The organism is Corynebacterium sp. LK26, from assembly GCF_014335085.1.
In the GTDB taxonomy this organism is placed as follows: domain Bacteria; phylum Actinomycetota; class Actinomycetes; order Mycobacteriales; family Mycobacteriaceae; genus Corynebacterium; species Corynebacterium jeikeium_D.
Genome location: NZ_PDHB01000011.1, coordinates 115,344 through 172,860, shown reverse-complemented (window position 1 = coordinate 172,860; position 57,517 = coordinate 115,344). Strand labels below are relative to the sequence as shown.

The 57,517-nt window shown below is 58.3% G+C and carries 52 protein-coding genes, 1 tRNA gene and 1 pseudogene (2 of these 54 only partly in view); 17 read left to right on the top strand and 37 right to left on the bottom strand.

From position 1 onward, the window contains the following. Positions 1-228, top strand: the 3' end of a protein-coding gene (locus tag CRD13_RS07375) for a DUF1707 domain-containing protein (protein ID WP_070549992.1). 465 nt of this gene lie to the left of the window's left edge; 228 of the gene's 693 nt are visible here — the last part of the coding sequence; its start codon lies beyond the left edge, outside the window; its stop codon occupies positions 226-228. Positions 229-329: 101 nt separating this feature from the next. On the opposite strand, the gene CRD13_RS07370 is transcribed toward CRD13_RS07375, so the two are convergent. From CRD13_RS07370 to CRD13_RS07335, 8 genes are all read right to left on the bottom strand, one after another. Further along, positions 330-1,733 carry an aromatic acid exporter family protein gene (locus tag CRD13_RS07370; RefSeq protein ID WP_005510217.1) on the bottom strand — a complete coding sequence of 468 codons (1,404 nt, stop codon included), beginning with the start codon at positions 1,731-1,733 and terminating at the stop codon, positions 330-332. Positions 1,734-1,830: 97 nt separating this feature from the next. Continuing rightward, a complete protein-coding gene (locus CRD13_RS07365; protein ID WP_016421545.1) occupies positions 1,831-2,241 on the bottom strand; it encodes a DUF3151 domain-containing protein in 411 nt (136 codons plus the stop codon). 132 nt (positions 2,242-2,373) lie between these two features. Further along, positions 2,374-3,591: a glycoside hydrolase family 76 protein gene (locus CRD13_RS07360; protein WP_005510131.1), complete on the bottom strand. Its 1,218-nt coding sequence runs from the start codon at positions 3,589-3,591 to the stop codon at positions 2,374-2,376. 69 nt (positions 3,592-3,660) lie between these two features. Further along, positions 3,661-4,332: an RNA methyltransferase gene (locus CRD13_RS07355; protein ID WP_070429389.1), complete on the bottom strand. Its 672-nt coding sequence runs from the start codon at positions 4,330-4,332 to the stop codon at positions 3,661-3,663. After that, positions 4,319-5,164, bottom strand: coding sequence for a lysoplasmalogenase (locus tag CRD13_RS07350; RefSeq protein ID WP_016421548.1), 846 nt, complete (start codon positions 5,162-5,164; stop codon positions 4,319-4,321). The genes CRD13_RS07355 and CRD13_RS07350 overlap by 14 nt, the downstream gene beginning before the upstream one ends. Before the next feature lie 117 nt (positions 5,165-5,281). Continuing rightward, positions 5,282-5,842 carry an orotate phosphoribosyltransferase gene (pyrE, locus tag CRD13_RS07345; RefSeq protein WP_049189439.1) on the bottom strand — a complete coding sequence of 187 codons (561 nt, stop codon included), beginning with the start codon at positions 5,840-5,842 and terminating at the stop codon, positions 5,282-5,284. 51 nt (positions 5,843-5,893) lie between these two features. Then, positions 5,894-7,930, bottom strand: a complete 2,037-nt coding sequence (locus CRD13_RS07340) for a hypothetical protein (protein ID WP_187401482.1) — start codon at positions 7,928-7,930, stop codon at positions 5,894-5,896. A 188-nt stretch (positions 7,931-8,118) separates the two neighbouring features. After that, positions 8,119-8,949 carry a sulfurtransferase gene (locus tag CRD13_RS07335; protein WP_016421551.1) on the bottom strand — a complete coding sequence of 277 codons (831 nt, stop codon included), beginning with the start codon at positions 8,947-8,949 and terminating at the stop codon, positions 8,119-8,121. Positions 8,950-9,019: 70 nt separating this feature from the next. On the opposite strand from CRD13_RS07335, the gene CRD13_RS07330 reads away from it, so the two are divergent. Beyond that, entirely contained in the window at positions 9,020-9,187 is a 168-nt protein-coding gene (locus CRD13_RS07330) for a hypothetical protein (RefSeq protein ID WP_187401481.1), read from the top strand. Positions 9,188-9,211: 24 nt separating this feature from the next. Here the strand turns inward: CRD13_RS07330 and CRD13_RS07325 are convergent, their stop codons facing one another. The 3 genes from CRD13_RS07325 to clpB all read right to left on the bottom strand — a co-directional run bounded on the left by CRD13_RS07325 (position 9,212) and on the right by clpB (position 14,431). Continuing rightward, positions 9,212-10,750 (bottom strand): HNH endonuclease signature motif containing protein, encoded by a 1,539-nt coding sequence (locus CRD13_RS07325; RefSeq protein ID WP_049169846.1) that lies wholly within the window; start codon positions 10,748-10,750, stop codon positions 9,212-9,214. Between the two features lie 269 nt (positions 10,751-11,019). After that, on the bottom strand, positions 11,020-11,667 hold the full coding sequence (locus CRD13_RS07320) for a GNAT family N-acetyltransferase (protein ID WP_048734476.1): 648 nt from the start codon (positions 11,665-11,667) through the stop codon (positions 11,020-11,022). 184 nt (positions 11,668-11,851) lie between these two features. Further along, a complete protein-coding gene (gene clpB, locus CRD13_RS07315; protein WP_070546029.1) occupies positions 11,852-14,431 on the bottom strand; it encodes an ATP-dependent chaperone ClpB in 2,580 nt (859 codons plus the stop codon). A 360-nt stretch (positions 14,432-14,791) separates the two neighbouring features. On the opposite strand from clpB, the gene CRD13_RS07310 reads away from it, so the two are divergent. Then, positions 14,792-15,679, top strand: coding sequence for a fructose bisphosphate aldolase (locus CRD13_RS07310; protein WP_038626781.1), 888 nt, complete (start codon positions 14,792-14,794; stop codon positions 15,677-15,679). Between the two features lie 131 nt (positions 15,680-15,810). Here the strand turns inward: CRD13_RS07310 and CRD13_RS07305 are convergent, their stop codons facing one another. The 3 genes from CRD13_RS07305 to CRD13_RS07295 all read right to left on the bottom strand — a co-directional run bounded on the left by CRD13_RS07305 (position 15,811) and on the right by CRD13_RS07295 (position 18,098). Continuing rightward, the gene (locus CRD13_RS07305) at positions 15,811-16,449 is read right to left on the bottom strand and encodes a DedA family protein (protein ID WP_049171723.1); all 639 of its coding nucleotides are present in this window, start codon (positions 16,447-16,449) and stop codon (positions 15,811-15,813) included. 83 nt (positions 16,450-16,532) lie between these two features. Then, positions 16,533-17,150: a trimeric intracellular cation channel family protein gene (locus CRD13_RS07300; RefSeq protein WP_016421558.1), complete on the bottom strand. Its 618-nt coding sequence runs from the start codon at positions 17,148-17,150 to the stop codon at positions 16,533-16,535. Between the two features lie 105 nt (positions 17,151-17,255). Continuing rightward, positions 17,256-18,098 carry a nitrilase-related carbon-nitrogen hydrolase gene (locus tag CRD13_RS07295; protein ID WP_187401480.1) on the bottom strand — a complete coding sequence of 281 codons (843 nt, stop codon included), beginning with the start codon at positions 18,096-18,098 and terminating at the stop codon, positions 17,256-17,258. 143 nt (positions 18,099-18,241) lie between these two features. Here CRD13_RS07295 and CRD13_RS07290 point away from each other — a divergent pair, with 143 nt between their 5' ends. Both CRD13_RS07290 and CRD13_RS07285 read left to right on the top strand, forming a co-directional pair. After that, positions 18,242-18,559, top strand: coding sequence for a hypothetical protein (locus CRD13_RS07290; protein WP_049189443.1), 318 nt, complete (start codon positions 18,242-18,244; stop codon positions 18,557-18,559). Then, complete coding sequence (locus CRD13_RS07285; RefSeq protein ID WP_049189444.1) at positions 18,547-20,109, top strand: alpha/beta hydrolase; 1,563 nt, start codon at positions 18,547-18,549, stop codon at positions 20,107-20,109. The genes CRD13_RS07290 and CRD13_RS07285 overlap by 13 nt, the downstream gene beginning before the upstream one ends. 108 nt (positions 20,110-20,217) lie before the next feature. On the opposite strand, the gene CRD13_RS07280 is transcribed toward CRD13_RS07285, so the two are convergent. Genes CRD13_RS07280 through dnaK form a run of 4 tightly spaced genes read right to left on the bottom strand, consistent with a single transcriptional unit; the run spans position 20,218 to position 24,316 of the window. Then, positions 20,218-20,628 carry a heat shock protein transcriptional repressor HspR gene (locus CRD13_RS07280; protein ID WP_016421562.1) on the bottom strand — a complete coding sequence of 137 codons (411 nt, stop codon included), beginning with the start codon at positions 20,626-20,628 and terminating at the stop codon, positions 20,218-20,220. Continuing rightward, on the bottom strand, positions 20,628-21,824 hold the full coding sequence (dnaJ, locus tag CRD13_RS07275) for a molecular chaperone DnaJ (protein WP_005511752.1): 1,197 nt from the start codon (positions 21,822-21,824) through the stop codon (positions 20,628-20,630). Before dnaJ ends, CRD13_RS07280 begins: the two co-directional genes overlap by 1 nt. 60 nt (positions 21,825-21,884) lie before the next feature. Next, positions 21,885-22,472 (bottom strand): nucleotide exchange factor GrpE, encoded by a 588-nt coding sequence (gene grpE / locus CRD13_RS07270; RefSeq protein WP_016421563.1) that lies wholly within the window; start codon positions 22,470-22,472, stop codon positions 21,885-21,887. Positions 22,473-22,474: 2 nt separating this feature from the next. Then, the gene (gene dnaK, locus CRD13_RS07265) at positions 22,475-24,316 is read right to left on the bottom strand and encodes a molecular chaperone DnaK (RefSeq protein WP_048734453.1); all 1,842 of its coding nucleotides are present in this window, start codon (positions 24,314-24,316) and stop codon (positions 22,475-22,477) included. Positions 24,317-24,834: 518 nt separating this feature from the next. On the opposite strand from dnaK, the gene CRD13_RS07260 reads away from it, so the two are divergent. Continuing rightward, positions 24,835-25,566 carry a YcnI family protein gene (locus CRD13_RS07260; protein ID WP_049171733.1) on the top strand — a complete coding sequence of 244 codons (732 nt, stop codon included), beginning with the start codon at positions 24,835-24,837 and terminating at the stop codon, positions 25,564-25,566. A 277-nt stretch (positions 25,567-25,843) separates the two neighbouring features. On the opposite strand, the gene CRD13_RS07255 is transcribed toward CRD13_RS07260, so the two are convergent. After that, on the bottom strand, positions 25,844-26,608 hold the full coding sequence (locus tag CRD13_RS07255; protein WP_049171735.1) for a cyclase family protein: 765 nt from the start codon (positions 26,606-26,608) through the stop codon (positions 25,844-25,846). A gap of 246 nt (positions 26,609-26,854) precedes the next feature. On the opposite strand from CRD13_RS07255, the gene CRD13_RS07250 reads away from it, so the two are divergent. After that, entirely contained in the window at positions 26,855-27,631 is a 777-nt protein-coding gene (locus CRD13_RS07250; RefSeq protein WP_187401479.1) for an enoyl-CoA hydratase, read from the top strand. A 6-nt stretch (positions 27,632-27,637) separates the two neighbouring features. Here the strand turns inward: CRD13_RS07250 and CRD13_RS07245 are convergent, their stop codons facing one another. Next, positions 27,638-28,246 (bottom strand): YdcF family protein, encoded by a 609-nt coding sequence (locus CRD13_RS07245; protein WP_049189446.1) that lies wholly within the window; start codon positions 28,244-28,246, stop codon positions 27,638-27,640. 788 nt (positions 28,247-29,034) lie between these two features. Between CRD13_RS07245 and CRD13_RS07240 the strand changes: the two genes are divergently transcribed. From CRD13_RS07240 to CRD13_RS07230, 3 genes are all read left to right on the top strand, one after another. Continuing rightward, positions 29,035-32,418 (top strand): heterodisulfide reductase-related iron-sulfur binding cluster, encoded by a 3,384-nt coding sequence (locus tag CRD13_RS07240; RefSeq protein WP_070549977.1) that lies wholly within the window; start codon positions 29,035-29,037, stop codon positions 32,416-32,418. 263 nt (positions 32,419-32,681) lie between these two features. Next, positions 32,682-33,788, top strand: coding sequence for a histidine kinase (locus tag CRD13_RS07235; protein ID WP_222865240.1), 1,107 nt, complete (start codon positions 32,682-32,684; stop codon positions 33,786-33,788). Positions 33,789-33,921: 133 nt separating this feature from the next. After that, the gene (locus tag CRD13_RS07230) at positions 33,922-34,575 is read left to right on the top strand and encodes a response regulator transcription factor (protein WP_048734423.1); all 654 of its coding nucleotides are present in this window, start codon (positions 33,922-33,924) and stop codon (positions 34,573-34,575) included. A gap of 140 nt (positions 34,576-34,715) precedes the next feature. On the opposite strand, the gene CRD13_RS07225 is transcribed toward CRD13_RS07230, so the two are convergent. Genes CRD13_RS07225 through CRD13_RS07215 form a run of 3 tightly spaced genes read right to left on the bottom strand, consistent with a single transcriptional unit; the run spans position 34,716 to position 36,642 of the window. After that, complete coding sequence (locus tag CRD13_RS07225) at positions 34,716-35,315, bottom strand: hypothetical protein (protein WP_016421572.1); 600 nt, start codon at positions 35,313-35,315, stop codon at positions 34,716-34,718. A gap of 8 nt (positions 35,316-35,323) precedes the next feature. Continuing rightward, the gene (locus CRD13_RS07220) at positions 35,324-35,998 is read right to left on the bottom strand and encodes a hypothetical protein (protein WP_005511744.1); all 675 of its coding nucleotides are present in this window, start codon (positions 35,996-35,998) and stop codon (positions 35,324-35,326) included. 47 nt (positions 35,999-36,045) lie between these two features. Beyond that, the gene (locus CRD13_RS07215) at positions 36,046-36,642 is read right to left on the bottom strand and encodes a hypothetical protein (protein ID WP_048734421.1); all 597 of its coding nucleotides are present in this window, start codon (positions 36,640-36,642) and stop codon (positions 36,046-36,048) included. Between the two features lie 518 nt (positions 36,643-37,160). On the opposite strand from CRD13_RS07215, the gene CRD13_RS07210 reads away from it, so the two are divergent. Continuing rightward, entirely contained in the window at positions 37,161-37,352 is a 192-nt protein-coding gene (locus CRD13_RS07210) for a hypothetical protein (RefSeq protein WP_049191052.1), read from the top strand. A 50-nt stretch (positions 37,353-37,402) separates the two neighbouring features. On the opposite strand, the pseudogene CRD13_RS07205 reads toward CRD13_RS07210, so the two are convergent. Then, positions 37,403-38,152: pseudogene (locus tag CRD13_RS07205) on the bottom strand (CE1759 family FMN reductase); the annotation flags it as partial. A 17-nt stretch (positions 38,153-38,169) separates the two neighbouring features. After that, positions 38,170-39,291 carry a CE1758 family FMN-dependent luciferase-like monooxygenase gene (locus tag CRD13_RS07200; protein WP_070546015.1) on the bottom strand — a complete coding sequence of 374 codons (1,122 nt, stop codon included), beginning with the start codon at positions 39,289-39,291 and terminating at the stop codon, positions 38,170-38,172. 303 nt (positions 39,292-39,594) lie between these two features. Here CRD13_RS07200 and CRD13_RS07195 point away from each other — a divergent pair, with 303 nt between their 5' ends. The 3 genes from CRD13_RS07195 to CRD13_RS07185 all read left to right on the top strand — a co-directional run bounded on the left by CRD13_RS07195 (position 39,595) and on the right by CRD13_RS07185 (position 43,635). After that, entirely contained in the window at positions 39,595-40,131 is a 537-nt protein-coding gene (locus CRD13_RS07195) for a YceI family protein (protein WP_016421578.1), read from the top strand. A gap of 149 nt (positions 40,132-40,280) precedes the next feature. Further along, positions 40,281-41,651, top strand: a complete 1,371-nt coding sequence (locus CRD13_RS07190) for a pyridoxal phosphate-dependent aminotransferase (RefSeq protein ID WP_370449407.1) — start codon at positions 40,281-40,283, stop codon at positions 41,649-41,651. Positions 41,652-42,147: 496 nt separating this feature from the next. Next, complete coding sequence (locus CRD13_RS07185; RefSeq protein WP_049193753.1) at positions 42,148-43,635, top strand: YibE/F family protein; 1,488 nt, start codon at positions 42,148-42,150, stop codon at positions 43,633-43,635. Here CRD13_RS07185 and CRD13_RS07180 read toward each other — a convergent pair. Both CRD13_RS07180 and dcd read right to left on the bottom strand, forming a co-directional pair. Next, the gene (locus CRD13_RS07180; RefSeq protein WP_187401478.1) at positions 43,632-45,014 is read right to left on the bottom strand and encodes a UDP-glucose/GDP-mannose dehydrogenase family protein; all 1,383 of its coding nucleotides are present in this window, start codon (positions 45,012-45,014) and stop codon (positions 43,632-43,634) included. The two genes, CRD13_RS07185 and CRD13_RS07180, sit on opposite strands and share 4 nt — an antisense overlap. 188 nt (positions 45,015-45,202) lie before the next feature. Next, a complete protein-coding gene (gene dcd, locus CRD13_RS07175) occupies positions 45,203-45,784 on the bottom strand; it encodes a dCTP deaminase (RefSeq protein ID WP_038626826.1) in 582 nt (193 codons plus the stop codon). Between the two features lie 206 nt (positions 45,785-45,990). Between dcd and CRD13_RS07170 the strand changes: the two genes are divergently transcribed. Further along, positions 45,991-46,064, top strand: a tRNA-Gly gene (locus CRD13_RS07170). Positions 46,065-46,098: 34 nt separating this feature from the next. On the opposite strand, the gene CRD13_RS07165 is transcribed toward CRD13_RS07170, so the two are convergent. The 10 genes from CRD13_RS07165 to CRD13_RS07125 all read right to left on the bottom strand — a co-directional run bounded on the left by CRD13_RS07165 (position 46,099) and on the right by CRD13_RS07125 (position 56,559). Beyond that, a complete protein-coding gene (locus CRD13_RS07165; RefSeq protein WP_070833512.1) occupies positions 46,099-47,490 on the bottom strand; it encodes an ABC transporter ATP-binding protein in 1,392 nt (463 codons plus the stop codon). Further along, on the bottom strand, positions 47,487-48,173 hold the full coding sequence (locus tag CRD13_RS07160; RefSeq protein WP_070429406.1) for an energy-coupling factor transporter transmembrane protein EcfT: 687 nt from the start codon (positions 48,171-48,173) through the stop codon (positions 47,487-47,489). Before CRD13_RS07160 ends, CRD13_RS07165 begins: the two co-directional genes overlap by 4 nt. After that, positions 48,166-48,762: an MptD family putative ECF transporter S component gene (locus CRD13_RS07155; protein ID WP_187401477.1), complete on the bottom strand. Its 597-nt coding sequence runs from the start codon at positions 48,760-48,762 to the stop codon at positions 48,166-48,168. The genes CRD13_RS07160 and CRD13_RS07155 overlap by 8 nt, the downstream gene beginning before the upstream one ends. Positions 48,763-48,796: 34 nt before the next feature. After that, positions 48,797-50,545 (bottom strand): ABC transporter ATP-binding protein, encoded by a 1,749-nt coding sequence (locus tag CRD13_RS07150; protein WP_016421586.1) that lies wholly within the window; start codon positions 50,543-50,545, stop codon positions 48,797-48,799. After that, positions 50,542-52,329 (bottom strand): ABC transporter ATP-binding protein, encoded by a 1,788-nt coding sequence (locus CRD13_RS07145; protein WP_070833601.1) that lies wholly within the window; start codon positions 52,327-52,329, stop codon positions 50,542-50,544. Before CRD13_RS07145 ends, CRD13_RS07150 begins: the two co-directional genes overlap by 4 nt. 84 nt (positions 52,330-52,413) lie before the next feature. Then, on the bottom strand, positions 52,414-52,881 hold the full coding sequence (locus CRD13_RS11020; RefSeq protein ID WP_224433374.1) for a zinc ribbon domain-containing protein: 468 nt from the start codon (positions 52,879-52,881) through the stop codon (positions 52,414-52,416). A 15-nt stretch (positions 52,882-52,896) separates the two neighbouring features. Continuing rightward, positions 52,897-53,286 carry a recombinase family protein gene (locus CRD13_RS11015; protein ID WP_070429408.1) on the bottom strand — a complete coding sequence of 130 codons (390 nt, stop codon included), beginning with the start codon at positions 53,284-53,286 and terminating at the stop codon, positions 52,897-52,899. A 71-nt stretch (positions 53,287-53,357) separates the two neighbouring features. Beyond that, positions 53,358-54,005, bottom strand: coding sequence for a response regulator transcription factor (locus tag CRD13_RS07135; protein WP_187401476.1), 648 nt, complete (start codon positions 54,003-54,005; stop codon positions 53,358-53,360). After that, a complete protein-coding gene (locus CRD13_RS07130) occupies positions 54,002-55,171 on the bottom strand; it encodes a sensor histidine kinase (RefSeq protein WP_187401475.1) in 1,170 nt (389 codons plus the stop codon). Before CRD13_RS07130 ends, CRD13_RS07135 begins: the two co-directional genes overlap by 4 nt. Positions 55,172-55,227: 56 nt before the next feature. Continuing rightward, positions 55,228-56,559: an MFS transporter gene (locus CRD13_RS07125; protein WP_083280580.1), complete on the bottom strand. Its 1,332-nt coding sequence runs from the start codon at positions 56,557-56,559 to the stop codon at positions 55,228-55,230. Between the two features lie 186 nt (positions 56,560-56,745). Here CRD13_RS07125 and CRD13_RS07120 point away from each other — a divergent pair, with 186 nt between their 5' ends. Together CRD13_RS07120 and CRD13_RS07115 are read left to right on the top strand one after the other, a co-directional pair. Next, the gene (locus tag CRD13_RS07120) at positions 56,746-57,225 is read left to right on the top strand and encodes a universal stress protein (protein ID WP_005510532.1); all 480 of its coding nucleotides are present in this window, start codon (positions 56,746-56,748) and stop codon (positions 57,223-57,225) included. Positions 57,226-57,421: 196 nt separating this feature from the next. Continuing rightward, on the top strand, positions 57,422-57,517 hold the 5' portion of the coding sequence (locus tag CRD13_RS07115) for a DUF2613 domain-containing protein (RefSeq protein ID WP_005510537.1). 99 nt of this gene lie beyond the right edge of the window; only the first 96 of its 195 coding nucleotides appear in the window; the start codon lies at positions 57,422-57,424; its stop codon lies beyond the right edge, outside the window.

The window sequence follows — 57,517 nt, the reverse complement described above, 5'->3', positions numbered from 1 at the left end:
GCGGAAGCTACTGTCGTCAACATTGGCTGCGCCTTCGGTGGAGTCGACGTCATTGTCCCCGACCACTACCAGGTTGATGTCGACGTGCTGCCCATCTTCGGAGGCACGGATGTTACTGGAAACCCGGGACGTAACCTTCCTGCTCCTGGCGCAGGACAGGCTCCGAAGATTATTGTGCGCGGCTTCGTCGCTTTCGGTGGCGTCGAGGTCAAGCGCGTACCGCACTAGAGCACGCTGCAGTAGCACGTGGGCAGTAGCATGTGCGCCGGAGCACGTGGGCAGTAACCGCCTGGCGCCTAGCGAGCCACTACTCGCCCACGCCTCACCGGCTACTCGTCCCATACCTCCGGTGGCATTGCTGGGAACGGCGTCGTCGGCGGCAGCGTTGCCACAGCTGAACGTCTGGACAGGCCACACACCTGCAACAGGTCCACCACCAAGGAGCGGGACTGCGCAAACACAACCTGTTCCGACAGCGTTGCGTCCTCGATCACGCGCGGGTGCATTTTCGCCGCTAGACGACGCAAGTACCGAACCACGTCTTCAAGCTTGACCTCTCCGGATCCCTCGGAAAGCTGAGCGATAGCGATGTCGCCGGACTCGAAAGGCAACTCGCCCCACTCTGGGATTCGGCGCACGGCGGCTTCGTCGTCAAGCACATGACTGACCAGACGCGTACCTTCAGACACGCCGAGAACAAGTGCGCACAGTTCGGACGAGAAGTCGATGTGGTCCTCACGTGCTGTGATAGCGCGACGCGCGAGCACACGGATGTTGCGCATGGCGTTGTCGACGGGATGAACCATACGTGACAGCGAGTGGATTCGATCCCGGGAGCGCCAGAGCAACGGCGAGATACGGACCTGCTCGCCCGCGTCGGCGACAGTGCGGTCCATCAGCGAGACTTGCGCCTGCATGGAGCGCACCACGCTCAGTGCGGTGCGGATGCGATCGGTGTCGCCCTCTTTCATGCCGATGCCGATGTCATAAAGTACATCTGCACCCATGTCGAGGACCTTGGCCACCTTGCGGCGAGCACCCGCCAGCGGGCTTCGCGGCAATATCATGAGCACAATAATGCCCACCACACCACCGACGAGAGCATCGATCATTCGGTAATAAGAACCAGCGGTGCCCGGCGGAATAATGGTGGCGATGAGCACGGCTGAAGATGCCGCTTGGTTGACCACAAGCGGTCCTCGACCGACAAACACACCGATGACCATGGCGACGAACACACCGACGGTCAGCTGCCAGATACCCGAGCCGAGGATGGAGATAATCACATCACCAATGCCGACTCCCAACGAGGCACCGAGCACCAACTCCACAGAGTGCTTTAAGCGAGGACCTGCGGTCATCACGTTGAGGCTGATGAAAGCGGCCATCGGCGCGAAGAACGGGTTGGGGTGCCCCAGTACCTCAAGTGCGAACCAGTAGGCCAACCCAGCGGCTAACGTGGCTTGGACAATGAGCATCCAACGGGAGCGCACACGGTCAATCGCATGGAGGAAACGCGTGCGGGGCCTCACTTTCTGACGCAACTTGTTTGCTGCGCGGGAGGCCGGATGTAGGTACGTATTGCGAAAATCTTGGAAATCCGGGCGCGGATTATCCTCGACGAATTGCGTTTCCTTAGCTTCGACGAGGTCGTCGACATGCGCGGGAGCAAGGTCCTCTAGATTCCTGGCAGCTGCGGCATCCTTATCTTCCCCACCAGCTATGCCAGCCATGCCGAAGTCACCATCCTCATGTAAAAAACTGTGCGCTTTTTATGTACCCGTTGTGCTGTTGTGCACTCTTATGTGCCCGCTGAATCTCTGTGCGCGATTAAAGACCCAGTTCTGGCAACGCGGATTCATCACTGTCACGCAGCAACGCCATCATGCGATCGAATTCATCATCCTCGCCGATAGCCTTAGCAGCCTTAGCCAACGCTGCGAAGGCGCGGAGCACACCACGATTCGGCTCGTGCTCCCACGGAATGGCTCCGAACCCCTTCCAGCCGTTTCCACGCAGCAGGTCCAGACCGCGGTGGTAACCAGTGCGAGCGAAGGCATAGGCCTGAATCTCCTGGCCCTCGGACAAGGCGCTTTCAGCCAAATCCGCCCAAGCCTGGGAATCGCGCGGGCATGCGCGAACCACGGCCTCCGGGCTTGCGCCACCGTTGCGGGCAGCAACGGCCTCGTCAAGAACGGGGAGCTTCACGGGAGCAGGAGCCATCATGTCATTGAGTTTCATGCGTCCTATTGTGCCAGGCATCACGTGGCGATGGCAGGGGCTCAGTATGTGACTCTCTGTTGGCAACGGCGGGCACAGCGTGGTGGTACAACGTCGGCAAGCGCCAGATGACGACCAACTAGCGTTCCCCGACTACTCCGGACAGCTCGGCTTCGTCGAATCCAACGACTCACCATTTTCCAGCTTGGTCGCAACAAAATCGGCCACTCGGGCGCACGCTTCCATCAGCATCCAACCCGACAGCTGGACAGAGAGGTCACGCTCCTTAATCGCCGAACCGCGAACCGCGCCACCGACTGATTGCGCAACCGAACCGCCCTGTGGGAACTGAGCATTGTCGTTCCAATCTGCGGGGAAAAGCGGCAGGCCATCAACCTCGAGGCGGTGGTACCAGCACTTCTCCCCCGACGCCAGAACCAGTCGGCGAGCAATGCGGGCCGCCGCGCGATTCATGCGATTGTCTCCAGGCAAACGCACCGCCGCATCGGCGAGGTATCGCACGAGGATGCCGTTGAACAGACCACCATCGCCGCCACCGGCACCGGCGATGACATTGTCGGTGGTCGCCAAATCCTTTGCCACCGCGTGGATGAGGTTTTGCACGCGCGTGAAATACTTCGTCGCCTGTTCACGCTGGCCGTGCGCCCGAAGCGCAAGTCCCACTTCGAGGCAAGCGCCAATCATGACACCCTGGTTGTACGTAAACATGCCCTTCTGTACGACGGCACCTGCCATGGACAAGCGAATGCCGTCGTAGAGCAGCCCTGAGTCCGCCAGGAGGTTGGCGTAAACCCAATCGATAAGTTCCTCTGCCTCCTTGATACGACCAGCCCGGGCCAGAGCGATGGCTGCAGGACCGTTCGAGGGAACGTTGAAGAAGAGGTCCTGCTCACGCCACGGCAGCACACCCGTGGACTCCTGCCGACCATCACCCAAGCATGAAATCAGCCGTGCTGTCGTCTTCTTGGGCACCGATGCGCCGAGGACCGCGTCGGCACGCCCGAGCGCCAACGCCATCCACGCGCGATCGTCGTAGTACTTGTTCTTGGTCAGCAGCGTGAGGTTGCGAATGCGGATACCCCGAGTGGTCTGGCGGATAGCGCGGTACTTCTCCTTAGAAGGCACGCGCTTGGCTGCGTCTACCAGGCAGTCGAGATACTGCGCCTGCCACCAGTAATGCCAGTTGATGAAGACCTTATGTCGCAGCGGCGCGGGCCAGGAAGCCATTGCCAAATTCGTGCCCGGAAGACCCCACAGCTTCGCCGCATGACGGTTGCGAATCGCCTGTTCAGCCACGTCCGCACGATAGGCCCACGTTTCGGCCTCCGGACGCGACATTTTTAGAACCACTGGCTCTCCTTAAAACGGCTGTGAAACAGCTCTAAAACAGCCTTCGAAATAAAACACCTAAGCAGACAATTACCAGGCCGCGGTGATATCTGCATGAGTACGAATCCAAGAGTGCATGGCAATACCCGCCGCTACCCCCGCATTTATCGAACGCGTCGAGCCAAATTGGGCAATCGACACCGTCAAATCCGCCGACTGCTGTGCTTCTTCAGTCACTCCCGGCCCCTCCTGGCCGAAGAGCAAAAGACAACGCTCGGGCAACTCAACGGTTTCGATGGGTACGGAGCCCGGCACATTGTCCACGGCCACGACAGCCAAATCATGCTCGCGCGCCCAGCTAATGACCTCCGACACCGTCTCGTGGTGCAGCAAGTGCTGGTAGCGGTCAGTCACCATCGCGCCGCGACGATTCCAACGCTTGCGCCCCACGATGTGCACGGCCTCCACCAGGAAGGCATTTGCGGTGCGTACCACGGTGCCAATGTTGGAGTCATTCTCAAAATTCTCGATGGCGATGTGCAACGGATGACGACGCTTATCCAGCTCCGCGACGATAGCCTCCATCGTCCAGTAGCGGTAAGCATCGACGACATTACGTCGGTCGCCCTCATCCAGAAGCTGCTCATCGTATTCTGGGCCGGTCGGTCGGGGTTCGTTCGGGTGCTCCTGCTCCCACGGCCCCACCCCGACACGAGCCTCAAACCATTCCGTCGGCCCCTTCCCGGGCTCAGGCGCGGTCAAGAGCCAACAGCCCCTCGACCAGGAACAACTGCGCCACGGTGTAGGTGTCCATCACTGCCGCATTCAGAAGCTTGCCGACGACGCCCTCCTCCGCAAACATCTTTCGAGCCATCAGTAGCGTGTCGGAGACGAGGAACAGGTTGCCACCGTGGCCGAGGCCGTAGGCGGCATCGGCAATCGGTAGGCCGGTCTGCTCATCAGTACCGACAGCACCGGCACCCTCCAGCAGCGCCGGGTCATCGGCCAGTGCGGAGGTCACAGCCAGCAGCGGACCGTAGCCAACAGCAGCGGGCAGCGCCTCGGGCTTTACAGCACCGACCAGCGGTACCGAACCAGCCCACAGTGGGAAGCGAATGGCAGCACGCAGCGCGCTAATCCGAGCTCCGGCACGCCACAGCAGCACGTGGTAGGCAACCTGGTTAACTGCGAACGGCACAGAACCGCGGTTCAGGTTCGGCTTATTCGGCATGAGAATCAAGTCGCCCAGCCAACCGCCGGCGAGGCCGATGAGCAGGGTGGTCGTCGTAAAGCGAGACGTCTCGTGGCGACGGCGCCAAACATTGGCCGCCAACAGTGGCATGAGGACAGTCTTGGAAACTCGACGTGGAGTCTCCCAGCCGAAGGCACTGGAGACAACGTTGACCGCACTGGCGGCGATGTAGCCGGCACGTTCTGGGGCACGGCGAGTGTCGGAGCTCGCGCTGGCGATACCGACGAGTGCGCCGAGGCCCTCGCCCGTGCGACGCACAAACATGTCAGCGACGGTTTCCTTTGTGCCGGGAAGTTTGGTCGTGGTGAGCTTGGACAGGAGTCCTGCGCGCTTGGTGGTCATGGGGATGTTCCTCTTTCGTGGGACTGCGTTGGGGCGGTGAGCAGGGTGAGGCTCGGCGAGCAGGGTGAGGCTCGGCGAGCAGGGTGAGGCTCGGCGATAGCTCTAGCGCTCAGATTCTTAGGCCAGACCCAAGTCATCCAAACCGAGCAGATAACGGTACTCCAGGCCTTCAGCCTTGATGACCTCGCCGGCACCCGTCGCGCGGTCAACCACCGTGGCGACACCGACAACCTCAGCACCGGCCTCACGTAGGGCAGCGACGGCGGTCAGCGGAGAGTTGCCCGTCGTGGTGGTGTCCTCAACAACCAGGACCTTCTTGCCCACAATGTCCGGCCCCTCGATGCGGCGCTGCATGCCGTGCTTCTTGGCTTCCTTACGCACCACAAAGGCATCAATTGGGCGCCCTTCGGCGTGCATGACAGAGGTAGCCACCGGGTCCGCGCCAAGCGTCAGACCACCGACGTGCGCGTAGTCCCAGTCTGCAGTGAGCTCCCGTAGCAGGGAACCAATCAGACGCGAGGCCTCATGATGTAGGGTGGCGCGGCGCAGGTCAACGTAGTAGTCAGCCTCACGTCCAGACGACAGCGTGACCTTGCCATGGACAACCGCCAGCTCCTTGACCAACTCGGCCAAACGCTGCAGCTTCTCCTGATTGACATTGCTCGTGTGGATGCTCATCTGAGGTTGTCTCCTAAATAAACGACTGTGTGCTCAAGGATATGTCTGGTTCTACTCGTCCGCGGAATCAGGGGTTGCGCCCTTGTCCTCGGATACAGATTCGGTGGGGTCGTCGCTGCTGTCGAGGTCTGGGGCGGCGTCGGTAAAAATACTGGCGGGCTTCACAATTGATCGCACCACACGCCCCTGGCTCGAGCGCATCCGGCTATGTTCGGGGTCCTCACCAAGCGCAGGAATCTGCTGGCCAGAATCCCCAATGTCCTCCGACTCACCAACGTTTGCACCCATCTTTCGTGCCGTTGACCGCGAAGGCAGCGCCGTCGGATCCAGCGGTATATCCCGCGTAGGGCGCCACGACGAACCGTCAATCGCCTGCACCACCGTGGGTTGTGCATTGCTTTGCGACGGCCACTGCGAATCATCCGTGGTTGCATCCGCGGTAGCAGCGGACGAGGACGAAGGAGAATCTGCGTAAACAATTTCCTCAACGTCCAGCGGCTCTTCGCCCTTGCTATTCTGCGCGCTGTGACTCTGGGCATGCCCGTTCTGTGAGCTGTGATCCTGCGATTCGTGGTTAGCAGAACCGTTGCGACGCTGATCTGGTACCGCGTGCAAGTGCCCACGCCCGGTTCCATCCGAAATCAAGGAACCAGAGTCAACGGACTGCTCGGTGAGCTGCAAACGAGTGGGATCCCACTGATTAGTGTCCGGAGCGACGGTTTCGCCTTCCGCCGGTGGCAACCTGCGCGCGATGTCGGAGAAGTCCGACAGCGATGCCAGTGCACCGTCCCAGTCCTCTGGCACTGAATTATCAATCAGCTGAGCCAAGGACCAGGAGTTTTCGGACCACATGCGGGTAATGGCCAGGTGCACGTCGGCAAGCATGCGGGTTGCACGGTCGTCGAAGATGCGATGAATGAGCTCTGGGTCGGTAGCTGCGACTACCAGGCCGGCTTCGGTAGCTACGTGAGGCAGCGTCGTGCCGCCGCTGCGGCGCAACTCGAAAACCTCATCGCTGGATACAGAACGGCGGATGGCGATGGTGGTGATGCCGCCGACATCGGCGAGGTGCATTTCCCGGCCAAAAGCGAAACCGGAGACCACGGCCTTGGCATCGCCGTCCGGCGTACGCTGCCAGTACGACGGCAGCTCATGGTCCACACGGTTGTAGACAGAATTACGTTCCTGCGCCCAGGCCTTCCGCAAGTGACGCACACGGCGACCGCTGATACGTCGACGGATAGGGGCCACTGATTGCTGCTGAGCGCGCTGCGGTTGCGCGGGCTGGGTGGGCTCAGTGTGCGGGGTGGCCTGGGTGGCCTGGGTGCGCGCCGCACGATCGGATGATTGCGGCACTTCGTCAGTCTCGGCATTTTCGCCGGCTGCAGCCCGGAATTCTGTACCCCCAACAGTTCCAGTGCGAGCGTCAGCAGCGGTGGTGCTGTCGGCCCCTGTGGCAACGGCATCGCCCACTAAACCTGTCTCGGGCTCATCCGCGGTATCGGTATCTTCAGCAGTCACCGACTCGGCTGGCTCCGCGCCAGGCCCTGCTCCAGATTCTGTGCCAGACTCCGCGCCGCTTCGGAGAGTCACGTCCGTTCCCGCATTCAGATCAGCTGCTGCTTCCGATGTTTCGGCAGCACCCGCGTCTTCTGTTGCTTCGGGCATTTCAGCAGTGGCCGCCGGCTCGATTCCCGAGACAGATTCAGGCTCCGTCGGTGTCTTTTCTACAGCTGAAGTCCCCAGTTCTGTCGTCGAAACCTCAGTTTCAGAATCAACTTCAGCGGCGCTATCAGTCTCAGCGGCAACCTCAGAGTGAGAGTCAGCATCAGCTGCGATATTCGGTCTCGCCACAGAAGCTGTCTCGGAGCTTCCTTGCTCTGAAGAATCCGGCAGTTCGGGCACAACATCTTCTGCCGCCACACCGGTTACTTCGCCGGTGAAGTCCGAGGGCTCGTCGTAAAGCGATGGCGATGACGGAGACGCCACAGCAGTCTCACTTATGCTGCGACGGCGGCGGTCGACAACGAACAGCGCGACTGCGGCGATGATGAGAATCGCTGCGAGGGTGAATACTAGGGGAATCATTAATCTCCTAGCTTAAGCCAGAAGCAGTTCTATTTGGTCAGCGACAAGATGCCGTCCCCCGTCTGGCGCAATGCCAATGCCCGAGGAGAGAGCGTACGGGACTCTCTAGGACGGTAAAGGGCGAGGGGCAAAAGCCACATGGACGGCACATCAAGGGCCCCGGGGCGGTCGCCCTGGCCCGGGCCCGCTTAGAAGCGGACGATAGGCAGGCTCGGATCGCCAGCCCACTGGGACCAGCCGCCGACATACAGAGCGGCGCCCGTGATGCCCGCTTCTTCCATAGCCTGAATGAACAGCGAGGAATGAAGACCGGAACCGGAGTAGACCGCTACATTGCGACCGTCTTCGATACCGACGGAGGCAAAGCGCTCACGGAGCTGCTCAACAGGCAGGAAGGAGCCGTCGGCATTTTGCAGACTGCGAGCCGCCAGGTTCACGGCACCCGGGATGTGACCTGCCTGCAGATCAACGCGCTCACTACGACCTTCAAAACGGCTGGGCTCACGCGCATCCACCAAAATTCCACGCTCAGACCAGGTGCGCACGTCATCGAGGCTGGCAACAGGCATATTGCCTTCACTCACTGCAATCGTTCCAGGCCGCGGCAGATTTCCGGGCCCGAAGGCAGTCTCGTTTCCATCTGCTTCCCAAGCAGCTAGCCCACCGGTGAGGACACGCACATTCTCCAAACCTGCCCAGCGCAGAATCCACCAAGCACGTGACGCGAACAGTCCATCGCCCGCGTCGTAGACGATCACCAGATGCTCCGAGCGGACTCCCCATCGACGGACGGCATCGCGCACACGCTCGATATCCGGCAACGGGTTGCGACCAGCTTCTCGGCTTGGAACACCTGCTAGGTCCAACTCGGGATCACAGAACACGGCCAGTGGGATGTGAGCCGTGGCGTAGGAGTCATATGGTTTTTTAGCACGCGACCAGCGTGCGTCAACGACGACGATGCGACCGCCGCCGGCAATCTTGTCACGAAGCTCTTGTACCGAGATGGATGTTGTCATAATTCCGGATTCTAAATCGATTGACTTGGTAGCGCGATATGTACGTTATTAAAACTAGGAGCTTGGGAAGGTGTCTGAAGATGCTGCCCACATGGCCGTTTTCATCTCAGGCACCGGCCATGGAATCGGCTGTGCCACCGCAGAAAAACTACTGCACTATGCCGCCAGCGTCGGCACCCCTTTTCTTAACCGCTTCATTAACGCAAAGCTGACTACGAAACGGAAGATCAACCTCTAAGCCAGGCCCCGCCTCCCAATCCGACTACCCACCGGGATCCTGTCCCGTCCCACCATTGCCATCCGCTGTGTCCCTCGTCCGTTTCTCTCGCGCTTTACGACGCAACCAGCGCCCCGGGCTATCGAACGTATCGGGGTCCTCATTGGATTCCGCTTTCCGGTTTCCTTCCTCGTCTTTCGGGGGCACCCAGACCACACGATCAGTAGAGGCCGGCTCACACTCCCCGCTAACCCCGTCCCCTTCGTCAGTTCCTAGAATCTCCGGCACCTCATCCGGCCGGAGCGTCCACCAAGCATTTTCATCACATCGAGCATCATCGATCTTTCGATGCGTACCCGGATCCACCAACGTGAGATTATCCAGGTCAGTGCCACCACCGGAAGCCCACGACTGCACATGGTGAACATCGCACATAGCTCCCGGAGTGCCCATGCCCGGCGCGGAGGAACCTCCTTCCTCTCCAAGAAGGGCCAGATACTGCGGCAAAGTCCCCAGCCTGCGGGATCGACCAAAGTACAAGGTCTGCCCCTCATTCCCCAAGACTTGGAGGAACGAATTTCTATCGACCATCTGTTGCACGGCCTGACTAATGGAAATTCGCACTCCCGCGTCTGAGACCGCTTTACCCGATCCAGGAAGTACAAAATCTTCCCCCTCAGGCAGGGAGACTCCAGCTAACGCTGCCACATCTGCGATATGCGCGACGGTGACCACCGATGTCGTCCCCCGCGCCGGCTGAAGCTCACCGCCCGGTTGAAAGCCCCCATTCACCGCCGCTTCCACGGCATCATGGAAACGCTGCTCCGGATTCCGCTGGTCATCGGCACCTTCTTCGAGCAACCCGCCAGGTCGCGCATAATCTGCCTGCAGCCTTTTGAGCACCGCCGCAAACGAAGGCGTAACCACACCGCTCAACCGGCTCATGCCATCCGGCCCTTGAGCACCGATTTTTAGGCTTCGTTTCCGAGCACGGTCCTCATCCGTATACGGGTCATCAACCCCCAGCATCGCCCGCAGACGGTTCGGCAATTTATTGAGATCATCAACACGGATTTTGTCCACTAAATCTGCAATGTGCTTGTCCAGCAGCCTAGACAGCTGTGCATGCTCCGTTGCCGGCAGCTCGCGAACGGCTTTGTCAATCTTCGCAACAGCATCCGCACCGACAACACCTTCCTCAACTTTCTGACGAAGGTTCGGCATTCGCACATCCTCATTCGCCGGAGCAAACGGATCAACATTCCTACTCAGACGTCCGACGACATTGATACGCTGCCTCGCTTCTGCTCGCGAGATTCGCATCTCCTGCGCTAGCCACGCGATCCTTCGGTGCTCCGCGCTGGGCATCCGCCCTTTCATTGTCTCCACATAAGTCGCATCAATTACTGCGAGTCGTTTTCGCGCTTTCTCAATCGACTTATATGCGTCGTGCGCATGATCCGGTGCAAGTACTTCGAAGTTCTCCACGATGACTGTCGACAGAGCTTCAAACTGCGCAACCGCATCTAAAACCTGCGATGTCGAAAGCGGTCCACCGCCGTTTGACGCCGATGGTGTAGACATTTCCCCACCCCCCTTTTAAAACGCTAGCAATCCGAATCCCCAAATGGACTAACTAATTTCCCTCCCCCACATTATCGCACACCCATTCGACACCCGACAACCCCCTAATTCAACTTTTTCGAACCTTTTTCCGAAACGCTGCCACGCTCCTGACCTAAACACCCCACCACCCGCGCAGTCCCCCCCCACCATCCGCCCTGAAAACCCCACCAACTCGCGCAGTCCCTCACCACCCGCGCAGCCCCCACCAAAAACTGCACGCCGAAAACCTAAAACCGCACCACCATCACATCATGGTCCGGGAAGCTCGAGCGCCCCACTAGCTCAAATCCCGCCTTCACATAGGCTTTCGCCGCCCGCGGGTTGGCATCATGGACAGCCAGACTAACCCCCGGGTACCCCAGCTCACGCGCATACTCAAGGAGTCCTGCAATCATCGGCTGCGACAGCCTGCGCCCAACAACACCCGGACGCAGCGCAATCGCTACCTCAGGAATCCGATTTTCCACAAACCCGTACCCCGGATCGTCCTGCGTAAACGTACGCAGCCAGGCTGCCCCCACCGGCACTTCATAGCTCTCGTGCTCTTCGCTTGACGACGAATCCCCGCGCTCCAACCATTCCGTCTTAATGGCGGCCGCACTGTAGGTAGCCTCGCGAGAAACCCTCGGTTCAAATGGGTCAGTGCGGGTCATGTCGCTACTGAGCGACTCGAGGTCAGCGTCGTCAAGCGAAGTGGCGAAAAGGATAACCCCGCCCTGACTCGCGTCCCACTGGTCGACGTACTGACGCCTCGTGACTACATAATCTTCCGGCAGTGGCTGACTTTCATCTCCGAATGTTTCCGTTAGTTCGTCCATCCAGGCAATGAAGGGGAGGTCGGAGTCTGTCGCTGGTCGCCACTGAAAGTTAGTCATATTTGCGCACTATACCGGCGCACTCCAGACTGACCGGAATGCAACAAGCCCACACGGTCGGTCACAAGACACATAAATCTGGACAATAAAAGCACAAAAAGGGCGGTTCAGGAGAAAACTCTCTCAAACCGCCCCAACAAACAGACAGCCTGCTCAGCAGTTATCGCCCTGAGTATCAGGCGCCCTAGATTCGGGCTACGCCATCCTCGTCATAGCCGACAACCTTCAGCGACTCGCCATCGTCAGCAACCGTGACCTCTACGCGGTCACCATCGCGAACATCACCAGCGAGCAGTCGACGTGCCAGCTCATCGCCGATTGCCTTCTGCACCAGACGACGCAACGGACGGGCGCCGTAGGCCGGGTCGTAGCCGCGCTCCGACAGCCAATCCAGTGCCTCATCGGAGACATCCAGCACCAGACGACGTGCCTCCAGGCGTTCTGCCAGGTTGCGAACCTGAATGTCCACAATGCCGCGCAGCTGCTCGGAGGTCAGCGGATCGAAGATCACTACATCGTCGAGACGGTTGATGAACTCCGGCTTGAAGGCCATCTTGACCGCATCCATGATCTGCTCATGCGTACCACCAGCACCGAGGTTGGAGGTCAGAATCAGAATCGTGTTTCGGAAGTCCACGGTTCGGCCCTGACCATCGGTCAGGCGACCCTCATCGAGCACCTGCAGGAGCACATCGAACACGTCCGGGTGAGCCTTCTCGACCTCGTCGAAAAGCACGACGGTGTACGGACGGCGACGAACAGCCTCGGTGAGCTGACCGCCAGCGTCGTAGCCGACGTATCCAGGAGGAGCACCAATCAGACGAGCGACAGAGTGCTTCTCGCCGTACTCGGACATATCGATGCGCACCATCGCACGCTCATCGTCGAAGAGGAACTCCGCCAGCGCCTTGGCCAGCTCTGTCTTACCAACGCCAGTTGGACCGAGGAACAGGAAGGAACCAGTCGGACGGTTCGGATCGGCAACACCCGCACGCGAACGGCGGACGGCATCGGAGACAGCCTCCACAGCGGCATTCTGACCAACAACGCGACGGCCGAGGTTGAGCTCCATTTCGAGCAGCTTCTCGGTCTCACCCTGCATCATCTTGCCAGCCGGGATACCCGTCCAGGCGGAGACAACCTCAGCGACTTCCTGAGGCGTGACCTCCTCCTTGAGCATGGAGTTTTCCTCTGCGTCAGCGACCGATTCCTCGGCGGCCTCCAGCTTCTTCTCCAACTCAGGGATGCGTCCGTAACGCAGCTCTGCGACGCGCCCGTAGTCACCTTCGCGCTCAGCCTTTTCGGACTCAGTGCGCAGGGCATCGAGCTCTTCGCGGACGGAGCGGACATCATCAATCGAGGACTTCTCGTTCTGCCAGCGAGTCTTCAGAGCGTTGAGCTTCTCGCGCTCATCTGCAAGTTCCTCACGGAGCTTGTCCAGACGCTCCTTCGACGCGATGTCAGTTTCCTTCTCCAGGGCCATTTCCTCGATTTCGAGGCGGCGCACGATGCGTTCCGCGGAGTCGATTTCCTCCGGCGAGGAGTCAATCTCCATACGCAGACGCGATGCGGCCTCATCAACCAGGTCGATAGCCTTATCCGGCAGGAAGCGGGATGTGATGTAGCGATCCGACAGCGTTGCTGCAGCCACTAGCGCGGAGTCTTGGATACGAACACCGTGGTGGACCTCGTAGCGCTCCTTCAGGCCACGCAGAATACCAATGGCGTCCTCAACGCTCGGCTCACCGACAAAGACCTGCTGGAAACGACGCTCCAGCGCAGCATCCTTCTCGATGTACTTGCGGTACTCATCCAGGGTCGTCGCACCGACCAGCCGCAGCTCACCACGAGCCAGCATCGGCTTAATCATATTGCCCGCATCCATCGAGCCATCACCCGTGGCGCCAGCGCCAACGATGGTGTGAATCTCATCGATGAAGGTAATAATCTGACCGTCGGACTCCTTAATCTCGTCCAGAACCGCCTTCAGGCGCTCCTCGAACTCACCGCGGTACTTCGCACCGGCGACCATAGAGCCCAGATCCAGGCTCATCAGCGTCTTGCCCTTCAGAGATTCCGGCACATCACCTGCAACAATGCGTCGTGCCAGCCCCTCTACAATGGCCGTCTTACCAACGCCCGGCTCACCAATGAGCACCGGATTGTTCTTGGTACGACGACTCAAGACCTGTACCACGCGACGAATCTCCGCATCGCGGCCAATAACTGGGTCAATCTTGCCCTCACGTGCCCGCGCGGTTAAGTCCGTCGCATACTTTTCCAGAGCCTGGTACTGCTCTTCTGGATTCTCCGTTGTTACCTTCCTCGATCCACGCACACTAGTCAGCGCACCCTTTAACGCCTCGGCAGTAGCACCCGCCGACTGCAGCACAGTTGCCGCCTCCGACTGGCCAGTTGCTACACCGATAAGCAGAATTTCCGTGGAAACGTACTCGTCTCCCAGCTCCCCCGCCAGCTCCTCGGCGGCGTTCAGAGCATTAACGGCGTCCCTATTAAACTGTGGGTTCGCCATATTCGCCCCGCTTGCCGACGGGTACCCCGCGACCAACTCCTTAGCGCGGGTCAAAACCCCGGAAGGATTAACGCCCGCTGCTTCAAGCAGTGGAGCCGCAATACCCTCCTTTTGCTCCAGCAGTGCTACCAGAATGTGCCCAGGCCGGATATCCGGGTTACCCGCGCTGGTCGCGGCCTTCATAGCTTCCTGGAGAACTTCTCCAGTCTTAGTTGTTGGTGTAAAACTCATAACTTGCGCCCCTTTGACTCAACTTTGTCATTCACTACCCATAACGCACTCAGCCTTGAGTCTGTTCCACTCAACTTCAAATTTTTCAATTTCCCGACCGTGATTCACACCACACCTATAGCAAAAAGGATTGAGCTCGGCAGCGTCGTTAAGCGTAGTAGCGCGCCGGAAAGCACTAGAAAACGTTGGAAAGCTCCAGAAACCACGTGCGAACACACTCCGACACACCGCCCGACGTCCTCACCAGCACACTCCCGCCGGATTCAACTTCCCCCATGTGAGTGATGGGTGGACAGCGCACTCATACTGTTTTGGTTACCCTAGTAGGTGACATTCCTTCATTCTCACGAAAGGACTCGAATGAACATCGAGCAGGCACGTCAGATGACTGAGGGCAAGGGCTTCATCGCCGCTCTCGACCAGTCCGGTGGATCTACCCCGAAGGCTCTGCGCCTGTACGGCATCAACGAGGATCAGTACTCGAACGAAGATGAAATGTTCGACCTGGTTCACGAGATGCGTACCCGCATCATCACTTCCCCGTCCTTCAACTCTGAGCAGATTATTGGCGCGATTCTCTTCGAGCAGACCATGGATCGCGACATTGAGGGAATCCCGACCGCTCAGTACCTGTGGGAAAAGAAGGGCATCGTCCCGTTCCTGAAGACTGACAAGGGCCTGGCTGACAAGGAAAACGGCGTTCAGCTTATGAAGCCGTGCCCGGGCCTGGATGAGCTGCTGGAGCGCGCTGTCGCTAAGGGCATCTTCGGTACCAAGATGCGTTCCTTCATTGCCGAGGCAAACGAAGAGGGCATCAAGGCCAACATTGCCCAGCAGTTCGAGTTCGGCAAGCAGGTTCTGTCCCACGGTCTGGTTCCGATCCTGGAGCCGGAGGTCGACATCAACGCTGCTGACAAGGCAGAGGCTGAGGACATCGTCCTGCGCGAACTGCTCGCTGGCCTGGATGACCTGGCTGATGACCAGAAGGTCATGATCAAGGTTTCCATCCCGACCAAGGATGACCTGTACAAGCCGCTGATTGAGCACCCGAAGGTCATGCGCGTTGTCGCCCTGTCCGGTGGCTACGAGCGCGAGGACGCCAACGAGCGCCTGTCCCGCAACCACGGCATGATTGCTTCCTTCTCCCGTGCACTGTCTGAGGGCCTGTCCGCTCAGCAGTCCGACGAAGAGTTCAACGCAACTATGGCTGAGTCCGTCAAGGGCATCTACGAGGCTTCGATTTCCTAATCGTCCGCGCTGTGCATCTGCGCTTGTGCGCGCCTCTAGGTAGCCGCTAGCGCAACTAAAAACTCCCGCACCAAGAAAACCTGGTGCGGGAGTTTTTCTGTCGGCGCCTCTGCCCTTACGACAGCACCGTCCTACACCGAGCGCTTCGCAACAGCTGCTTTACGACGCGCATTCACACCACCAATGACAACCGGTAGCACGGAAATTGCAATCACCAGTAACATGATCTTGTCGATGGAACTGGTGATTCCCGGAATGTTGCCCAGCAGCACACCAACAGCGACCATACTGGCGACCCAGCCAATCGCACCGGCGACATTCCAGCCGATGAACTTTCCGTAGGGCATATTCGCAGTGCCCGCAGCCAGCGGAACGTAGGTGCGCACAATGGGAACAAATCGCCCCAGCACCAACGACAGAGGTCCGTACTTGGCAAAGAACTTCTCGGCCGCTTCCAGACGATTAGTTCGCAGCACCTTTGCATTGTCGCTGAACAGTTTGCGGCCGAAGGAGTGGCTTAAGAAGTAACCGACTTGATCGCCCAGCACCGCGGCAATAATACCGATAACCAGCACCTGCCAAGTGTGGACATCTAGCTCTGACCTTAAGACGGCAGCAGTGACCAACAGCGAGTCACCGGGCAGAAAAGGAAAGAGCACACCGGACTCAATGAAGATGATGAGTCCAAGCCCCGCAAGCACCCAAGGGCCAAACCCCTGGAGTAGAGCTTCGGGGTCTCCGATACCGGAGAGGAATCCAGAAAAATCCATAACGGCAATCTTTTCAGCAACAACTATCGATTCTGCTGAGCTAATTAGAGTATTTTGCTGAGAGTTTTTCTGGGTACTGTGTTTTAATCGCGCCCCTGATAGTCAAATACCGGCAGCGACCAGCCACGCCAAAGCGCCGCTAGTCGAATGAACAGTGCGGACAGCACCGCACAGATGATGTTGATGTTCTCGTGCAGGCCAACCATGTCGAGCACGTAGTAAAGCGTCGCCGCGACGACTGCGATGGAGGCATAGAGCTCCTTTTGAAACACCAGCGGGACGCGGTCACACATCAGGTCGCGGAGCACACCTCCAAACGCACCGGTAAGAACGGCGCCGACAATAGCGATGATGACGCCGTGCCCCATTTCCATGGCCACGCGGGCACCAATGATGGAAAACGCCGACAAACCGATTGCGTCAGCGACCAAGAACACGACCCGGAAGTGCTTCATCAGGAAGTCGGCCAACAGCACCGTGATCAGTGCTGCACCGACAATAACCAGCAAATATTGTGGGCTTGCAACCCACACCAACGGATAGTGACCGAGAATGACATCGCGCAGGGTACCGCCGCCGATAGCAGTCATGCACGCAATTGTTGAAACTCCAAAGAGATCCATGCGCATTCGACCGGCCGCTAGTGCGCCGGTGACGCCTTCGGCCGTAATTCCGATGACCCAGAGGATGTGGAGCAGCATGATAAGAAATATAAAGGACTTCGCCCGAATCGGTAGAACTATAGGCTAATATCCCGCAATCTTCGCCCCCTCGACTCGGCCCGCTTCATTGCTTCCCGGCTAGCCCTAATCGCGAATTTCCAGCACCGGAATCGAGCGACGAATCCGCTCCACCTCCGCTATATCCACATCGGCCACAAGCAACTGCGGGCCGTAGCCCGCCGAGGCAATAACTCCGCCGTCCGCATTGACCAACATGGAATGCCCCGCGCCGGTCGGCCCCTCATCCTTCCCCGCGGCCTTCGCCCCACCAGGCCGGGCCGCATCGACTGCCGCAATCACACAAGTGCTATCCAGTGCGCGTGCCGACACCAGCGTCTGCCACTGCCTTACCTTGCCCGGGCCATCATTCCACGATGCAGGCAGCGCGATGACCTCTGCGCCCAGGTTGGCCAGTTGAATGAATTGCTCCGGGAACCTGATGTCAAAGCATGTCGCAAGACCGAGGGCGACCGACGATCCGTCGGCAAGCGGGACATCACAGACCACGTGCGCGTTGCCCGGCGCGACAGTATCCGATTCGCGAAACCCAAAAGCGTCGAAGAGGTGGAGTTTGTCGTAGAACTCGACACCGGGGCCGTCCTCATCACGCCAAGCCAGAAGCAGCGAATTGAAGACGCGGTGCATCGTCTTACCGTCGCGCTCCACTTCATCTGCCGGCCGGAACATGCCGACCACCACGCTGATTCCGGCATCGTGAGCGGCCTGCGAGACCTCCGCTACGAACCTATCGCTGCTGGACTCCGCCACGACATCCAGGCGACCGGAATTGAACGCCTTCATCGTGGCTTCGGGGAAAACCACCAAATCGGCGTTGTCCTGTGCTGCCCGCGCGATAGTCACCTTCACCGCGTTCAGATTCTCTTCAACCGACGCTGACAATTCCAACTGAGCCAGTGCAATACGCATGCCTAAATGTTACCGACTACCCCGGATTGACCGCCCTGAAGTTATCCACAGCGCGGCTTCCTGCGTTGCTTCCGCTCAGAGTTATCCACAGTTCGCTGAAGATGGTCTTCCGCTGCCTTACTCCACCCAGCAGAATCAAAAACATGGCCGAACACATCACAGTCAACCCAGCTCAACTATCCGCCTTAAGTCGTTCCTACCAGCAGATTTCCACTCGTATTGATGCTCTTTCCACCATCGTCGCAGCTGCCCCAGGAAGCGCCGGGCTCACCTCTGCCCTGCCCGGTTCACGGATTGTCCCCGCGGTCTCCACTACTTGTGGGAAGTGGTCGGAATCATTGCTTGCCGCGTGCACAAACATCGACGTTATTGCGCAGGCTGCCGATGCCCTCGCTGTCAGCGCTCTCGCGCACGAGCATGACCAGTCCGCCGCCTTGGAAAAGCTGTCATGGTCACGGTAGGCGAAGCGCTGCTGTGGCGTGTGGATTCGCTGGAGACGCTTGCCCGGGCACTGCGTTCCGGGGCGCGCGCCCTCGCCGATTCCGCCGACAGTTCCCAGGCCGCACTCAACGCGCTTTCAGAGGATGACTTCGCCGGCGACAACCGCAGCGCCGCCGAGGTTTCTGTCACCCACAGCTCCACGCGTCTGCGCCGAAGCAGCGTCGCGCTCGAACGTCTCGCCGCCTGCTGCAGCGACACCGCCGCCATGCTTAACGACGTCATCCGCGAACTTACCGCCGCGGTAAACCAGGCAACCAACCTGGGGTTTCAGGTGAACCTGGTTTCTGGTGCGGTGACTCCGCCGGAGGGCATGCTGTCTGCGATTGCGCGCAGCCTCGTTCATCCCAAAATTCCTGCCGGGCCTTTCACCATGGCCGAATGGCGTGCAACCTCGCAGCTTCGGATTCAGTCGGCTTTGGCTGAACTCAACCGACTCGATGAGAAGGCGGCGGGCGCAATCTCAGCTCTTTCACCACTGGTGGCAAGCGAAGTTAGCGGCTCGGGTAGATTGCAGCCATCACAGGCTGGCAGTGGTACTGGCAACCCTGCTGACAGAGGGCTTGACGGTGGTTGGGACTTGGAAGTTGGGAGCGGATTGACTGGGGCGTATTCGAGTAGACCGCTATCGGAGATAGACGCTGCCATGTCCGCTCGCGCCCGGGCTTTGGGGCTGCCTCCTGGACAACTATTGGAGTCCTCGCCTGGACATTCTGCGATTGCGTTCGGTGACGTTGAGCGAGCATCGACTGTGATTACTCTCGTCCCCGGCACCAGCTCTAGCGCGGAGGATGCTAGCAGGCAGTTCGAGCGCGTAGCCGCGACCTTCCACGCCGCCGGTGAAGATCCGGAGGATGTGGCGGTGGTGTTGTTTTCCTATGACGCGCCGCCCGACCTCCGTGAGGCCATACGCACCGAGTATCACAATTTTGCCGCTGAGCGGCTGCAGCATTTGCAAGCTGGTTTGATTGAACGTTCCGGTGGTGTCGATAGTGGTGACACTGCGATTGCCGGTGGCATTACTAGCCACGGCACGTCTTCTACTCAGCGGCACGTTGTTGCCGGCTATAGCTATGGGGCGACGGTGGTCTCGCAGGCTTCCCTTGGTAGTGGCCTCTACGCGGATAGGGTGCTGCTCATAGCTCCGCCAGGTGTTGGCCCCGGACTGGAGCGCGCAAACGACATGAAACTACTCAAGCCGGACGGCACAGTCCGACCCGAAGATGAAAATAGCCACCGTGTGGCAGTGGCGACGTCCCCGATGGACCCCATTCGTATTCCTGCCGAACTGGGGATTCATGGGAAAAACCCAGCGGATAAGGATTTCGGCGCGTACGCACTCAACCTGAGTGAGCGTGGCCTGTCCATGCGAGACTTGGCCGAATTCATGGTCACTCCCGTGCAGGATATTCCTCAAAAGTATCGGCACATCCAGGGCAACCCACACATCGAACACTACTTTGACGACGAAGTTTTCACCCGCGAGGCCAACCGGTGGCTAACTGACAGCTGACCGGTCTCTCAGATCAGCGGTTGCGAATCCACGGCCCAAATTAACAAGCCAAAAGAAAACGGACTAACCAGGCGACGCTGGTTAGTCCGTTCACTCAGCCGTGTGGGATTACCTTTCCCCACCGCGGTTGTCTTTGTGCCGGCGTCGTGTGCGCGGCTCCCACATCACCACTGCCGTAGAGCGTGGGACGTGAACCAGTTCGCCTCGCGAACGACGAGCCTGTGCCTTTGCTTGATAGAGCTGCTCTCGCAGTTCTGCATTTTCCTGCTCAAGCGAATCCACCCGCTCAGTCAGGTCGATGATGGCCTTAATACCGGCCAGGTTGACGCCGTCTTCCTGACTCAGACGCTGAATCTCACGCAGCAGCGCCACATCGCGTTTGGTGTAGCGCCGACCTCCGCCGGAGGTTCGCTGCGGAGTTACCAACCCGAGTCGGTCATAATTGCGCAGCGTCTGCGCATGCATGCCCGCGAGATTCGCGGCTACGGATATGACATAGACCTCAGTGTTGTCGGACATTATTTCGCACCTGCCCAACCCTCACGAGGATTGAACCCGCTGGCACGTTCCGCTTCGACGTAGGAGCGCAATGCCGAAGTGGCATTGTCGTCCAAATTGGTCGGCACCTTCACACGCACGGTTACCAGCAGGTCACCCGGAGTGCCATTGCGCTTCGGGATTCCTCGACCGCGCACACGCAGTGTTCGGCCATCGGCTGTGCCAGCCGGGACACGCACGCGAATCTTGTCACCCAACGTCGGCACGGTAATGGTGCCGCCGAGTGCGAGCTCGCCGAAGCTCACGGGCACCGTGACCTCAAGGTCGTTGCCGCTGCGGGTGAAGACTTCATCCGGGCGAACATGAACGGTGACAAAGAGGTCACCGGCCGGACGTCCCCGCAGTCCCGCTTCACCTTGGCCCGCAAGACGGACCTTCTGGCCGTCCACCACACCTGCGGGGACGCGAACGGTGATGGTACGACGGCGGGTGGTCACACCGGTGCCGTTACACTGCGAGCAAGGGTTCTCGATACGAGTGCCCTGGCCACCACAGTCCGCACACGGACTGGAGAAGCCGAAGGCCCCCTTTTGCTCCTTGACATATCCCGAACCATGACAGGTGGTACACGTCACCGGTGAGGTTCCCGGCGCTGCACCCGAACCATTGCAGTTCGTGCATGGCGACGGGTTGGTGAGCTGCAGCGGGATGGTGACACCTTGGGCAGCCTCGCGGAAATCGAGCGTAATCTCTGTCTCCACATCCGCACCACGGCGGGCCTTCTGCCGCCCGGCAGCACCAGCGCCACCATTGCGGTTTACGAAGCCGCCCAGGAAATCACCTAGGCCACCTGCACCACCAGCATTGCCACCGAATCCGGCACCTCCGCCGAAGAGATCCGACACGTCGAAGTCGAATCCACGTGCACCGGCAGCACCGGCTCCGCCGGCACCTGCGGCACCGGGGAATCGGAAACCACCTGCGAGAGCTGCACGCAGCTCATCGTATTCGCGGCGCTTGTCCTCGTCACCGACCACCGAGTATGCCTCGGAGATTCGCTTGAACTTATCTTCAGCGGCCTTGTTACCCGGGTTCTTGTCCGGGTGGTTCTCCCGGGCTAACTTGCGGTAGGCCTTTTTAATCTCGTCGAGTGACGCAGACTTAGAGACGCCCAAGTCAGCGTAATAGTCCTTATCTGCCCATTCCCGTTGAGTCATGGTGCATCTCCTCCTTTCAGAAAAACTAATTCAAAGAAATCTGCGTCACTTGTGTCTCCGCTACTGCGGATCGCCGATGATTACCATCGCCGTACGAATGACACGGTCATTAATTCGGTAGCCCTTGCGCAGCACATTGGCTAGAACCTTGTCATCCCCTTCAGAGAGATCCTGGACAGCCTCGTGGATGTCCGGGTTGAACTCCTCTCCTGCGGCACCAAATTCCTCAACACCCTGTGCGGTCAGCACGCCACGGAATTTATCCGCGAAAGCCTTCAGCGGCGTGCCGTCTGCCAAGTCGCCGTGCTCTTCAGCCCGGTCGAGGTCATCAGCCAAAACCAGCAGTTCTCCAGCCAGCTTTGCCTTCGCCTGTACGCGCTCGGCTTCACGGTCTCGGTCAACTCGACGACGGTAGTTTGCGAACTCCGCCGACAGGCGCTGCAGGTCCTCCGTGCGCTCATCCAACTCACGCTGGATGGCTGCAACTGGGTCTGCAGCTTCCTCCGCGGCGGTGTCGCCGGCGGCACCTTCGGTCGCCGGCTCCACGTCGTCGTCAAGCTTGGCCTGCTCGAAGACCTCGTTGACCTGATCGGCCAGGTTGGCCGGCTCCTCCGGGGTGGGCTGGTTTCCCTGATCCTGGTCAGTCATTCTTACTTGTCCTTCTCGTCCTCGTCGACGACCTCAGCGTCAACGACGTTGTCGTCAGCGTCAGCGGCCTCAGCACCCTCGGCTGCGGTTGCACCCTCAGCTGCCTGAGCCTCGTAGATAGCCTTACCCATCTCCTGGCTCTCGGTGGACAGCTTCTCGACGGCGGACTTGATGGCCTCGATGTCGGAGCCCTTCAGAGCCTCGTCGACTTCCTTGGCAGCCTCTTCAACGCGGTCGCGGATGTCCTGGGAAACCTTGTCCTCGTTCTCCGATGCGAACTTGCGGGTCTGGTAAGCCATGGACTCAGCCGAGTTGCGGACTTCCTGCTCCTCGCGGCGCTTCTTGTCCTCGTCAGCGTGCTTCTCAGCGTCCTTGATCATCTGGTCGATCTCCTCCTTGGAGAGGCCGGAGCCGTCCTGGATGGTGATCGTGTTTTCCTTACCAGTGCCCTTGTCCTTAGCGGTGACGTGGACAATGCCGTTGGCGTCGATGTCGAAGGTGACCTCAATCTGCGGGACACCACGCGGTGCCGGAGCGATACCGCCCAGCTCGAAAGAGCCCAGCAGCTTGTTAGCTGCAGCCATCTCACGCTCGCCCTGGAAGACCTGAATCTGAACGCTCGGCTGGTTGTCTTCAGCAGTGGTGAAGGTCTCCGAACGCTTGGTCGGGATAGTGGTGTTGCGTTCGATCAGCTTGGTCATGACACCGCCCTTGGTCTCAATACCCAGCGACAGCGGGGTGACGTCGAGCAGCAGCACGTCCTTGACCTCACCGCGCAGAACGCCGGCCTGCAGAGCAGCACCAACTGCGACAACCTCGTCCGGGTTAACGCCCTTGTTCGGCTCACGACCACCGGTCAGTTCCTTGACCAGCTCGGAGACTGCCGGCATACGGGTGGAACCACCGACCAGCACGACGTGGTCAATGTCGGAAACCGAAACATCAGCGTCAGCAATGACCTGCTGGAACGGCTTACGAGTGCGGTCAAGCAAATCAGAGGTGATGCGCTGGAACTCAGTACGGGACAGGGTCTCGTCCAGGAACAGCGGGTTCTTGTCAGCATCAACGGTGATGTACGGCAGGTTGATAGATGCCTGCTGCGAGGAGGACAGCTCAATCTTGGCCTTCTCAGCAGCCTCACGCAGACGCTGCAGAGCCATCTTGTCCTTGGTCAGGTCAATGCCGTTGCTGGACTGGAACTTCTCAACCAACCAGTCAACGATGCGCTGATCCCAGTCATCGCCACCGAGCTTGTTGTCACCAGCAGTTGCGCGAACCTCAACAACACCGTCGCCGATCTCCAGCAGGGAGACGTCGAAGGTACCGCCACCGAGGTCGAAGACCAGAATGGTCTGCTCCTTGTCGGACTTCTCCAGACCGTAAGCAAGTGCAGCAGCAGTCGGCTCATTGACAATGCGCAGGACGTTCAGGCCAGCAATCTGACCCGCTTCCTTGGTTGCCTGACGCTCAGCGTCGTTGAAGTAAGCCGGAACGGTAATAACCGCATCAGTGACGTCGTCACCCAGGTAAGACTCAGCGTCGCGCTTCAGCTTCATCAGCGTACGAGCGGAAATCTCCTGCGGAGTGTACTTCTTGTCATCAATCTCGATGCTCCAGTCAGTACCCATGTGGCGCTTGACCGAACGAATAGTGCGATCAACGTTAGTGACAGCCTGGTTCTTAGCGGACTGGCCAACCAGGACCTCACCATTCTTTGCAAATGCAACCACCGACGGAGTGGTGCGCGAACCCTCAGCGTTCGCAATCACCTGAGCCTCGCCGCCCTCGAGGACGGAGACACAGGAGTTCGTCGTACCCAAGTCAATACCAACAGCGCGTCCCATGATGAACACCTTTCTAGAAGAGTAAAAGAATTGCCCTTAAGTCTTACGCGCTCAAGTCTGCATTGCCGTAGAAAATCTGTCAAGCAAACTTGAGTGTGTCCGACTCAATGTTTGTCATGCTATGCAACGGACTATGGGACAAAGTTATTCCAACCCGACTCAACTTTTCTAAAAAAACCGTCATCACCGCAGGTCACCGCGATAAAAGATTTTTACAAGACTATGCTCTAAAGCCACTCACGGTAGCCGACAGCGCAATTTTCTATACAGAATCCTGCCTCTGGACTCCAGGGGGACAAAGAATTTCCTAGCACTAGCCCTGGGAACTTTCCTGCACAGCGAACCGACTAATCCCCTGACGTGTTTTGCAGCCACCGGCTCATCAACAGGCCATGCCCTTGTTACCCCATGGCCTGACACCGAATCAGCTCTGGCGGCTCCACTAATACATGTCTAAATTCTCCCCATTTACGGGGCGATTGAGCCAAGAATTCATCCCACTTATTTAGGAGTTTTTCGTGCCTCAGAATGCACAGCGACACCATTTCCCCTTTTTCCGTGGGCTCGCAGTAGCGTCGGCAAGCGCCGCACTAACCCTCGCCTTCCCTGCCATTGCATCCGCACATGTGCATGCAACCCCGTCGTCTGCCCCGATTGGCGGCTACGCGGATCTGGCTTTCGGGGTCGGCCATGGCTGCGACGGTTCGCCGACGACGAAGGTCGAGTTCACCATCCCGGAGGAGTTCGAAAAGGTTACGCCGAACGTGAACGCGAACTGGGATGTCACCAAGGAGTCGACCGGCTCTGGCAAGAATGAAAAGGTGCAGAAGGTCATCTACACCGCAAAGACTCCACTGCCGTCGGACCTGAAGGATTCTCTGACGCTCAGCGTGAAGGTGGCTGATGACGCAAAGCCGTCGACAGTTGAGGTGCCGACGCTGCAAACCTGTGAAAAGGGTTCGATGAACTGGGCTGAAAAGGACCACGATAGTGACTACCCGGTTCCAACTGTGGAGCTGATTGAGAAGTCGGAAGACAATGAACATAGCCACGGCCACGACCACAGCCACAACCATGGCACCAGCGAGACAAACCACGGCGATAGCCGCTCAGACGACGTGGAGCATTCCGCAGCTGCTACCAGCGAGGATTCGAGCAGCACGCTTGGCGGCTGGGGCCTGGGGCTCGGCCTCGTGGGCGCGCTGACCGGTATTGCCGCATTGGTAGTTTCACTGCGTAAGCGAGGTTAAGACCACAGGCGGATTGCCACTCGGGAATCCGCCTTCACCGCGGCACTGCCGCCCATGCCTTCACAGAGCTCACCCCATGCGAGCACATAGAGCCGGCCGATCTTGACAATGCACGCCGGAGGATAATCCGTGCTGTCGGCTCGTCGTTTCGGTCGACGCAGTGAACGGACAATGCAAAGCTCTCAAACAATGACGGCTGAATCACGCATCTAGGCTCGGATTGAGTTAGGCGAAGCTTTATGGCGTATTCGAAAACCGTTCGAAGGCAGTGGGAGGATTACACTGGCAAAACAGCAAAAACTCGAGCTGGGAACCCCGTCCCATCCTTTGGCTTCGGCCAGGAGGCAACCACGAGAGCCCCCGTTTCCGGCACCTGGTCGAGCCCAGCCAGAAGTTCAATCTGCCATCGGTCACGCCCTAATAGATAGAGTTCCGTCGGCAAGCTGCCACCATGAGCCACGATGCCGGGGTCCGTATCAGTGGTCTCGTGCCCAATCGCCACAACGCCACGGTTGTCTATCAACCATTCGACAACCTCAACGTTCCATCCTGGGTAGTGAGTCACGCCCTCTTCATCCGCATTGGCCATTGCCTCAGCGTCAGGCCACCGCTTTGACCAGTCACTGCGAAATGCGACAAATGCACCGCCCGGAATCAAACCATTGCGTTCCTCCCACGCCTCGACATCAGCAATCGAAGGGGAGAAATCATTATCCCGAGCGACTTCAGCAGTGAAATCTAGGACGACCAAAGGCAGGATCATCTGCTCGACGCCAATATTGTCAAGAGTTCTCGTCTCTTGGACGAAATGCACAGGCGGATCCACATGCGTACCCCACTGGCCAACAAACTGATACTGGTCGATTTCAAATCCATGCTCAGCAACGGTGAAAAGCCGTGTTCGCTGTTCGTCGGGAAGCGCAGGGAATTTCGGCTGACCGGCGTGAAACGCGTGAGTCAAGTCAACATAGGTGTGGTTTTCCCGAAGCTTGCGAGCAATGTCCCATAGTTCGTGCGTGTTTGCGGTGTTCTTGTTCGACATAAAGCGAAGTATATAGACAAAGCTGTCTAGTTAGCCAATATGGCCACCGGCACATCGAGCACTAAAAGACACCAACTCGCCCCACCCTGCACCTATCAGCTCAAACAGCCTGACGACACCCGCTACCGCAGGTACCCTCGCATACAGGAAAGACTTTTCAAGCCGCAGCCACGTTCTTCAGATTTTGGAATTGCGGGCTACATACACAACTTTCACCAAACTCAAGCCATCCCAAAGGAGTATCTAATGACCACCTACGAAAACATCCTTACCGAAACCCGAGGTCGCGTCGGCATTATCACCCTGAACCGCCCGAAGGCACTGAACGCCCTGAACCACAAGACCATGGAAGAGATCGGCGCAGCAGCCACCGCTTTCGACAACGACTCGGGAATCGGCGCGATTATCATCACCGGCTCCGAGAAGGCGTTTGCCGCAGGTGCGGACATTAAGGAGATGGCGGACAAGTCCGGCACCGAGATGTATGTCTCTGACTGGTTCGCACGTTGGGATGTTCTGACTTCCGTCCGCACTCCAGTTATCGCCGCCGTCAACGGCTACGCCCTGGGCGGTGGCTGCGAGGTCGCTATGATGGCGGACCTCATCATCGCTGGCGCTAAGGCCAAGTTCGGTCAGCCTGAGGTCAACCTCGGCATCTCTCCGGGCATGGGCGGCTCGCAGCGTCTCACCCGCGCAATCGGCAAGGCTAAGGCAATGGAGATGTGCCTCACCGGCCGCATGATGGGTGCCGAGGAAGCTGAGTGCGCAGGTCTGGTCGCCCGCGTCGTCGAGCCGGACGCGCTTCTCGACGAGGCCCTGAAAGTCGCCGACACCATTGCGTCGAAGTCTCTGGTTGCCACTACCCAGATTAAGGAACAGATCAACCAGGCCTACGAAATGACGCTGTCGCAGGGACTGCTCTTTGAGCGTCGCACCTTCCACTCCCTGTTCTCCTCCAATGACCAGAAGGAAGGCATGGCCGCTTTCACTGAAAAGCGCGAGGCAAACTTCACCAATTCCTAGAAACTGCTAGTTCACAGTCGACGGGACTGCCAGCCACAGAGCCGAGTTGTCGGCGGCAGCATAGGTGTCTCGTGCACGCGGTGTGTGCGTTGGAGAAGTCACAATGACAGCAGCACGAACGCCACGGGCTCCCGATCCTGCAAGGTATGCAGTGCCTGCCGCGTTTTCAACGGTGGAGTCTGAGTTTGTTTCCATCGTGATTCGTCGCTTCCACACTCCCATAGATGCAAGCGCATCACGCATGTACTCAGCCTCAGTCTGGCAGCCCGGCCGAGTACGACCACCCGTGACGACGACCGGGTTAAGCGGATGACGCAGCGCCAGCGAACGTGCAGTTTCCAATCGGGACGTCAACACAGCAGGAGCACTGCAGTCGGGATTGAGACGGGCCCCGAGCACAATAATCGGCACCTGAGGATCAAGTAACGCAGTCTCCGCAGCTGCACGTCCGACCGGGGAAACCACCACTGGAGTCGCAAGCGAGCTATTGAACGCCTTGACTGCGACTGCACTGACCGGATTGGCGTTTGCCACTGCGCCCGAGCCAAAGACCGCACTCGCAGTAAGAATAAGGCCAGCTCCAGCCATAGCGATTGCACGGAAAGATCGCGCCATTAAAGTCCCTCTCAAGAAAAGTGGCACGGAAAAATCCATACCCCACATGCCATTTAGAATCAGGCGGATAAATCCGCAGTATCACGCCGCTAATACTAGGCGCTACACAAAATGGCGCCTACATAAGAATTACGCGGGGGTGGCCAGGCACTCTCTTCGCCACCAAAATAGCACGCCGCCTACCAGGTAAATTGCGGACGTAGAGGCTTTTAAATCCACTTGGGATTCATAAAAGTGAGTTACATTTAATGACTTTTTCGTTAACTGCCAGCAAATCCCGGGATCCAATAGCAAATTATCCACCAAAACACAGGTACAGAAGTCACTATTGTTATTTAAGTTAAGGATGTAACGCATGTGAATAGATGTCCGCTTCAGTCAATCTTCAAAAATCAACACGCCACCGAACATCTTCTCCACCTCGCAACACAGCCCCACCCCTGCACTCCAGCACTACCCCCACAATGCGTCCGCAAAACATCGAATCGACAACACTCGACAACTACATACACGCAACTCCGCCGCCACTTCCGCCTACAAATGCGTGACGACGAAAGTGCCGCGCGCCGTCGTCAAGCGAAGGCGTCAACCCCCTCGAACCCCTCTCGAATAAAACAACGATTTTTTTGCGTAATTCGTCAAATAACCGCTGGTTACACCGTGTATCGATGAATTCAGCACTATTTTGCACATTAGTTAGGTAAGCGTCCGCGGCTCGTGATAGAACTCACAAGAGAACTATTTTCACTCAGCCATCACCCTGGCTGAGCCAGCCTAGAAGGAACATTATGAGCGTGCTCAACCTCGCCGCGGCGACGGCTGACACGGCGATTCCGGAATCTACCGGATTCACCGTCGCAGTCGGCGTTATTGGCGTCCTGTTGTCCCTGCCCTGCTGGTTCATCTTTATTAAGGGATTCACCCATATGGTGAAGACCATCATGGTGGGCCAAAAGACGTACGGTCACACCGGTGAATGGGGAACCCGTATTTGGACCATGATCCGAGAGATCGTCGGTCACACCAAGATGGCCAAGAAGCCCGGCGTTGCTGTGGCTCACTGGTTCGTCATGGTGGGCTTCCTCCTCGGTTCCCTAGTGTGGTTCGAGGCGTACATTCAGACCTTCTGGCCAGCCGGTGGTTGGCCAATCCTCAGGAATCTGACCGCCTGGCACTTCATCGACGAACTGCTCGGCCTGGGCACCACCCTGGGCATCCTGGCACTGATTCTCGTCCGCCAGACCAACCTGGGCAAGGAGCGTCTGAGCCGCTTCTACGGATCCAACGCCAAGGCTGCCTACTTCGTTGAGGCCGTCGTCCTCATCGAGGGCCTGGGCATGATGTTCGTCAAGGCTGCCAAGCTGGCTACCTACGGCGACCACGGTCACACTGGCGCCGAGGTCTGGACCTGGGCGAACTTCGTCACCGGTGGTATCGCACAGATTCTGCCGGCCTCCGAAGTCATGGTGTCCATCTTCGCGCTGATTAAGCTGCTGTCCGGTATGGTCTGGCTCTTCGTTGTTGGCCGCAACCTAACTTGGGGTGTCGCATGGCACCGCTTCCTGGCGTTCGCCAACATCCTGCTCAAGCGCAACGCTGACGGCTACAACGCCCTCGCTGGGGCTAAGCCGATGACCTCTAACGGCGAAATCCTGAACCTGGAAGAGGCTGACCCGGAGGTTGACTCCATGGGCACCGGCGTAGTCACCGACCACTCCTGGAAGGCTCTGCTGGACTTCACCTCCTGCACCGAGTGTGGTCGCTGCCAGGAGCAGTGCCCGGCATGGAACACTTCCAAGCCGCTGTCCCCGAAGCTGCTGGTTAACCAGCTGCGTGACCACGCTTACGCTTCTGCCCCGTACCTGTTGGCTGGCGAGACCATCGAAACCGCTCGCGAGGGCGAAGGTGCTGGCGCAGCACTCCTGACCAAGCCGCTGGTTGGCGACGGCGACGAGGGCATCATCGACCAGGACGTTCTGTGGTCCTGCACCAACTGTGGTGCCTGTGTTGAGCAGTGCCCGGTTGACATTGAGCACATCGACCACATCGTTGATATGCGTCGCTACCAGGTCCTGGTGGAGTCGGACTTCCCGACCGAGCTGGCTGGCCTGTTCAAGAACCTTGAGACCAAGGGCAACCCGTGGGGCCAGAACGCTTCCACTCGCGCCGACTGGATCAATGAGGTCCGCAAGGAAGGCGTCGTTGTCCCGATTTGGGGCGAGGATGTCGAGAGCTTCGACGATACCGAGTACCTGTTCTGGGTCGGTTGTGCCGGTGCTTACGACGACAATGCGAAGAAGACCACCAAGGCTGTTGCAGAGATGCTTTACACCGCAGGTGTGAAGTACGCTGTGCTCTCCCAGGCCGAGGGTTGTACTGGCGACTCCGCTCGCCGTGCTGGTAACGAATTCCTCTTCCAGATGTTGGCTGAGCAGAACATCGAGCAGCTCGACGAGGTCTTCGACGGTGTGCCGCCTAAGCAGCGCAAGATTGTCGTCACCTGTGCGCACTGCTTCAACACCTTCAAGAACGAGTACCCGGAGCTGGGCGGACAGTACGAAGTTGTCCACCACACCCAGCTGCTGAACAAGCTGGTTCGTGCTAACCGCCTGCAGCCGGTTGCTTCGGGTCAGGGCCGCCAGGTCACCTACCACGACCCATGCTTCCTGGGCCGCCACAACAAGGTATTCGAAGCTCCGCGTGAGCTGATTGGCGCGTCCGGCGCCAACCTCGTCGAAATGCCACGTAATAAGAACACCGGCTTCTGCTGTGGTGCTGGTGGCGCTCGCATGTGGATGGAAGAGACCATCGGTCAGCGCATCAACGTAAACCGCACCGAAGAGGCTGTCGGAACCGGCGCTGAGGCAATTGCCATCGGCTGCCCGTTCTGTAAGACGATGATGAACGATGGCGTCAACAACGTCATCGAGGACGACGAGAAGAAGCCGGAGGTCCTGGACATCGCCCAGATGCTCCGCGACTCCGTGAAGGTCGACGGCGAGCTGCCGCAGGCACGCGAACCGGAGTGGATTGAGCAGCCGGAGCGTGGCTGGGTCGATCCGAAGAAGGCTGAAGAGGAAGAGCGTCAGCGCCTCGAGGAAGAGGAAGCTAAGCGCAAGAAGGCTGAGGCTGCCGAGAAGAAGAAGGCAGAGAAGGCTTCCGCTGCCGGCGCTGGTGCCGCAGCTGCTGGTGCTGCTGCAGGCGCTGCCGCCAAGGGTGGCGCTCCGACTCCGGGTGGTGCTCCGAAGCCGGGTGGTGCCAAGGGCGGCGCACCGACCCCAGGTGGTGCCAAGAAGGGCGCTCCGACTCCGGGTGGTGCTCCAAAGCCAGGCGGTGCCAAGGCCGGCGCACCAACTCCGGGTGGCGCCAAGAAGGGTGCTCCTGCTCCGGGTGGCGCTCCGAAGCCAGGCGGCGCCAAGGCCGGCGCCCCGGTTCCAGGTGGTGCAAAGGGCGGCGCCCCGACCCCAGGCGGTGCCAAGAAGGGTGCTCCAGCTCCGGGCGGCGCTCCGAAGCCAGGCGGAGCAAAGGCCGGCGCACCGGTTCCAGGTGGCGCTAAGAAGGGCGCTCCAGTTCCGGGCGGCGCCAAGGCCGCTAAGCCGGCCGCGCAGGCAGAGCCAGCAGCTGCAGAAACCGAAGCTCCGGCTGAGGCTCCGAAGGCAACCAAGGGCGCTCCGATTCCGGGTGGCGCACGCAAGGGTGCCCCGGTTCCAGGTGGTGCTAAGAAGGCAGCCCCGGCCGCCAAGCCGAAGGCCGAGGAAACCGCTCCCGCCGAGGACACCGCTGCTGAAGTAGCGGCCACCGAGTCCGAGCAGCCAGCAGCTGACCAGCCAGCAGCTGAGCAGCCGAAGACCGCATCCGGTGCTCCGGTTCCGGGCGGCGCACGCAAGGGCGCTCCAATCCCAGGTGGCGCACGCAAGGCCAAGCCAGTCGCTAGCACCCCTGCCCCGGCAGCAGAGGAAACCGAAGCTCAGGAGGCTCCTGCTCAGCCAGAGGCAGAGCAGGCTCCGGCGCAACCAGAGGTTACCGAACAGCAGTCGGCGGAAGATGCCACCTCCACCGAGCAGGCCACTGAGACCCCAGCCGAGGAGACGCAGGCGCCGTCGGCAAGCGCTAAGAACCTTCCGCGCAACCAGCACGGAGTTCCGCTGCCAGGATCGGCGCGACGTAAGTAGCGCTCGCTAAGTAAGCAGGAATCCGCCCGAGAGGTTATTCTTCCCGGGCGGATTTTTTGTGCTTTACGACGATCCCTGCGCCACGGCATTAATCATGCAAATGGCACTCTCAACCGCACTGACAATATATTGATTACTGCATATTGATTACTGCATCCCGTTAGAGATGACCGCGTTGTGGTGTGGAAAGAGGTCTTGGCGTAGTGATTAAGAAATCGCTGTCACAGATAAGGGACTTTCTGAGGACTCCGGGGTCAGTGGAGATGGTCATTGCGCTGGTTCTCACGGCTCTCGATGCGCTAATTTTCCGCGAGAGCAACTCTGATCTGTTGTTGCCGACCATTATCGGTGGCCTTCAGGTCATTCTTGTTGCAGTGGCGACCTATCTGCCACTTTTTGCCATGGTGGTTGTCCCAGCGAATTTCTTGGCATTGACTTTCCTTCCCACAGAGCAGGCTCCAATGCAGATTTTCTGCGCGCTTCTCATCGTGGAAGTGATGCGTGCTAACAACAACAAGATGCCGGCGAGAATCACTGCGTTGCTCTTGTTGGTGATCTCAAACTACGACGTCAACACAAGTACTTTCGCACGTGACCATGTCGCGACCTTTGTGACAACACTGCTTTTTGTAATTGCCTACGCCATCGGCATGATGCGCAGTCGCTACAAAGAACAACGCCGGCGGGCAACGATTGAATCTAACCGCGCTCTGGAAGAGCAACGCCTTGAGTTGGCGACCGTACTGCACGACTCCACTGCCAAGTCCTTTACTCGCGTAACCATGCTGGCGCAGGCGCTCGCCATCGAGCGAGAAGGGACCGATGAAAAACTTGAAGAATCCCTGGAGGACATCGCAGAGACCTCCCGAGAAGGCCTGCTACAGCTTCGCCAGTTGCTTTCATTGCTGAAATCAGCTGACGACGAGAGTTCTTTGACCTCCGCTATCGGCCAGGATGAGCGAGTCCCCAGCATGAGCAGGGTGCTTCAACAGGCCAAGGATGAACTGCAGGAAGCTGGGTTTAACGTTTCGCTGGCCACGAAGATTGAAACCGAGCCCTCTTTGACGCAGATTTCAGAGGTTATCTCGCCGGCGCTGTCGGAGTTCTGCACGAACATTCAGAAGTACGGCGAACCGCAAACGAACGTTCACATTCTGGCGCTGAGCAACGAGGAAGATGGCTTCACGCTCGACATCAGCAATCAGATATCGAAGGCGCTACCGCATTTTCTGCCGCGGGCGATGCTCTCGAGCGGTTTGGGGCTTTCCTCACTGCATCGGCGAGTGCGACCATGGGACGGTTCCATCACGTCAGAACGAGAAGGAAATGTGTGGAATTGCAAACTCCACATGCCACCTACCAACCAGTAGGTTACGCTAGCGTAAGATTGGTGCAGTAGCTGCCTGTGACGAAGATATCTCTCGAAAAGTCCTGGTTAGCGTAGTAATATCACACGATGACAGATATTGTTCGGTTTTTATAACTTCTATGAAAGGTTCGCGGATGTCTGACATTAAGGTTCTCATTGTCGATGACGACCCACTTGTACTCTCGACGCTGCGAACCTATTTCAAGAAGGCACCGCATATCACCGTGGTCGATGAAGCCAGCGATGGCCACGAGGCTCTCAACATTATTGCCCGTGGTGGCGTTGACGTAGTTTTGACCGATATTCATATGCCTAACATGGACGGCGTTGAGCTACTTGAGCGCATTAAGAAGGTGGAGAATCCACCGAAATTCATCGCTATCACCTCATTTGATACCGATGAAACAATGCTGAAAATCTTGAGTCTCGGCGGAAATGGCTACATTCTCAAAACTGCCCGCCCGGAATCCGTCATTGGCACCGTTGAAGATGTTTTCCAGGGCGGCACCGTCATCTCACCGATTTCTGCGACTCGGCTGATTAAAACCCTGCCGTCCCGCAACATTTCCTCATACAGGATCACTCAAGCCGAGCGAGAGGTTCTCGGCCTGATCTGCCGCGGTAAGTCAAACCACGACATCGCCAAGGAACTCGGCAAGTCGCCGGGCACTATCAAGAAGCACCTCTCCAGCATGTTCAATAAGTTTGGAGCTACCTCTCGCCTGGACCTGGCGCTGAAAGCAATAGACGCAGGCTTCCACCCGCCGGCATCCGCTGCCGCAGAATAACCAGGGGCTCTGAGATTTGGCCGGTTAGCGGCTCTGAATTGAGCCTTTGCAGGCCCGAGATGGATAGCAAAAAGGGGCATATTCACTTTCGCGAATATGCCCCTTTTACCCGTGCTGAGTGTGGAGAGAGAACTGTGTAACTACTGGATGGTCACCTCGACATGTCGCTCGCGCGGAGCCACACCGAAGTAGGTGCGCCCAATTGGCTCCCACGTCTTCGAGTTGGCGTTGCAGCGAACAGTCTGTCCGGCGAACTCGTCAACCAGGAATCCCCAGCTCAGACGACCAGTTTCACCCTTGCGTACTTCGTATGGCCCGATCTTCTGCCCGAGGCTCCAAACCATCTCTCGGGAGTATTCCCAGGAGTACTTGCGGTTGAGCTCCTTGCTGACCTTCACACTGACAGAGATATTGGTCCACCACTTCTTGGTCTTGGACTCCTTGATGGTCTGCGTCAGCGGAATCGGCTCATCACCGATGTCATTCTTCGTAGAAACAACGCCCTCAACGTCGTAGCGAGAGCCGGTGATTTCCACGAACTCAGCCACCGAACCCGGAGCTTCACAAGTGGTTCCCGGTGCCGGACCGCGGTCAACTGCCGCCGGCTTGGGCACTGGTACCCACTCCTCCGGCGCGAACGGTTCACCGGCTCCTGGATTCGGGGCGGCCACCGCTGTCGGAGCACCGAGTCCGAGCGCAAAGACCGTCGTCAAGCACATGGCGACAACACGCTTTTTCATAACTGCTCCTAGTCGTTAATCGTGGCGGATGCCGGGCCGCCGTCACCGGAGTTACCGCTGACAGGCGCCCACTGCTGACGGTGCTCGCCCTCCTTGGTGGTCTTGTGCCAGACCACGAAGCGAGTCGACGGCCCCTTGCCGTTGTACTCACCGAAGTAGGGCTCACCGCGCCACAGGCCGGTCTTCTGGTCACAGGTGCGAACACGGCCAATGAAGGACTTCATGTGCACGCCGTAGTCTGCGCGAACAGTCTCACCGGGGTTGACGGTCACCGGGCCCAGCTTGTCGCCAACCGACCACTGACTGACCTCGACGATGCCGTACTTGTTCTTCACCCCGTGGAGGAACACGTCCCACATATTTCCGGAGCTCATGGCCTTCACAGACTCGTTGACTCCCTCTGTCACCTCGAGGGTGTACTGAATAGGGCGGTCAGTGCGGTTGGTGAATGAGTTAGTGCCGTTGTAGCGGTCCCATTCGTCGGTAATCCACTGTTCCCAGGGGTGACGCTTGGCATCCTTGACCGGGTCACATTTATCCGTATTGGTGAAACCGGTGTGGTGCTCATCCTGGTCAGGGGTCTGGGTCAGCGGGGTCGCCGCGGCCTGTCCAACGATGCCTGGTGCAAGAAGACTTGCACCCATCACCGCGCAGGCCAGGGCCTTCTTTTTCAGGCTCAACATGGAGAAACTTCCTTCTGCTTCGAGGTCTTAAAGAGGCTCAGCCCGTCTTAGACGGCGTACTCCTTGACCTGTGCCGGAGCAGCACCGTCGACGGAGCGATCAGCTTCGTTGGCGCGCATGGAAACGCGAATGTGGCGCTCCTTCGGGATGGTGCCCCAGTACGGACGACCTGCGTCGATCCACTTTCCGCCCTTACAGGTCAGGTGAGTACCTTCGAAGGACTGGTTCAGGAAGCCATACTCCAGAACACCGGTGTAGCCAGGCTTGACTGGGTACGGGCCGAGGGTCTGGCCAACTTCCCAGGTCTGAGTGGACTGGTAGCCGGCGCTAAAGGTGACATGGAAGAGCTTGAGCAGGTCGAAGTCGACCGAACCGCCGACGTTCCAGGACTTGGTCTTGCCCTCCTTCAGGGTCTGGGTCAGCGGCAGGTCGGTGTCGCCGTAGTTAGCGACAGTCGCAGTACCTTCGACCTCGAACTTCGAGCCGGTGATCTTCAGGGACTGGCCGGACTGGCCTTCAACGGAGCAGGTGCCACCGACGGTGCCCGGGGTAGGGGCTGGGGCAGCTTCCGCCATCGGGGCGACAGCCAGCGAGGACATGGTAACCAGGGCTGCAATGGAGCCGGAGAGCAGGGTCTTCTTCACGGCGAAATCCTTTCAGGATGTGACGAGCAACTCGTAAGGAAATACTTGAACTGACACCTGCAAAGGTAAGTCGAAATTCAGCGTTTTGTAATGGAAAATTTTCGACTGACTTTACGACGGCCGCAGCGATTATCCACATAGTAAAAATGGAATCCCACCGATTTCTGTCACGCGAAAATACGACATCTAATTGACCCTGACCAGCAATTATGGGCGCAACAATAAGATTTCGTCGATCAATTTAAACGCATTAGAACTACGCCTTTTGAACCAATTCAAAAATGCCTCGGTCGGCCACTTGGTACTAGACAATCAACATTTCGGCCACTAGCCCACCTACATAAAGACACCAGAGAGTAGCCGAATGGCCACCCCCAGGCGCGGGCAGGTAGAGAGACCTCCACACTTCACACTCTTGATTAAATAGTTATGATTTCTTTATTAATCACTGGCGAAGTCCGGCAGTCCACAAAGCCCTGACACTTTGCCGAGGCAGATATCTTTCGGAGTACTACCTAATGTTTCGACGCACTTCCGTTCTTGCTACCACCATTGCATCCGCAGCACTTTCCCTGAGCGCGCTGACCGGCGCTCCGGCCGCTACCGCAGCACCGACAGCTACAACCAGCAGCGACGACCTGCAGGTTAAGGAATACGCTCTTTCCGATACCTTCTCTTGCGACTACTACAACCTCCCGTGGTGCCGCTAAAGAGCGCTGACCCCCTACCCCTCCTCTGCCGCCCCTTCACGTGAGCGCGGCTACTTCGCGGTGCCGTCGAGCCCCTCTAGCAGTGTGGCAAAATCCGTGACATTAGTATCCACCCGCGTGTTTGTACTGCGTCGCTGGTTCGGCTCGCCAACACCCCGATTCCCCTCGCTGGCCCCGCCCGCTGAATGCTCCGCACCCTTTTCTTCAGCTTCGTTCCCAAAATCTGGACCAAAACCGACTACGGCCGAGCGAACACCGACAAGGTACTCGGCAAGCTCACGAGCTGCACGCACCACGCGATTATTCATCTCCGCGCCGGACACTCCGCCGGCGCCATTTCCGGCACCATCGCCAGCACCAAAGTCCTCAGTGGCTGCAAATACAGCAGTCGGCATAACCGTGCCGCGCAGGTAGCTAAACAGCGGACGCATCGCATACTCCAGCACCAACGAATGTCGTGCTGTGCCAGCCGTCGCAGCAATAATGACCGGCATGGAAGTCAGCGCATCCTTATCCAGGGCGTCGAAAAACATCTTGAACAACCCCGAGTAGGACGCTGCGAACACCGGGGGCGCGGCAATCAATCCATCAGCACCGCTGACAGTATCGAGGGCGGCGCGCAATTTTTCGTCGTAAAGCCCTGTGGACATCACAGTGCCGAGGCTGACAGCGAGTTCGCGCAGCTCGACGTACTCAATTTGGAGCCCCTCGCCACGCTTGGAGACCTGCGCCTCGACGGCCTCCGCGATGCGGTCGGCAAGGATGCGCGTGGTTGATGGATCGGAAACACCGGCACTTACGACGACGAGCTTTTTCGCTACTGATTCCTTTCAGCCGGGCGGACGAGAAGGTGCGGGGAATCTGCGCCCTCGGCAACCAGCGAGGCATGCGTCGGCGGGTCGGAAGGCACGTGCGCCGGACGGCGGCGCTCGAACTCTTCACGCAGGACCGGAACGATTTCGGTTCCCAGGATTTCAACCTGCTCCAACGCCATTTCCAGCGGCAGGCCGGCGTGATCGATGAGGAAGAGCTGACGCTGGTAGTCGCCAACGGCGTCTGCATAGCCCAGGTAACGTTCGATGATTTGCTCAGGCGTGCCGACGGTCAGTGGAGTGATGTTCTCGAATTCTTCCAGAGATGGCCCATGTCCATAGACCGGGGCATTGTCGAAGTATGGGCGGAAAATCTCCTTGGCCTTCTTCTCCGTCTCAGCGGCGAAGACCTGACCGCCAAGCCCGACGATTGCCTGATCAGCAGCACCATGACCGTAGTGCTCATAGCGCTGGCGGTAGAGATTGACCATGGCTGTGGTGTGCTCGATATTCCAGAAAATGTGATTATGGAAGAAGCCGTCCCCATAGAAGGCGGCCTGCTCAGCAATCTCAGTGGAGCGGATTGAGCCGTGCCACACGAAAGGTGCTACACCGTCGAGCGGGCGCGGTGTGGACGTAAATGACTGCAGCGGAGTGCGGAATTGACCTTGCCAATCCACATTCTCCTCACGCCAAAGGGTGCGCAGCAGGTGATAGTTCTCGATGGCCAGCGGAATTCCCTTGCGAATATCCTTGCCAAACCACGGATAAACCGGCCCGGTGTTGCCGCGGCCCATCATCAGATCAATGCGACCTTCGGAAAGGTGCTGGAGGTAGGCGTAATCCTCGGCGATGCGCACGGGGTCGGTGGTGGTAATCAGCGTTGTCGAGGTCGACAGAATCAGATTTTCGGTCTGTGCTGTGAGGTTGGCTAATAAAATCGGCGGATTCGCCGGTGCCACAAACGGTGGATTGTGGTGCTGGCCAGTAGCAAATACATCGAGGCCGACCTCTTCGGCCTTCTTCGCTAGGGCGACAGTTGCCTTAATGCGCTCATGTTCAGTAGGGATTTGTCCAGTCGTGGGATCTTTTGTGACGTCGCCAATTGTAAAAATTCCGAATTGCATAATTCTCAATCCTAAATAGCAGTTGTTGACATGTCAACGCCTGTTATGCTGGGCATAAGCACTTAAAACGACTCCATATGAACCGCCTCCAACCAAAGGAGCCTCGCCCAGCCATGACAAAACCCCGAACCGATCGCCCGACCGGATGTGCGCTTCTAAAAAATATTCGGCATTTTCTTTGACCTTTGTTGACACATCATCACATCTAGAGTTATCGTTGACACGTCAACACCGGAAGTTGGTTCCGGCGGACAAAAATACTTCGAAACATTCGAGATACTTTTAACTTTTAGGAGATTCACTATGGCTCTTCAGTCTGGCAACTACGTTCTTGATGCACAGCACTCCACCGTTGGATTCACCGTTCGTCACGCAATGATCACTAAGGTCCACGGTCAGTTCACTGAGTTTGAGTCCGTTATTAATTTTGATGCCGACAAGCCGGAGAATTCCACGGCAAAGGCGACCATTCAGGCGAACTCCATCAACACCAACAATGAAGAGCGCGACAACCACCTGCGCTCGAAGGACTTCTTCGGCACCGACGAAAACCCGACCTTCGAATTCGTTTCCACCGCTATCGAGCTCCAGAGCGAAGAAAAGGCCACCGTTACCGGCGACCTAACCATCAACGGCATCACCAAGCCGGTCACCCTGGATGTCGACATTTTCGGCTCCGCTGAAGACCCATGGGGTCAGACTCGCGTTGGCTTCGAGGCAGCCACCAAGATTGACCGCACCGATTTCGGCATCGATTACAACGCTCCTATTAAGACTGGCGGCCTGCTCCTTGGCAACGAGATTTCCCTGCAGATCGACGGCTCCGCAGTTAAGCAGTAACTAGCAGCCAGAACCCCAGCTGCCCGCACCCCAGTAAAGCGTCCTGCATCCTCATGCAGGGCGCTTTTGCGCAATCAATGTGCAATTAATCTGCCCCCCGCTGTGAGAAAAGCATGGTGCGGGAGCAAAAAAGTGGCATGCTTAGACAGGTGAGTTCCAGTAAAGACACTTCCCAGGGCACCGAAACCACCAACGAGACAACGCAGGACGCTCAGGCTGCGCAGGCCGCTCAGGCCGAGCAGTCCCGTGCTGCCCGTGTTGCCGCCCGTCGTGGAAACATCAGGGCACCTCGCCGCACTCCACTGAAGACACTGGACCAATCCTCCAAGCTGCAGAACGTCCTCTACGACATTCGCGGTCCGGTGACTACTCTCGCCGAGCAGATGGAGGCCGACGGCCACCGCATCATGATGCTCAACACTGGCAATCCGGCGAAGTTCGGCTTTGATGCACCTGACACCATCGTGCAGGACATGGTCCGCGCTCTCCCCCACGCACAGGGCTATTCCGAGTCCAAGGGTATTTACTCCGCACGCCGTGCCGTCGTCACGCGCTATGAGATGGACCCGGACTTCCCCCGTTTCGACGTCAACGACGTCTGGCTGGGCAACGGCGTCTCCGAGCTGATTTCCATCACCACGCAGGCGCTGCTCAACGAGGGCGATGAGGTCCTCATTCCAGCTCCGGATTACCCGCTCTGGACTGCAGCAACCACCCTCGCCGGCGGCAAGGCCGTCCACTACACGTGCGATGAGGAGAATAACTGGGCCCCGGATGTCGAAGACATTCGCTCGAAGGTGACGGATCGCACGAAGGCGATTGTCATCATCAACCCGAACAATCCGACCGGCGCGGTCTACACACGCCAGACACTCGAAGCCATCGTCGATATCGCTCGTGAGCACTCACTCCTGCTGCTTTCCGACGAAATCTACGACCGCATCCTCTACGACGATGCAGAGCACATTTCCACTGCCTCCTTGGCCCCGGATTTGCTCTGTATCACCTTCAACGGCCTGTCCAAGACCTACCGTGTGGCCGGCTACCGCGCTGGCTGGATGGTGCTGACTGGCCCGAAGCGCCACGCAGAGGGCTTTATCGAGGGCATCAACTTGCTGGCCAGCACCCGTCTATGCCCGAATGTCCCTGCTCAACACGGCATTCAGGTGGCACTTGGCGGCTACCAGTCCATCGAGGACTTGATCTTGCCAGGCGGTCGCCTTCTGGAGCAGCGCAATGTCGCCTACGAGGGACTGACCTCAATTCCAGGCGTGAGCTGTGTAAAGCCGATGGGCGCCATGTACGCATTCCCGAAGCTGGATCCGAACGTCTACGAAATTCACGATGACGAGAAGCTGATGCTCGACATCCTGCGTGAAGAGAAGATCCTGATGGTCGGCGGCTCTGGCTTCAACTACCCGACGCCGGATCACTTCCGAATTGTCACCCTGCCGTGGGCACGCGACCTGAAGGAAGCTATCGAGCGCCTAGGCAACTTCCTGGTCAGCTACAAGCAATAGCAGTACTTAAGGTTGCGCACGCTACTGGTTCTGCCCTTCTCACATATCGATGCGCTATTCACTTATGGACACACTGGAGCGCATCGATGAGTGAGTATTGCATCGATAGGTGGGCCATAGCGCTGATGACCACGGCCCGGCGCGCCGGAATGGCGGTACGCCTTCCGGTGCTGGTGCAGCGATTAGGTTATTAAGGGTGGGCAGGCATTCAAAAGATTCAATGAACTCTGACAACCAGCAACCTTTTCGCGTTGCTCCGGGTTCCGACATAGGTGCGCATCTCGACGTACTGAAGAACTCGAACAACGGCTCCCCTACCGGCCGGTTCCGGGCTGTCAATGCCGCGAATCAACCCAACTCTGCAACTTCGGCTGCCCCAGCACGACATGCAGAGCCTGCCGCACATTCAAAACCAGCACCGGCACGGCAAAACGAACCTGCGCAAGCCAAACCAAAACCAACGAAACCGCGGCACAACCCCACAAGAGCACGTCGCTTGCTGGCCACAGTTCTCACAGTTGCTGGTATTGCCACTTTCCTCGCAGTGATTGGGCTCTGGCCATCGGGTGAAGCTCCGAGCCCAGGGCCGGGATTCCTGCAGTCACAGACGTCAGCTGCAGAGACGGTTAAGGGAACCGTCGTAAAGCACAGCGTCGGCGCGTGCAATTCGCCTGACAACGGACGCGTCTTCGATGACCAGCCGCGGCCAGGACTGGCGGCCTCCCTCAATGACCCCGCGGCGCCGAAGTGCCAGCTCTCGGTCATTGAGCTGACCTCGGGTCCAGACGAGGGCAAGAAGACTCTGCTGGAAGCATCCGGCCTTCCCGGCGAGATTGAGCTGGAGGAGGGAGACAAGGTCGTCCTGGCAATTCACCGTCCAAACGCGGCCGGTACCGGAGCTGTCGACAATGGTGCCGTGCCGGATCCGGGGTTGATGACACCGGCTCCCGGCGTTGTTCCCGCGCCTGCCCCTGAGGGCGCAGAGGGTGAGCCTGCTCCTGATGCAGAGGCTCCGGCACCAGCTCCAGCCCCGGAGCAGGAACCAGCACCTGAATCCGACGCAGAAGCCCCCGCTGCCCCCGCTGCCCCCGAAGCTCCTGCTCCTGCCACCGACACTAATGTCGTCGACCTCGCACCTCATCAGGTTGTCGACACCGCTAGCATCGGCAACACCTACACCTTCCTGGACATGGATCGCACCACGACCATCTGGATGTGGCTCGGCGCAGCGGTGCTGCTCATCATCCTCGTCGGCATGACTCGCGGAGTCTTGAGCCTCATTGGTCTTGGCATCACGCTGGCCGCAGTGATGGGATTCCTGGTTCCGGCACTGCTACGCGGTGGCGATCCTGTGGCCTTAGCCATCACGGCGGGCGCGGCGATCCTCTTCCCGGTGCTCTTCCTCGTACATGGCATCAATTGGAAGTCAGCTTCCGCACTGGCGGGAACACTCACCACGATGGTGTTGGCGGCGGGCCTGGCCAACCTCGCAATCTCCACGTCACAGCTACGTGGTCTCGGCAACGAGGACAACCTGCTCATTCAGCTTTACCTGCCTGACGTCTCCGTCACAGGTCTGCTTCTGGCGGGATTCATCATCGGCGCGTTGGGCGTGCTTAACGACGTCACCATCGCCCAGGCATCGACCGTCCAGGAGCTTTACGAAGCAGCTCCGCGGTCGCGGCCTATGGAGGTCTTCCGCTCGGCAATGCGCGTCGGTCGCGATCACATCGCGTCGATGGTCTACACACTGGTACTGGCGTACCTCGGCACCGCACTACCGCTATCGATTTTGTTAAGCGTCTCCGACCGGCCGCTGATGCAGTCGTTGACCTCCGATGTCGTGGCCACAGAGCTGCTGCGTTCCACCATCGGTGCGGTGGCTTTGGTACTCGCAGTGCCGATTACCACCCTCATCGCCGCCTATACCGTGGCCCCGGAGGGTATGAAGTTTCCGAAGCGCTCGAGGGCGGCTAGCATTTAGCCGCGGCCGAGGCAGGTGACATCCCAGCCTGCGGCACGCCACTGGTCGGCTGGCAGGCAGTTGCGGCCGTCGAGCACTGCTGCACGCTTGACCAGCTTCTTCGCAGCCACCGGGTCGATGTCGCGGAACTGCTGCCACTCGGTGGCGACGACAACCATCTCCGTGCCTTCCAGGGCAGCTTCGATGCTCGGTGCGTACTCCAAGGTCGGGAAATTCTTCTTGGCGTTCTCCATGGCCTGCGGGTCATAAACACTCACCGAAGCGCCCGCCAGAGACAGCGAACCAGCAATCGACAGCGCCGGGGAGTCACGCACATCGTCAGAGTTCGGCTTGAAAGCCGCACCCAGCACGGTCACGGTGTGACCGAGCAACGAGCCACCGAAGCTGCCGCGTACCAGGTCAACGGTCTTTTCACGGCGACGCATGTTGATTGCATCGACCTCGCGCAGGAAAGTCAGCGCCTGGTCAACGCCCAGCTCACCAGCGCGGGCCATGAATGCGCGGATATCCTTCGGCAGGCAACCGCCGCCGAAGCCCAGCCCCGCATTGAGGAAGCGGCGGCCAATTCGAGCGTCCATACCGATGGCGTCGGCAAGCGTGGTGATATCCGCACCTGTGACCTCACAGATTTCAGAGACCGCGTTGATGAAGGAAATCTTGGTGGCGAGGAATGCGTTCGCCGACACCTTCACCAGCTCTGCGGTGGCGGTGTCCGCGACGATAAACGGCGTCTCACGCTCAAAGATAGGGCCGAAGCACTCGCGCAGACTTTCCTCAGCGATCGATTCGACTTCCTGACCTGCACCATTGAGGATCATGCCCGGCTTCTGGGTGCCCAGCACCACACGGTCCGGCTCGAGAGTGTCCTTTACCGCGAAGCCCTCGCGCAGGAACTCCGGGTTCCAGGCAATCTCGAGGCTGGTATCCTTCAACTGCTCATCACCAGATGCGGCGCGCTCACCAATCATCTTCGCAGTCAGCGCCTGCAGACGCGGTGCAGTACCGACGGGCACAGTGGACTTACCAAACACTAAATGCTTGCCGACGACGCGCTTAGCCAATTCGGTAATAGCGGCGTCCACATAGCGAACGTCAGCGGCGTAAGAGCCCTTAACCTGCGGAGTTCCAACTCCTACGAAATGGACATTCGCAAATTCAACGGCCTCGTCATAGTTAGTGGTGAAACGTAGCCGCCCCGACTCAACGTGCTTCTTTAGCAGTTCGGGCAAGCCGGGTTCAAAGAAAGGAACTTGGCCTGCGGACAATGCCTCAATCTTGGCGGGATCAACATCTACGCCGAGAACCTCGTGACCCAACTCCGCCATCGCCGCAGCATGAGTGGCACCAAGGTAGCCCGTACCAATAACCGTAATACGCATAAGGGCTATTATTTATCGAAAGATAAAAGGCCTTCAAGCCGATTTAACCCTTAAATGGTGTAAACTAAAGGCCCATATTTAAAGCTTTGACCTGCAGAAACTCTTTATTGAACACTTGTTTACGTTTCTTCACCGAGAATTCACTCGAGGCTATTCACAATTCATTTATGCCCCGAGTTCCCAATGCCTTATTCCTCATCGCGGAAGTTGAGGTATGCACGCGAAGGCGTCGGGCCTCGCTGCCCTTGATACTTCGAACCGAGCTTGCCAGAACCGTAAGGCACCTCTGCCGGCGAGGACATCTTGAACAGTGCCAGCTGACCGACCTTCATATTCGGCCACAATGCGATGGGCAAATTCGCCACATTGGATAGCTCCAGCGTGATGTGGCCTGAAAAGCCTGGGTCAATAAAGCCGGCGGTCGAGTGCGTTGCCAGGCCCAGACGCCCCAGCGAAGACTTACCTTCCAGGCGGCCTGCCAAGTTTGGCGGAATAGTGAAGTATTCCAAAGTCGATGCCAGGACGAACTCGCCCGGATGAAGAATGAAGGGCTGCCCTTCTGGAACCTCGTGCGGGGACGTCAGTTCTTCCTGCGGCAACTTCGGATCGATGTGCGTGTACTGCGAGTTGTTAAAAACTCGGAAGAACTTGTCCAGACGCACGTCGATGGACGAAGGCTGAATCATCTTCGGGTCAAAAGGATCAATGCCGAGATGGCCGGAGCCTTCGGCATCGATAGCGGCACGAATATCACGATCTGAGAGCAACACATAGACCAGCTTAACCGCTCTGTAATGCACAGCGTGTGTCGGTTGCAGGATAAACCCCACTAAATTCAGTGGAACGGCTGCCAACCAATTTTTTCGACGCGAATCGAGAGTGCTACATTGAAGTTACAGAGGGCGACTGATTGCCTGCATGTCACATCTACTGTGCCAATCTCGTGGCGTGCTTTTAATCATTCCGCCTACTGTGTGCCGATGTAGTTCAATGGTAGAACTCCTGCTTCCCAAGCAGGCGGCGCGGGTTCGATTCCCGTCATCGGCTCCACTATGACGTCGAAAATGATAAGTAGGCGTTTGCGTTAGCAGGCGTTGATTTGGTCGAGGCGGACGCTATGGTCGGCGACCTCGGTAACGAGTTCAGCGTCGTGGGTGATGACAATGACGACGGCACCAGTGTCAGCGAGTTTACGCATTACCCGGGAAATCGCGACAAGGTGCTTGTAGCCAACACCGGACGTGGGCTCGTCGAAGATGTAAACTTTCTTGTTCGCAGCAAGCGCTGTAGCAATAACCAGGCGTTGGCGTTGCCCGCCAGAGAGTGCTTGGGGATGATCAGCCTCGTGGTCGGCAAGGTCGAGTTCTTCAAGGATCGCGTGGGCATCGATGCGTTGCTTTTCGGCTTTGGTCGTGCCGAGCGTGACTTCGTCAATGACTGTGTCCGAGAACAACTGTCGGGTAGGGTCTTGCATCACAAGGTAGGAGTCACGGCTGGTGAATTTCTGTCCATTGAGTGTGATGGATGTATGCTTGGCCTTTTCAAGTCCGCAGACGATCCGTGCCAGTGTTGATTTGCCCGACCCGCACGGGCCCAACAGTGCAGTGATTTTCCCTTCCGGGAAGAGCACATGGTCGATGTTGAGGACTGTGTTTCCGTGGCGGTAGGCGAAGGTGAGGTTGTCAATCGTGAGCCCATCTCCTGCCGGTTGCGGTAGCTGCGGCATGGGCACGGGCACAAGGGATCGCAGTCCAAGCTGTTTGCGCTCCTCATCCGAGGTAGCGTAGAACTCTTCGCCGGTTGCGGTGAGGGCGATATTGCCTTTGTCGAAGCAGTAGACGCGGTCGACAATCCCGGCGAGGAAACTCAGCCGGTGTTCAGCGATGATGATGGTGTGCCCGTCTTTTTTGAGCCGGGCGATGAGCGTGGCGAGTTGGTCGATAACGTCAGCGGACAAGTTCGCGGTCGGCTCGTCAAAGACGATCAGCGACGTGTTGTTGCACATGGCGATGGCGCAGGCCACGCGTTGCATCTGCCCACCCGACAGTTGTGTGACGCGGGATTCCAACTGGTCGGCGATACCTAACTCGGCGGCAACCTCGTCAATGCGGGCACTAATCTCCTGCGGGTCGCGGCCGAGATTTTCTGGGCCGAAGGCGAGTTCTTGGCGCACGTGAGTGGTGTAGAACTGGGTGCGCGGGTTTTGAAACACTGTCGAACAGTGGTGGGCAAGCTCTGATAGATCTACTCGTGCCACGTCAATGTCGTCGACTGTGACGCTTCCGGTAAGGTCGCCGTCGTGGAAGTGCGGGATCAGCCCGTTAAACAGCCGTAGCGCGGTAGTTTTCCCTGACCCAGACGCGCCGCACAGCAAGGTGACGGTTCCAGGTGTGATGGTGATGGTTGCGTCTGTGATTGAGGGGTGGTCTGCTCCCCGATAGGTGAAGGTGACGCCGGTGGCTTGGGCTGTTGTCATAGGGTGATTCTCCATATCGCGAAGCCGATAACGATGAGCAGAATGACCGCGTCGACCACCCGGAATTTCACGACCGTGACTGAGGTAGGCTTTGCGGTTCCGCCCAGTCCGCGTACAAGGGCAGCAGATGCCAGTTCGTCCCCGCTTCGCACCACGGTCGATAGCAGCGGGATCGTGAAGTACTGGGCCGCGCGCAGGGAAAGCGCGGACATCCCGCGAAGCTTCATCGCATCTGAGATCGCTTTAACCTCGTGGCCGATCACGGGCAGCACCCGTAACGCGACTGAGATAGGGATCGTCAAACAAGTCGGGATTCGTGAGCTGGCTAGTGCTTTTTGCAAGGTGGCAGGTCGGATTACACCGATCGCGTATGCGCCCATGCCTGCGCTGACGCTGAATCGCCACATCCACTGCAGAAACAGCACGAGGAATGCGCTGGCTGTTGATTTCCAGACCAGGGGTATCACATAAACGAGCCCACCGAGGACCGCAAACGTGGCCAGGTAGACGGCCACCCAGCTCGGGCGCACGAGCGTGTTGGGGTTGATCGAGGCGCTCGCCAGCATCACGGCAGCGAATCCGCCCAGAGCACACACGAACCACGGCGAGTAGGAACTGTAGATCGTGGTGGAGACGATGACGAGCGCTACGATAATCGTGCGCGGGTCGGGAAGTTTAGACAAGACCGGCCCGTTCAAAGTGTTTGCGCGCGACCCTGGTTCCCAACAGACCAGCAAGCCAGCCAACGATGAGCATCACGACGAAGAAGCCCAACAGAATCGGGATAGTGACAACCTGGGCCATCTTCGCGGCATACTCGGCGCCCATTTGTTCGGCGATCTGCGACATATATGCCTCTCGGTTCATAAATAGCGGCATCCACGGTGACACGTAGATCGGCAGAATAAACAGTGCGTATGCCAGCGGAACGCGAACCTTCACGCTCTTCGGCCCCTTGGTGATGACTAGGTCGGCGAGCAGGCCGAATACAGCGGCGATCGCGATGCCGCCCACCCAGTGGCCGGTCACGAAGAAGAGGATTTCGATGAGGATCAGCATGATGGTCAATGCCCCCATCTTCGGAGTGCGTGCTGTGAACAGCGCAAAGACGATGCCGTTAACGAGGATAGAAAGCAAGAAGCCGGCATACATGGCGACGGGGATGAACCCGAGCATTCCGAATGCAAACACGATGACGAACATCAAGGCAGTGAAGACGCCGATGTTGATGAAGTCGCGCGTGTTGAGGCGCGAGGATGTGCGTGTGGACATAGTTTTTCCTTTTATGTGCTGATATGCGCTGTGTTTAGACGAGTTGCCATCCGCCTGCGTTGATGCGCTCTTGCCAGAAATCGCGGTATTGACCCGGCTGGTTGACCAGCTCGTCGTGAGGCCCGCGCTGGGCGATACGCCCACCGTGGGAGAGCACAATAATTTGGTCAGCTTGGCGAATGGTTTCCAGTTTGTGGGCGATCACGATCAGCGTGGAGTGCTTGCGTAGCTCGTTCATCGCCGCAACAATGTTGGCTTCATTTTCCGCGTCCAATGCGCTGGTGGCCTCATCGAACAGCACGATCGGGGCCTTCTTCACCAAGGCGCGAGCGATGGACACTCGTTGGCGTTCCCCACCTGACAGTGCACGCCCGCCAGCGCCCGCCAATGAATTCCAGCCATCTGGGAGGCGGTTGACGATTTCCGTCACGCCCGACAGGTCAGCGGCCCACCTGATTTCTTCATCGGTAGCTTCTGGGTTGCCAAGGCGAATGTTGGCCTCAAGCGTGTCATTGAATAAGTAGACGTCTTGGAAGACCAGGGATATCTGGCGCATCAAATCTTCGGTGGTCTGCTCACGCACATCAACCCCGCCAACGCGCACGCTGCCGGACTGCACATCCCAGAAACGTGCAACCAACCGGGCGATCGTCGTCTTCCCGCACCCAGATGGACCAACCAGGGCACACATGCCGCCTTGCGGGACATGGAAGGAGAAATCACGGAGAACCGGGGTGTCCGGATCGTAGCCGAAGGTCACATCATCGAAGCGAACATCACCAGGAGCGCTCACCGGTGTGGAGGTGACAGGTTCGGACAGTTCGGGAGCGTCCATGACCTTGTCGACGTGGTTCATCTGCTGGCGGCGTTCTTCCAGCCCAGATATATTTCCGCCAATGTCTTGGAGCATGGTGGTGAACCGCAGGCACATGCCGATTGTCACCAAGGCGTTCAGCGCATTCATCTGCCCGCCGAGGGTGAGTTGGGCGGTGAGCCAGATCATCACCACAATGAGCGCTTGGACGAACATCCCATTAATCAGGTTCGCTAGTGTTTCGAACCACAATGCTTTGCGGCCCTTGCGGTCAGCCTGGTCGAAAGCCTGATCAAGGGCCGGGTAGTCGTCGGCGACGTGACAGGAACGCAATGCACCTTGGCAGGTGGCGAATTCGACCATGCGAGCCGCCAACTCTGACTCGGCTGGTTCGGAAACCTTCTTGCCCTTATCGAGAAGCACACGGGAGATATGGAGGAAGGCAAGCATGATCGGGAACGCGATCGTCAAGGTCAGTCCCAGCCGCCAATCCCAGAACCAGGTTCCCACAGTGACTACGAGCACGGCTGAGAGTTTTTGGACGAGGGAGAAAATGAAATGTGCCGCCGACTCGCCCAAGTCCATCATTTCCTTGGTGACCATGCGCGACAGTCGGCCAGAGCTACCCGAATCGAACACTCCCAGTGGTAGGCGGGCTACTTTGTTACCTACTGCCTGGTGGACGTCGTGAATGAATCCAAGCGCGCCGATATAGCCGGTGCGCATGCCATAAAACTCCGTGCCCACGCCCAGCACCGCGAACACCGCCAAGGCGATGAGCCAGCCCCAAAACGACAGCCCCCACACCGGCATTCCGGTCGCCAAGGCGCTTGCTGCAGGGAGTAGCGCGAGCAGGGCAAAGCCGTGACACAGTCCTGAGACCGCACCCCACGCTTGACCGACCGAGAGGTCTCGCCACGAGGTGGGTTCCATCAAACGCTTAAAGCGTGGCAGCAATAGTTGATTCATCGTTTCATCTCCTCGCATGCACCTTGGGCAAGAAGTGCCTGATAGTGCGCATTACCCAACAGCTCGTCGTGTTTACCGACCACAGCAATGCCCCCGCGTTCCATGACGACAATTTGGTCTGCCCCTCTGATCGAGGCCAGTCGGTGGGCGATCACAATCACGGTTCTGCCTTTGGCAAGAGTCGAGAGAGCTTGTTGGATTTTCGATTCCGATTCCGGGTCCGCCATCGCCGTCGCCTCGTCCAGCACCAACACTGGGGCATCAACCATGAGCGCCCGGGCGATCGCGATACGGGCTGCCTGCCCGCCCGAAACGTGGGTGTCCTCCCCCAACACAGTGTCGTAACCATCGGGCAGGCTCATGATGAACTCGTCGATCTGCGCTGCTCTCGCTGCCTGCCGCACCTGCTCCAAGGTTGCGTCTCGCGCGCCCAGGGCAATGTTGTTGTGGATGGTGTCGCGAATAAGCTGTGCATCTTGCAGGACGAATGCGACCGTCGAATACAACACATCCTGGGAAATGCTCTTTAGATCAACCCCGCCGATGGTGATCGTGCCAGCGTCCGGGTCATCGAAGCGGGCAATTAAACTCGCCAACGTCGACTTCCCCGCACCCGACGGGCCAACCAGCGCGGTCACCGTGCCTGCCGGAATGCTCAGGCTCACCTCGTCTAATGCCTGGGTGTCGTCATAGGCATACGACACACCCCGAATCTCGATATCATGACCGTGTGGTGTCTGTGGCGCATCGGGCTGACTCAACACCGGTAGCTCCATGACATTCACCAGCCGTACTGCCGCTGAACCTGCGAGCTGATAAGACCAGGCGATGGTTGCGACTGCCATCAACGCTCCCGGCAGCACCAAGGCGATCAACGTCGTCGTTATCACCTCGTAGATGCTCACCCAACCGGCGTTCATCATCAACGCGCCACCGCCAAGGTTCACGATCAACAGCACCGGGATCGACACCCACGAAAATGAGGCGACCGACATCGACACCAGCGGCATACACCACGCCCGGTAGAACTTAGAAAACTCGTTAGCTGCATCTAAATAGGCTTTATGTGCTTGGCCGACCTTGCCGAACGCTTTCACCACTGAGATACCGGCAACGAACTCGGCCATCGTTGCCGAAACCTGAGCGAGCTTGGTGTCCATTTCCGCGGTCTTCTCATTCATCCCTCGCATCGACATGCCATACATGCCCACATAAACCGGAATCGTTGCAATCGACAGCAGAGCGAGCCGCCAATCCACCACGAACGCATAGGCCAACAAGGCGAGCGGGGAGACGATTGCGTTCAGTTTCTCGATCGGCCCGTGTGCGATCACTGTGTGCACCGTGGCCGTATCATCCTGAATGGTCTTGCGGATCTTCCCTTCGCCCTCGCGGGTAAACCACGACAGCGGAGCAGTCGACATTCGGGCGGCAATTTGCCGACGCATCTGATTACGCAACGACAGGTCAATAAAATGCGTCACGCCCAACGCAACAAAATACAAAGTCAACCGCGCCATGTAAGCAGAAACAAGGAGCATCACGATCCAGTTCACCCGCGCCGGGTCCACCCGGTCTTGCATCAGCGCAGCTCCCAGCTCCACCAAAGCCACATAGGGTGCGATAGCCAACACCCCAGAGGCGAACGTTAAGGCCTGCGCGATAAACAGTTTGCCTTTCACCGGCTGCGATAGCTGACGGATCGCGTTCTGGCCAGCGACTGATTTTTCCTTCGCCGACCCATACTCGCCTTCAACAACCTGATCCGTTGCACTTTCGTTCACGTAAGCACCATCCTTCTTAGGCATGCCTAACCTTACTATATTTCTGGGAGGTGTGTCTACTGTGCACGTCAACTGATACGAACATCACCCTTTCAGGGCAATCCTCACCTGTTCACCGGTGCGGAACACGAACCGGATCGCGTCCTCGGTGACAATGGCGTGGTCGATAAGTGCGCTCCATTGTGCGGGGTGAAACTCGCTCACAGGTTCCCCTGTCAGATCATTCAGGGTTGTGGTGATGGCGGCGTGCTTGGCGGTGTTCGCTGCGATATCTTTTTCCAGGCTTGTTCTACGTGCGAGCGTCTTACGGTAGGTAGTATCGAGTTCGGCGTACGCGGATTGGCAGGCGTCCTGGTCGAGCGCACACCGCTGGTTTTCCGCAATCAGCGCTTCGATCTGCTCGTCTTTCACCGTCGCGCTGCTGCAGGGATGTTCGTCTGTGTATTTATGGTTGCATTGCCAAACTGCGTCTTTGCATTTCGTGTTCGACGCCCACGTTTTACGCCCATACCACGCCCCACACCGAGCACATTCCAGCCGGGTGGAGAACAACCCGACTTTCGCTGACTATATGTTGCCATGCCTGGTGGCGAGTTCGTATTGCATCTGATCCCAGATACGCGGTTCGGTAATCGGCTCATGATTACCTGATACATAGTATTGGGGTACTTCGCCTTCGTTGACCTTCATCTTCTTAGTAAGGAAATCGGTGGTGAACGTCTTTTGCAGCAGGGCGTCGTCCTTGTATTTTTCGTTGGACAGGATGGAGCACACTGTCGAGGTTGACCACACTTCTTTCCCGCGCGGGGTGAGAATCTTGCGGGCAGCGAGCTCGGTTTTAATCTCACTGATCGCTATCCCATCAAGGAACAGCTGGTAGATCAACCGCACGGTCGGAGCCTGCGTCTCGTCGATGACGAGGCTTCCACCCTCGCCTTTCTTATATCCGAGTAGCACCAATTACCCATAATCCCCACGCCGACTCCCGTTTCGGAGGAGTTGGCGTGGGGCTTTTACGTGGTCGCGGTTTACGAGGATGGCGACGGCGCAGTGTATCTCAGCCACCGCAGCACTGCTTTGACACGACGGTTGTTATCTTCCGGCTGAAAGCCGAGCTTCAAGAACACATTCGCCACATGCTTACTCACAGCACCTGCGGTTAGTACCAGGCGTTTTTCTATTTCCTTATTACTGAGCCCCTGCGCCATTAGGTCGAGCACTTCGCGCTCACGTGGAGTCAGCGCGGCGATGCCGTCCTGCTTTGCGGCCAGTAGCGTCGCAACCACTTCAGGGTCGACCACGGTACCGCCACCGCGTACCTCTTCCAGCGCCGCAACGAAGTGCTCGACATCAGAGACGCGTTCTTTCAACAAGTACCCAAAGCCACCATGCTGCAGCAGGCGATCTAAGTAACTGGCCGCCACGTATTGGCTGAGCACGACAACCGACTGGTCAGGGTTGCCCTGGCGAAGTTTGCTGACAGCGAGCAATCCGTCGTCACGCATGTTCGGTGGCATCCGGACATCGCTGACGATGACATCGAACGTCTGCCCTTCGACAGTGTCGAGCAGCTGATCCGCATCGCCGACGGCGACGACCTCGTGTCCCAGCGCCCGCAGCAGGCCGGTCAGCCCCTCGCGCAGGAGTACGGAGTCCTCTGCCAGCAGTACTTTCATCGTGTCCTTCCTTGGCGAACAGGCAGTTCCAACCGCAATTCGGCACCACCGTCGGCGTTGGTGAGCGACACGGTGCCACCGAGCGCTGCCGCCCGTTCGCGCAGGCCCGCAATGCCGGTTCCCGTGCCATGCTTTACGACGTCTACAGCGTCCGCCCCCGATGGTGCTTCCAGGCCTACGCCATTGTCGCGCACAGTGACCGTAAGCGTACCCGGATGAGACACGAGCGCCCTCTTCGGAGTCTGAACCGCGAGAGTGATATCAGCTCGATCGGCATGGCCATGCTTGGTGGCGTTGGTCAGCCCCTCCGCTGCGCTGTGGTAAGCGAGTAACGCTGTGGTTTCGTCAATCGGGCCGAAGTCGGAAACACCATTTTCACGGACGGACACCTGCATTCCGGAGTGCGCTGACAGCTCCCTCACTGCAGCGACCAGTCCGTTTTCAAACAGTACCGGCGGGGCAATGCCGAGCACCACGGAGCGCAGCTGTGCAAGAGCCTGCGTTGCATTGCGGTCGGCGGCGGAGAGTGCCTCGGCTACATCTTCTTCAGTCTTACCCATGCGAGCAGCGGCAATGTTGAGTTTCAAGGCGGTTAGGTGTTGCTGCGGACCGTCGTGAAGCTCGCGCTCAATGCGACGGCGCTCGCCTGAGAAGGAGTCAATGAGCACGTCGCGGGATTGGGTAACTTCTTCGCTGGATGGTGCGAGGATGACGCGGGAGAGCCAAATGGACAGCAGGCCGGCACCGAGGTTGATGGCGATGGTCAGCACCAAAAAGAGAATTGCGAAAACCCAGGCAACAGCGATTTTCTGTGTTGGGTCCGTCAGAGTCCAGCTGAAAAACTGCACTTCATCAACCAGGAAAGGTGCAGCGAAGAGCACTCCGACAGTAAAACCACCGCCGACCCACGCTGTAAAGGTGACGAACCCAATGACCAGTTGGACGAGCAGGTTGACGAAGTTGCGGATGTCGAACCAACGATTGGTCACGCGGTTGGCAATCGGGGTGCCGGACCACGATGCCACCCAGCGAGAGAGCCAGTCGGCACCTCGGCCGATGAGCGGAATCCACGGCAGAAGCACAACAGAGGCAATCAAACCCGGAATGAACAGCAGGCCGAGAATAAAACTCCAGGCCAGCGCGATTAAATTCTTTTTCTTTGGCATAGGTTCAAAGCTAAGTTGACCCGGGTTCAAATACAGTGGAGCTAACTCCTCTAAATTCAGTCGAGCTGAATACGTCCCGGCTTCTTTTCGCCGATACCTCGGTCGGCCAGTTCGTCATCAATGTACGTTGGCCGACCGACAGCCAGCCCAAGCACTGCAAGCACGACCGTAGTACCAAGCAGTACGACCAGAATAGGTGTCCACGTTTCCGTCGTTCCAGCGGCCACACCCACCAGGAATGGCCCGACTGCGGAGAAAATGTAGCCGATTGGCTGCACGAAGCCGGACAGCCGCGCGGTCAGCTCATGGCTGCGCGTGCGGCCCGGAATCAGCGCGATAGCCATGGGGAAACAAAAACCACCCACGCCCAGCAGGAACGCAGCCCCAATCGCGTATCCAACACCAGTTTCCGCCGCTCCCCGCTGGTCGATCAGAATCATCAACGCATACCCGAGGAAGAAAAGGCAGCCGAGACCAAAAGCGACGTAGGACATGGTGCGGAGCCGTGCAATCAGCGGTGGCATCAGCAGACCGCCGATGATGCCCAGCCCTTGAACAATCATGGATGCCGCGGTAGCTACACTGACGCTGATGCCTGCGTCGATAAGCATTTTCGGCATCCAGCCCATCAACACGTAAGCGTTCATCGACTGCACGCCGAAGAAAACTGCCAGCGCAATGGCTGTCGGAGACTTCCAGATTGGCGTGTTTGCCGAGGAGCTGACCGAGGCCTTCGGATAGTCGAATCCGATGCGCGCACGCAGCGGCAACCACACAACGAGCTGAACAAAGGCGGTGATCGCCCATACGGCAATCGCCCAGCGCCACATATCGACGCCGCCTGTGGACGCTTCGGGTGAATCGCTAATCAAAAACGCCGTCGCCGGCCCCAGTCCGCCCCCGAGGGCGAGCATGCTGGAGTACAACATCATCAGCACGACGGCATGACGGCCGCCATGCACCTTGATCCACGCAGGTAGCAGTACATTTCCCAGCGCAATACCCGCAACCGACAACGCCGTAAACAGAAGGAATAGCCAGATGCTGCTCACCCACGGGCGCACCGCAAGGCCGACGAATAGCAACGTCGCAGACAGTGTGAGTGCACCGCTTAAGCCCATTCGCTTGCCGACGGAAACCGCGGACAACCCAATCGCGAAAAATGCGAGCCCCGGAATCGCTGTAATCAAACCACCAAAGGCGGAGGAAGCGCCAAGGTCGGATAGGAGCTGATCAAGCACCGGACCGATTGACGCAATACTCGGGCGCAAATTCAGCGCCGCGACGATTACGGCGATAACAAGAACGGGAACGCTGAGCGCGATGGCATTCTTCGAGGACCCAGCAGCCTTTGGCTGTGGTTGCCCTGGTTTTTCTTCTATCGCCATAACAATGGACGTTACCGCTTCTTGCTAATGACTCTCTAGCCGACCCGAGCCCGCTGGTTCGGGGAAGCTTAAAAAACTAGCGTGCTGAATGTTGCTGTTGTCCTATCCTGGACTACAACGACATCTCTTCTTCTTTATCTATTGACAGTCTTTCGGCTATCTCTGACGTAAGGATTGAACTCATAAATGGTTGAACCGATTTCTGATTCCATGCTCATTGCCTACGACGGCTCCGACGAAGCCAAGCGGGCGCTGGCCTATGCCGGAAAACTGCTGCGCGTTAAGAAGGCCTACATTCTGACTGCCTGGGAACCCCTGCAGCGCGCTGCAGCTCGCACTGCTGGCGCCTCTGGCATGATGCAGCCCGACTGGGATGCCACGACTGAAGACGGCGATCCGGCTCACGACGAGGCCGTCCGTATTTGCCGTGAGGGTGTGCAGATTGCCGCTGAGGCCGGCTTCGTCGCGGAGCCCTACTTGGTAGAGACTGAAACTACTATCTGGTCGGCCATCGTCGATGCAGCTCACGACCTCGATGCGGGCGTGATTATCTCCGGCACTCGTGGTGTGACTGGTTTGCGTGGTCTGTTCACCGCCTCGACCTCTGACGCGTTGCTGAAGAATGCTGGCCGCCCGGTCCTCGTCGTTCCGGGGGAAAAGGAGTAATTTCTAGAAAATTTTTAAAAACTTACTTAGCTGATAGAAAATGGGTTAATCTCTCAACTAAGAAAACTCAATGACCGCTGAAACCGCTCAAAATTCAAGGCGGGGAGAGAATCCCAGCTGTTCCACTGGTTTACAGAAGTCACAGAGTGTAGTTTTATAAACAGTATTGACTTAATGCACACGAGGAGTCCTCAACATGGCATACGAAACTGATTCCGAGCAGCGTCGTAGCGTTGGCCCTGCCCTGGCCTCGGCGCTCATTGGCGCCCTTCTCGGTGGTGCCGCTATCTTC

What these genes read in the sequence shown, in the direction of transcription:
- CRD13_RS07370 (WP_005510217.1), bottom strand. Translation starts at nt 1,733, where the DNA reads ATGGCTGGCATAGCTGGTGGGGAAGATAAGGATGCCGCAGCTGCCAGG.
- CRD13_RS07365 (WP_016421545.1), bottom strand. Translation starts at nt 2,241, where the DNA reads ATGAAACTCAATGACATGATGGCTCCTGCTCCCGTGAAGCTCCCCGTT.
- CRD13_RS07350 (WP_016421548.1), bottom strand. Translation starts at nt 5,164, where the DNA reads ATGACCACCAAGCGCGCAGGACTCCTGTCCAAGCTCACCACGACCAAA.
- pyrE (WP_049189439.1), bottom strand. Translation starts at nt 5,842, where the DNA reads ATGAGCATCCACACGAGCAATGTCAATCAGGAGAAGCTGCAGCGTTTG.
- CRD13_RS07340 (WP_187401482.1), bottom strand. Translation starts at nt 7,930, where the DNA reads ATGATTCCCCTAGTATTCACCCTCGCAGCGATTCTCATCATCGCCGCA.
- CRD13_RS07335 (WP_016421551.1), bottom strand. Translation starts at nt 8,949, where the DNA reads ATGACAACATCCATCTCGGTACAAGAGCTTCGTGACAAGATTGCCGGC.
- CRD13_RS07325 (WP_049169846.1), bottom strand. Translation starts at nt 10,750, where the DNA reads ATGTCTACACCATCGGCGTCAAACGGCGGTGGACCGCTTTCGACATCG.
- CRD13_RS07320 (WP_048734476.1), bottom strand. Translation starts at nt 11,667, where the DNA reads ATGACTAACTTTCAGTGGCGACCAGCGACAGACTCCGACCTCCCCTTC.
- clpB (WP_070546029.1), bottom strand. Translation starts at nt 14,431, where the DNA reads ATGAGTTTTACACCAACAACTAAGACTGGAGAAGTTCTCCAGGAAGCT.
- CRD13_RS07310 (WP_038626781.1), top strand. Translation starts at nt 14,792, where the DNA reads ATGAACATCGAGCAGGCACGTCAGATGACTGAGGGCAAGGGCTTCATC.
- CRD13_RS07305 (WP_049171723.1), bottom strand. Translation starts at nt 16,449, where the DNA reads ATGGATTTTTCTGGATTCCTCTCCGGTATCGGAGACCCCGAAGCTCTA.
- CRD13_RS07300 (WP_016421558.1), bottom strand. Translation starts at nt 17,150, where the DNA reads ATGCTGCTCCACATCCTCTGGGTCATCGGAATTACGGCCGAAGGCGTC.
- CRD13_RS07295 (WP_187401480.1), bottom strand. Translation starts at nt 18,098, where the DNA reads ATGCGTATTGCACTGGCTCAGTTGGAATTGTCAGCGTCGGTTGAAGAG.
- CRD13_RS07290 (WP_049189443.1), top strand. Translation starts at nt 18,242, where the DNA reads ATGGCCGAACACATCACAGTCAACCCAGCTCAACTATCCGCCTTAAGT.
- CRD13_RS07285 (WP_049189444.1), top strand. Translation starts at nt 18,547, where the DNA reads ATGGTCACGGTAGGCGAAGCGCTGCTGTGGCGTGTGGATTCGCTGGAG.
- CRD13_RS07280 (WP_016421562.1), bottom strand. Translation starts at nt 20,628, where the DNA reads ATGTCCGACAACACTGAGGTCTATGTCATATCCGTAGCCGCGAATCTC.
- dnaJ (WP_005511752.1), bottom strand. Translation starts at nt 21,824, where the DNA reads ATGACTCAACGGGAATGGGCAGATAAGGACTATTACGCTGACTTGGGC.
- grpE (WP_016421563.1), bottom strand. Translation starts at nt 22,472, where the DNA reads ATGACTGACCAGGATCAGGGAAACCAGCCCACCCCGGAGGAGCCGGCC.
- dnaK (WP_048734453.1), bottom strand. Translation starts at nt 24,316, where the DNA reads ATGGGACGCGCTGTTGGTATTGACTTGGGTACGACGAACTCCTGTGTC.
- CRD13_RS07255 (WP_049171735.1), bottom strand. Translation starts at nt 26,608, where the DNA reads ATGTCGAACAAGAACACCGCAAACACGCACGAACTATGGGACATTGCT.
- CRD13_RS07250 (WP_187401479.1), top strand. Translation starts at nt 26,855, where the DNA reads ATGACCACCTACGAAAACATCCTTACCGAAACCCGAGGTCGCGTCGGC.
- CRD13_RS07245 (WP_049189446.1), bottom strand. Translation starts at nt 28,246, where the DNA reads ATGGCGCGATCTTTCCGTGCAATCGCTATGGCTGGAGCTGGCCTTATT.
- CRD13_RS07240 (WP_070549977.1), top strand. Translation starts at nt 29,035, where the DNA reads ATGAGCGTGCTCAACCTCGCCGCGGCGACGGCTGACACGGCGATTCCG.
- CRD13_RS07235 (WP_222865240.1), top strand. Translation starts at nt 32,682, where the DNA reads ATGGTCATTGCGCTGGTTCTCACGGCTCTCGATGCGCTAATTTTCCGC.
- CRD13_RS07230 (WP_048734423.1), top strand. Translation starts at nt 33,922, where the DNA reads ATGTCTGACATTAAGGTTCTCATTGTCGATGACGACCCACTTGTACTC.
- CRD13_RS07225 (WP_016421572.1), bottom strand. Translation starts at nt 35,315, where the DNA reads ATGAAAAAGCGTGTTGTCGCCATGTGCTTGACGACGGTCTTTGCGCTC.
- CRD13_RS07220 (WP_005511744.1), bottom strand. Translation starts at nt 35,998, where the DNA reads ATGTTGAGCCTGAAAAAGAAGGCCCTGGCCTGCGCGGTGATGGGTGCA.
- CRD13_RS07210 (WP_049191052.1), top strand. Translation starts at nt 37,161, where the DNA reads ATGTTTCGACGCACTTCCGTTCTTGCTACCACCATTGCATCCGCAGCA.
- CRD13_RS07200 (WP_070546015.1), bottom strand. Translation starts at nt 39,291, where the DNA reads ATGCAATTCGGAATTTTTACAATTGGCGACGTCACAAAAGATCCCACG.
- CRD13_RS07195 (WP_016421578.1), top strand. Translation starts at nt 39,595, where the DNA reads ATGGCTCTTCAGTCTGGCAACTACGTTCTTGATGCACAGCACTCCACC.
- CRD13_RS07180 (WP_187401478.1), bottom strand. Translation starts at nt 45,014, where the DNA reads ATGCGTATTACGGTTATTGGTACGGGCTACCTTGGTGCCACTCATGCT.
- CRD13_RS07165 (WP_070833512.1), bottom strand. Translation starts at nt 47,490, where the DNA reads ATGACAACAGCCCAAGCCACCGGCGTCACCTTCACCTATCGGGGAGCA.
- CRD13_RS07155 (WP_187401477.1), bottom strand. Translation starts at nt 48,762, where the DNA reads ATGTCCACACGCACATCCTCGCGCCTCAACACGCGCGACTTCATCAAC.
- CRD13_RS07150 (WP_016421586.1), bottom strand. Translation starts at nt 50,545, where the DNA reads ATGAATCAACTATTGCTGCCACGCTTTAAGCGTTTGATGGAACCCACC.
- CRD13_RS07135 (WP_187401476.1), bottom strand. Translation starts at nt 54,005, where the DNA reads ATGAAAGTACTGCTGGCAGAGGACTCCGTACTCCTGCGCGAGGGGCTG.
- CRD13_RS07130 (WP_187401475.1), bottom strand. Translation starts at nt 55,171, where the DNA reads ATGCCAAAGAAAAAGAATTTAATCGCGCTGGCCTGGAGTTTTATTCTC.
- CRD13_RS07125 (WP_083280580.1), bottom strand. Translation starts at nt 56,559, where the DNA reads ATGGCGATAGAAGAAAAACCAGGGCAACCACAGCCAAAGGCTGCTGGG.
- CRD13_RS07120 (WP_005510532.1), top strand. Translation starts at nt 56,746, where the DNA reads ATGGTTGAACCGATTTCTGATTCCATGCTCATTGCCTACGACGGCTCC.